The organism is Bordetella sp. H567, assembly GCF_001704295.1.
Lineage (GTDB): Bacteria > Pseudomonadota > Gammaproteobacteria > Burkholderiales > Burkholderiaceae_B > Bordetella_C.
Map to the genome: position 1 here is coordinate 2901984 of NZ_CP012334.1, position 55518 is coordinate 2957501.

Consider the following 55518-nt stretch of genomic DNA (forward strand, 5'->3'; position numbering starts at 1 on the left):
TATCTGCAGGGCCTGGGCCTGGCCGCGCGCAAGGGCGCTCCGGCGCCGGCCACGCGCAAGGGAGACTGAATCATGGCTTATCTGACCGCTATCGTGACCGCCGTTTCCATGGCGACGTTCCTGGGCATCATCGTGTGGGCGTGGTCCCGGGGACGCCAGCCCGCCAACCGCGATTCCGCCCTGCTTCCCTTCGCGCTGCCGGAGGAATACACCGCCCCCGGCGCCGGCAAAGGACGCATCCATGAGTGACTTCACCACGCCCGTCTGGGGCTATTTCGTCGGCATCGTCGCCTCGGCCGGCATCGTGTGGTGCCTGTGGCTGCTGTACACCCAGCGCCGCTGGCTGGGCAAGGCGCCGGCGAACCAGCCGGTCGATACCGGCCACGTCTGGGACGGCGACCTGACCGAGTTGAACAATCCCGTCCCGCGCTGGTGGACCGTCATGTACCTGCTGATGTGCGTGTTCGCCGTGGGCTACCTTGTGCTGTTTCCCGGCCTGGGGCAGTACACCGGCACGCTGGGCTACAGCAGCGCCGATGACCTGCGGCGGCAGCAGGACGCGCAGGAAGCAGCTACCCGCCCCTTGTACGCCCGCTACGAAGCCATGCCCGTGGCGGACATCGCGCGCGATACGCGCGCCCAGGAAATCGGCCAGCGCCTGTTCCTGAACAACTGCGCGCAGTGCCATGGTTCCGATGCCAAGGGGGCCCCGGGATTCCCCAACCTGACCGATGGCGACTGGCTGTACGGCGGCTCGCCCGATACCATCCTGCAGACCATCACGCACGGCCGCCATGGCGTCATGCCGGCGTGGACCGGCGTGATCGATGCCCGCACGGCATCCGATATCGCGGACTACGTGCGCTCGCTTTCCGGCTTGGGCGTGGACCGGTCGCGGGTGTTCAGCGGCAAGGACGCGTTCGGCACGTACTGCGTGGCCTGCCACGGCGTGGATGCCAAGGGCAACCAGGCGCTGGGCGCGCCCAACCTGACGGACAACGTCTGGCTGTACGGCAGTTCGCAGCGCACCATCGAGGTCACCATCCTCAACGGCCGGGACAACCGCATGCCCGCGCAGGAAGGGGTCCTCACGTCGGCGCAGATCCGCATCCTGACCGCATGGGTGTGGCGGCAGTCGCACGCGGACGGCGACGCGGACGCCCCCGCGAATGGCGCGACCGGCGCCAACGCCGGCAATGCCCTGGCGTCGGGCAAGCCATGATCGAGGCCGAAGTCAAAATCTACGCGCGGGCGGTGACGGGCACCTTCGCCCGCTGGCGCATCGCCTTCGTCTTCCTGACCCAGGCGCTGTTCTACGGGTTGCCGTGGCTGCAATGGGACGGACGCCAGGCCGTGCTGTTCGACCTGGGCGCGCGACGCTTCTACCTGTTCGGTCTGGTGCTCTGGCCCCAGGACGTGGTCTACCTGGCGGTGCTGCTGGTCATCTCGGCACTGGCGCTGTTCCTGTTCACCGCGCTGGCGGGACGCCTGTTCTGCGGCTACGCCTGTCCGCAGACCGTCTATTCCGAGATCTTCGCCTGGATAGAGCGCAAGGTGGAAGGCGACCGCGCGGCGCGCCAGCGGCTGGACCAGGCGCCCTGGACGGCGCGCAAGCTGCGGCTGAAGGCCACCAAGCATGTACTGTGGCTGGCCATCGCATGGTGGACGGGAAGCACCTTCATCGGCTATTTCGCACCCATCCGGCAGCTGGCGCACGATCTGTTCACGCTGCAGCTGGGGCCGTGGCAATGGTTCTGGATCGTGTTCTACAGCCTGGCGACCTGGGGCAATGCCGGCTTCCTGCGCGAATCGGTATGCAAGTACATGTGCCCCTACGCGCGCTTCCAGAGCGTCATGGTCGACCAGGACACCCTTGTCGTGACCTACGACAAGGGGCGCGGCGAACCGCGCGGCGGCCGTTCGCGCCAGGCGGACCCGGCATCGCTGGGACTGGGCGATTGCGTCGACTGCCACTGGTGCGTACAGGTCTGCCCCACCGGTATCGACATCCGCAACGGCCTGCAGTACCTGTGCATCGGCTGTGGCGCCTGCGTGGACGCCTGCAACGACGTCATGAAGAAAATGCACTATGCGCCGGGGCTGATCCGCTACGCCTCCGAGCGCGCCGTGACGGACCGCCTTTCCCGCCGTGCCGCCCTGCGTCGGCTGCTGCGTCCGCGCACGCTGGCGTACGGGACGCTGCTGGGCGCCCTGGCGATCGGCCTGATGGGCGCGCTATGGCTGCGCCAGCCGCTGCGCATGGACGTCATCCGCGACCGCGGCGTGCTGGGCCGCGAGGTCGCCGGGGGCATGATCGAGAATGTCTACCGCCTGCAGTTCATGAACACCTCGGACACGCCGCTGGACGTGGCCCTGTCGGCGGAGGGCATGGAGGGCATCGTCGTTGCGCTGCCCTCCGGCGCGGCGAGCGTCCATGTCAATGCCCTGGACAACAAGGTCGTCGCCGCGGTGGCCCGGGCTCCCGCGCGCGATGCCGCGGCGGGGGCGCACAAGATCGTGATTCACGCCCTGGGCACCGGTCCCAATGGCGCCGTCTTGCGCACGGACGAAGCCGCGAGTTTCTTCATTCCCCAGTGAGAGCGCCGGGCACCGCGCCCGGATTCTCGCGCCTACCCTGCCTGGAGCGGACCACCATGACCCAGCCCCTAGTCCCCCCTTCCCGCCCCTGGTATCGCGAACCGTGGCCCTGGATACTGATGGCCGGGCCCGCGGCGGCCCTGGTGGCCTGCATGTTCACGGTGTATCTGGCGGTGGTGCGTCATGCGGACGCGCCCATCATGGAGGGCGCCACGCGGGAAGGACTGGTGGTGCGCCGGGTTCCCGCCGCGCCCGCCGCGGCGCCGCCTGGAGCGCCGGCGCGCAACGCGCCGGACACCCTCGGTAAAGAATAATGGCGCTGAATGGAAAGCAGGAAAGCCTTGAAGGACAGCGGAAAACCGGTTGAAAGCCCTACATCAACAGGCCGTTTTCCGCCGCATAGCGCGCCAGTTCGGCGTTGCTGCGCAGGCCCATCTTTTCCAGGATGCGCGCACGGTAGGTGGTGACCGTCTTCGGGCTGAGATGCAGCACCTCGGCAATGCGCGCAAGGCTTTCGCCCTTGGCGATCATCTTCAGCACTTCCAGCTCGCGATTCGACAGCGCCTCGTGGCTTCCCGCGCTGCCGCCGCCCATCATGACGGCGAAGCGCTCCATCAACGAGGGGCTGACGTATTTGCCGCCCGCGGCTGCCTTGCGCACGGCCTCGATCAAGGTCGACGTCGGGCTGTCCTTGGTCAGGTAGCCCGCCGCGCCCAGTTTCAATGCCCGCACGGCGTAGATGTCCTCGGCGTAGGTGCTGAGCACCAGGACCGCCAGCCCGGGCTTTTCCGCGCGCAGCGATTGCAGCAGATCCAGGCCGTTCTTGCCCGGCATCGCGATGTCGATCAGGGCGACATCGAAATGCCGCGCCTTTACTTGTTCCAGCGCTTGCAGCGCGTTTTCCGCTTCGCCCACGACGCGGATGTCGGTGGCCGAACTAAGCATCAGGCGCACGCCATTGCGCACGACGGTATGGTCGTCCACCAGCAGGACGTCTATGAATTCACTGGCCATCGACATCTTCCAAAGGCAGTCTGAGCGCCACGCGTGTCCCCTTGCCGGCCACGCTGGATACGGTCAATTGCCCACCGAAATGGCGGGTACGTTCCTGCATGCCCTGGATGCCCCAGGAATGCCGATTCGCCGGCTGCTCGGCGGCAAAGCCCTTGCCGTCGTCGCAGATTTCCACCATGACCACGCCATCCTTCGCCGCGGCGTGCACCGACACCAGCGACGCCTCGGCGTGGCGCACGACATTGGTCAAGGACTCCTGAACGATGCGAAACAGCATGGTGCTGCGATCCGCATCGACCGGCGCGGCGGCGGCCGTGGGCGCGATGATGCAGTCACATACCAGCCCGAAACGGGCCTCCACCTGGCTGGCATACCACGCGATGGCATCCCACACGCCGAGCTGGTCCAGCACGCTGGGCCGCAGGTCGTTGATGACGCGCCGGACCGCCTGGATGGCGTCCTCGGTGAGCCGCGCGGCCTCCACCAGCAGCGGATCGGGCGTCCCGCCGGCCTTCGCGACACGTTCGGCGGACACGGACACGTACGCCTTGATGCCCGTGAGCAGGCCGCCCAATTCGTCGTGGATCTCCTGGGCGATACGCTTGCGCTCGCTTTCCTTGATGCTTTCCTGGTGCGCGGCCAGCCGGCGCAGGGCCTCGCGCGATTCGCGCAGGGTTTCCTCGGCCAGCTTGTCCTGCGTGATATCGATCAGGATGCCCTGCAGGAACAGCTTGCGGCCGGCCGGATCGCGCACCACTTCGGCCTCGTCGCGGAACCAGCGTTCCCGGCCGTCCTTGCCGACCAGCCGGTATTCCAGGCGCATGGGACCGCCGTCGACCATGCGGCGATGAATCGCCGCCTCGGCGCGACGACGGTCCGCCGGATGAATGGTGGCCAGGCGCAAGGAAGGATCGGCCAGCCATTCCTCGGCCGTGTAGCCCAGCGTGCGCACCTGCGGACTGACGTAACGGAAACCACCCGCCTCACCCAGTTCGCGGACATAGGTGATCGTTTGCGTCTGCTCGACCAGGGTGCGGAACATCGCCTCGGCCTGCCGCTTATCCTCCAGCATCCGCTGCCCTCGCAGCATGCGCTCGATGGCCGCGGGCAAGGCCTGCAGGTAATGGCGGTCCTGGTCCTTGTAGAGGTAGTCGCGCGCCCCATGGCGCATCATCTCGACGGCGACGGCGGCGCTTTCTTCGCCGGTCAGCGCCAGCACCGGGATCGGCACTTCACCGGCGTCGTCCGAGAGTTCCGCCAGGAATTCCAGGCCGGTCCTGTCGGGCAGCCGGTAATCCAGCAGCACGGCATCGAAGTCCTCCGAGCGCAAGCGAGCCAGGGCCTCCGCCGCTGTCTCGGATTCGGCCACGTCGAAACGGTGGACCGGGTCCGCCGCCAGGGCGCGGCGGCACGCCATGCGGTCCACCACATCGTCTTCGACGAGCAGGATACGGATCGGGGACCCGCTAAGGGAGTTCACTGATCGTCCAGTAAAGGTCGATGGAGCGCATGACGTCGACAAACTGGCGGTAATCCACCGGTTTGGCGATATAGCCCGCCACGCTCATGTTGAAGCTGTTTATCTTGTCCTGCTGTTCTTCCGACGTCGTCAAGACGATCACCGGCAGGCGCCGCAACTGTTCATCCTTCTTGATCACATGCAGGAACTCGATGCCGTTCATCACCGGCATATTCAGATCCAGCAGGATGATGCAAGGCACGTCGTTGGCGGGATCGCGCAGATAGGCGATGGCCTCTTCGCCGTTCTCGCAGCGGACCAGCGGATTCGCGACGCTGATTTCCTTGAGGGCGCGCTTGACCGTCATGGCATCCACGGTATCGTCCTCGACCAGCAGTATGGGCGTTGTCGAAGTTTTCATGGGCTGATACCCCGCTCAGTCCGCGCCTGTGTGTTATCCGAAGCGGGGAGCGTGAAATAGAACGTGGTTCCGGCACCCACCACCGATTGCAGGGTGACGTCGGAGCCGTACATTTCGAGGATCTTCTTGACCAAGGTCAGGCCGACGCCCGTGCTTTCGATACGGTCGCGCGGCGCCAGCGTCTGGAACAACTGGAAAATGCGTTCGTGGTGGCGCTCTTCTATGCCGGGGCCATTGTCCGCCACGGAAAAGCGCCAGCGTTCCCCTGCCGGCTCGCATCCGATGCGTACGATGCCCTGGGGCTTGTCCATGTATTTGATCGCATTGGAAATCAGGTTCTGGAAAACCTGCTGCATGCGCGTGCGTTCGGCGACCACGACAGGCAGCGGATCGTCGATGCTTACCTGGATGTGCCCGGGGGGCGCCAGCAGGTCGATGATCTCCCGCACCAGCAGATCCAGGTCCACGGGTACGCGGGCCTCCTTGATGCGTCCGATCCGCGAATACTCCAGGATGCCGTCTATCAGGCCGCTCATGCGATGTACCCGGCCGGCGAGCAGCCGCAGGTGCTCGCGCCCCTCGTCGTCCAGCTTGTCCGCGTAGTCGGCCATCAGCCAGCTCGCCAGGGAGCTGATGCCGCGCAGCGGTGCCTTCAGGTCGTGCGAAACGATATAGGCGAAATTGGTCAGCTCCTCGTTTGCGCTCGTCACCTCGCGCAGCAACTGCGCGTACTCGGCTTCGGAGCGCTTGCGTTCGGTGATGTCGCGCACCATGCCGGTGAACATGCGACGGTCGCCCACCCGCATTTCGGCGACGGCCAGGTCCATGGGAAACACCGTGCCATCCTTGCGCATGCCTACGACCTCGCGACCGATGCCGATGATCTTTTTCTCGCCAGTGCGCAGGTAGTGATCCAGGTAGCCGTCATGCATCTCCTGGTAAGGACTGGGCATCAGCATGGACACATTCCGCCCCAGCACTTCGGCTTCGGTATAGCCGAAGATGCGCACGGCCGCGGGGTTGAAGCGTTCGATGCTGCCTCGTTCGTCGATGGTCACGATGGCATCGACGGCCGTGTCGAAGACTGCCCGCAGCCGGGCCTCGTTGTCCCGCACGGCCTGCTCCGCCTGCTTGCGGGGCCGGATGTCGCGGATGCTGATCATGAACAGGGGCAGGCCCCAGTGCGTGGTCAGGGGGGAAACACAGACCTCCACGGGGAACGCCGTGCCGTCCGCCCGCCGCCCGGAGACTTCAAGGAATTCGGCGTCGGTGGCGTGGGCACGGCCCTCGCCCTGCCCGTCCACGCGCAAGTCTGGCAACAGGTCCGACAGGTGCAGGCCTGCCAGGCCGTCGGCCTCGTGGCCAAACAGGCGGGCGGTGGCGTCGTTGCCCATCGCGAGGCGACCCTGGGCGTCCGAGATAACGATCGCTTCCTTCGCGGATCGAATCAGCCAATCCAGCGTCTGGCTTTCCAGTATGTGGTCTTTCATGCGATGGCGCGCGGCGGCCGGAATGAATGGATGGCGGAGGCGGCATCCGCATCGCGGCGCCGTTCGGACTTGCGTTCGATCCCGCGATTTTAAGCGAGCGCACACATTTCCGTGGCCCTTTTTGGGTTTCCATGAGCGGCCCGGGCACTCGGGCCCGGGCACGCATGGATACGCATCTTGCCCGTCACTCAATGCATATGCAGGCCGCCGTTGATGGCCAAATTGGCGCCGGTGATATAGGCCGCGTCGTCGGACGCGATAAACACCGCCAGGGCCGCGACTTCCTCCGGCCGGCCCAGGCGCCTCAGGGGAATCAAAGGCAGCACCTTGGTCTCCAGGACGTTGGGCGGCATGCTGGTCACCATCCTGGTCGCCAGGTAGCCCGGGGAAATCGTATTGACGGTGACCCCGTGGGTGGCCATCTCCAGGGCCAGGGACATGGTGAAACCATGGATGCCCGCCTTGGCGGCGGCATAATTCGCTTGCCCGAACTGCCCACGCTGCCCATTGACGGACGAGATGTTGATGATCCGCCCCCAGCGCTTGGCCAGCATGCCTTCCAGGACGGGCTTGGTCATGTTGAATACCGAGTCCAGGTCGGTACGCAGGACACGGTCCCAATCGGCGTGCGTCATCTTCCGCACGCTCGCGTCTTTCGTGATGCCAGCGTTATTGACGAGGATGTCCACGGTCCCGACTTCCGCCTGGATGCGCTGCACACAGGCCAGGCAGTTGTCGTAATCGGAGACGTCGGCGGGGTAGGCGGCGATGTCCATGCCCATGCGCCGGTGCTTGTCCAGCCAGTCCGATATATCGCGATTCGCGGGCGAGGCCGTGACGACGATGCGGTGGTTTGCCTGATGGAACCGGGCCACCATGGCCTCGCCCAGCCCACCCATTCCACCTGTAATCAAAACGATTCTTTGCGGCATCCCGGCGCCCTCCCTGGTTCGCCGGGCCCGAACGGGGCGCACCCGGCCGATGATGAATGCAGTCTTCCCAGACTAGGCGTTTGCGCGGTTCCGGTATTGACGCGCGTCAAGGTCGCATCGGCTTGCGTTACATCAATACATCCTTTCGCCACTGTCCTAGCATCCCTGCATGATCCCAGTCTCACAAGGTGGCGCGATGTCCAGGCACTTCGACGCGATGAAGGAACCGGCGATGAGCAGCGCCGCGGCGGGAAAAAATGCGCAGCCCGTGGCGTCCGGTCCGCCGCCGCAATGCGCCCCGCTGCCACCCGAGCCACCCTGGCATGGCCTGGACCGTCTCAGCCTGGCCGCGATCGCCCGCAATGCGGGTGGGGTCTCTCCGATCGGCATTTATCTCGACTGGCTCGATTGGGCCATGCACTTGGCCGTTTCCCCGGGCAAGCAGCTCTCCCTCCTGCAGAGCGCGCAGCTTTCCCCGGAACAAGCCGCCGCGCGATACCAGGCCCGCCACCACAAACCCGATCCGCGTTTCCGCCACCCGGATTGGACGAACTGGCCGTACAGCGTATGGCGCACGGCGTTCCAACGCATGGAGGGCGGCTGGGACGCGGCGACCCATGATGTCCGCGGCGTGTCGACACAGCACGCGAAAGTAATGAATTTCATCGGCCGGCAAGTGCTGGACATACTGTCGCCCAGCAACTTCTGGTTCACCAACCCCGAGGTGATGGAAACGGTCGTGCAGACCCATGGGTTGAATCTGCTGCAAGGCGCCCGACGCCTGCACGCGGATGCCTGGGACCTGTTGTCGAATTGCGCCCCCGGCACATCGGCGGAAAACCGCCAGGTTTTCCGGGTCGGCAAGGACGTCGCCGCCACGCCCGGTGTCGTGGTTTACCGCAATGCGCTTTTCGAGCTCATCCGGTATGCGCCGCGCACGCGTCAAGCCTGGCGCGAACCCGTCGTGATCGTGCCGTCGTGGCTGCTGAAGTACTACATCCTGGACCTGTCCCCGCACAATTCTCTGGTGCGATATCTGGTGGATCAGGGCCATACCGTCTTCGCGGTGTCCTGGAAGAATCCGCGCGACGAAGCGCGCGATTGGGGGCTGCCCGAGTATCTGCACGACGGCTTGTTCACCGCGCTTCGGCATGCGTCGCAGGAATGCGGCGGCTGCGCGGTCCATGGGGTGGGCTACTGCCTGGGCGGCACGCTGCTGTCCATCGGCGCCGCGGCGCTGGCGCGCCGCCACGAACGCCGTCCGCTGCTGCGCAGCGTCACCTTGCTGGCCGCGCAGACGGACTTCGAAGAGCCGGGAGAACTCGGCCTGTTCCTGAGTCCCAGCGGGGTCGCCTGCCTGGATGCCCTGATGTGGCAGCAAGGCTACCTGGACGGCAAGCAGCTCGCCGGCGTGTTCCAGATATTGAACTCGCGCGACCTGATCTGGTCGCGCCTGGTCAGGGATTACCTGCTGGGACGACAACTGCAGATCAACGATCTGATGACGTGGAATGCCGACACCACGCGCCTTCCCTACAAGATGCACAGCCAGACCCTGCACGAGCTGTATCTGGACAATGATCTGGCGGCCGGCCGCCTGTGCGTGGACGGAGAACCGGTCGCCTTGGCCGATATCCGGTCGCCGATGTATGTCGTCGCCACGGAGCGCGACCATATCTCGCCCTGGGAATCGGTCTACAAGCTTCACCTTCTGAACCACCGGGACCTGACGTTCGTACTGTGCTCCGGGGGACACAACGTCGGAATCGTCAGCGAACCGGGCCGGCCGCACCATTATTTCCGGTGGCGGCTGCGGCATCGCGGGGAACGCTACCGGCCCCCGGGCGAATGGCAGGCACACGCCGACAAGGTCGACGGATCCTGGTGGCCGCACTGGCAGGCATGGCTGGCCAGGCATTCCAGCGCCAAGGGCGCGCCGCCGGCCTTTCCGCCGGATACCGCCTTGTGCGATGCGCCCGGAACCTATGTGTACGAGCACTGAGCCTGTGACATCGGCCCTCCAGGACGAGGGCGCGTAACAGCCGTTACGGGACGGGATGCCATTTGACGCAGATCAAGAACGCATGGCGACGCACATCACACACTGCTTTCTGCACTTGGGAGAACATCATGAAAGCAGAACCGTATGACGTCACGCGGATGGCCGCGCAACTCATCCAATTCGTCCTGGCCGCCGGGCTCGATATCGAAGATTCGATACGGACGCTGGAAACCGCGGAGCGGCTGCTGCGCGAGACCAGCGACCGGGCACGCCGGCAAGATCCGGAAGCGGGCCGCGACCAGCCGTCGCTACATTGACCATAAAGAGAAAACCCATGACCAGCATACTCGTCCCGATGGACGGATCCGACAACGCGATCCGCGCCCTGAACTACGTGATCGACCACGCCAAAGCCTATGCGCCCCTGACGGTACAGCTGCTCAACGTCCAGATCCCTATCCTGTCGGGCAACGTACGCTTGTTCATCGACGCCGCGACCGTCCGGCGCTACCACGACGAAGAAGGCGAAGCCGCGCTGGCGAAGGCCAGGCCGTTTCTGGAGCGAGCGGGCATACCCTATAACTCCCATATCAAGGTGGGGCATGTGGCGGAGACGATCGCATCGATGGCCGACGAGCACAAATGCGACCAGATCGTGATGGGTACGCGCGGGCTCGGTGCCGCATCGGGAATGTGGCTGGGCTCCGTCACCAGGAAAACGCTGAGCCTGGCGCATGTTCCGGTGACCGTGGTGAAGTAGAAGACGGCACCTCGAACAGCGCGGGCCGTGCGCGGCGTGACGCAGCATCGCGCCGCCGCGTGCTTGCCGCAGGCTCAGCGCACGTACACCGGATCTACCGCCAGCGGCTGCACGGGCCCGATGTCGGCACTGTTCAGCGCCAGGCGGATCAGGACTTCCGATCCCATGCCCTGCGATTGCGCGCCAAAGCCGCAGCGCCGCGCCAGTTCCAGCATGGCGACGTTGTCGCCCATGACCGTTCCCCACAGCGATCCCATCCCGCGCCCGGCGCAATAGCGGATCAGGCGCGTCAGCAAAAGCGTACCGAGACCGCGGTTCTTCAGGTCGGATCGCACCATCAGGGCAAACTCGGCGGACTCCAGGTCGGGATCCGCGATCGCCCGGGCCTCGCCCAACACGCAGGCCGCCCCGTCGGCGTCCTTGCGGATCGCCAGGAAAGCCATCTCGCGGTCGTAATCCAGTTGCACCATGCGGGCCAGCTCACGGTGCTGCAGCTGGCCGATCATGCCAAAAAAACGGCGCCTCACGTCGTCCGGCGTCAACGCGGTGAAAAAGCGGGCGTACCGTGCCTCGTCGTCCGGACGGGCCGGCCTGATCAGGATGGTGGAATCGCCCCAGGGCATGCGCTCTTCCAGTGCCGCCGGATACGGCAGGATGGACAGGCGGTCGGTGGCCAGGCCGGCATGCCGGGCGACGCCGACGCGCGCGTCGACGGCGACCACGCCGCCGGCGTCGGCCAATAGCGGATTGATGTCCAGGCTGACGATCTCCGGGATATCGCACATCAGCCGCGACACCTGCATCAGCACCCGGTAGAGGGCCACGTGGTCGATGGCGGGCTGGTCCCGATACCCGGCCAGCAGCGCCGCCACGCGCGTACGCGCCACCATGTCGCGGGCCAGCGGCTCGTTCAGCGGGACCAGTCCCACCGCGCGGTCCGCCACGACCTCCACCGCCGTGCCGCCGTGGCCAAACAGGACGATGGGGCCGAATACCGCGTCCACCGAGGCGCCGACGATCAGCTCGTGCGCATGCGGCCGGCGCAGCATCTTCTGGACGATGAAGCCTTCGATCGACGCGTCGGGCCGCAACTGGCCGGTCCGCCGCACGATGGCCCGGACAGCGCCCCGGACCTGGTCCGCGGTTTCGAGGTCCAGCGCCACGCCGCCGGCGTCGGATTTGTGCGATATCGCCGAAGACAGGATCTTCACCGCCACGGGATAGCCCAGCGCCGCCGCGCAGGCAACCGCCTGTTCGGCGTCGGCCGCGATGCGGGTCTCCAGCACGGGTATCCCGTAGGCGGCCAGGACCGCCTTGGCCTCGCTGTCCGCCAGCATGGTCCGGCCGGCAGCGAGCACGCCCGCGACGATGGCGCGGACCTGCTCGGGATTGCCTGTCGTTTCACCGCCGTCCGACGAGGGCGTCTCCAGCAGCAGCGCCTGGTTGCGCTGGTACTCCACGACGTACAGGAACGCGTCCACGGCTTGTTCGGGCGTGTCGTAGGTGGGAATGCCGGCCCGGCGGAAGCGTTTGCGCGCATGGGATACGGCGTCGCCGCCCAGCCAGGACGCGAACACATTGCGTGGCGCGGCCACGATAGCGGACTGCAGGGCCGCCGCGATGTCCTCGCTGGGCACGATGGCGGTGGGCGCATGCAGGAACAGCACGGCATCGCTGCCGCGATCGCGCAGCAGGATATCCATCGCCTCCACGTAACGGCTTACCGGTGCGTCGCCCACGATATCCACGGGATTGGCGTGCGACCAGGTCGCGGGGAGCACGGCATTCAACGCGTCCAGGGTGGCGGGGTCCAGCGGCGCCAGCGTACCGCCGCCGCGCACCAGCGCATCGGTCGCCATGACGCCGGCGCCTCCACCGTTGGTCATGATGGCCAGGCGGTCGCCGCGCAAGGGGCGCGCGCGCGCCAGCGTTTCGACGGCACCGAACAGCTCGTCCGTGGTGTCCACGCGCAGCATGCCGGCGCGGCGTATCGCGGCGTCGTAGACAATGTCCGAACCGGCCAGCGCGCCGGTATGCGTGGCCGCGGCGCGCGCGCCTTCGGCCGCCCGGCCCGCCTTGACCACGACGACGGGCTTGTTGCGCGCCGCGCGCCGCGCCGCCGACATGAATTTGCGGGCCGCGGTCACCGACTCGACATACAGCAGGATGGCACGGGCGTCCCCGCAATCGGACAGGTAGTCCAGCACATCGCCAAGATCGACGTCCGCGCTATCGCCCAGCGTGATGAAATGCGAAAAACCGATATTGCGGCTGTTCGACCAGTCCAGCACCGCGGTGGCCAACGCACCGGACTGCGAGACGAAGGCCAGCCGCCCGCGCAACGCCATGGCGGGCGCGAAACTGGCGTTCAGGCCCAGCCCCGGGATCAGGACTCCCAGGCAATTGGGACCGAGTATGCGCAGCAAGTGCGGCCGCGCCGCGGCCAGCATCGCCGCCCGCAAGGCGCCTCCCGCGACCGTTGCCGCGGACAGGCCGGCGCTCAAGACCACCGCGGCCTTCGTGCCCTTGGCTCCCAGCTCGGCGATCAGTCCGGGGACTGTCGCGGCCGGCGTGCAGATGACCGCGAGATCAGGAGCGGCCGGGAGGCTCGCGATATCGGGATAACACGGGATGCCGCGCACGACGCAGTGCTTGGGATTGACGGCATAGATCTTGCCCGCGTAGCCCGCCGCCCGGACATTGGACAGCACGTGGGCGCCGACGGCACAGGGCCGCTCCGAGGCGCCGACGATCGCCACCGACGCGGGCTGGAACAAGGCCCTTAGATTCCTGATGCTCATCTTCGTCTTCCCGCAAACAGTCCATGCCGGCGCGCGGCGACATCGCCGATGCCATCCGCGCGGATCGACCCACGCAGGTAGACCTTCCTCCATCCGGCGACATGGCGTGTTGATCCACGTCAACGCGGCCGCTGCCACGGCCGCTACATTTGGATCCAATGGCCACATCGAAGGAGGCGCCATGGATGCGATGGTCTTGCACAAGCCAGGCCAGGCTCTCACGCTCGAAACGCGGGCGCTGCCCCACCCGGCCCCAGGCCAGGTCCGTATCCGCGTCGAGGCCTGCGGCATCTGCCGCACCGACCTGCACGTCGTGGACGGCGAGCTGCCCGACCCTGCCTTGCCCATCGTTCCCGGACACGAGATCGTGGGTATCGTCGAAGCGCTCGGCACGGAGCGGCCGGGCCTGGTTCCCGGCATGCGCGTGGGGGTGTCCTGGCTGGCGCATACCTGCGGCCATTGCCCATACTGCGGCAGCGGCCGCGAGAACCTGTGCGATACGCCGCTGTTCACGGGCTATACGCGCGACGGCGGATTCGCCACGCACGTCCTGGCCGATGCCGGCTTCGTGTTTCCACTGGCGGGCTTCAGCGATCCGGTCGCGGCGGCACCCTTGATGTGCGCCGGCCTGATCGGATGGCGATCGCTGCGCGCTGCCGGCGATGCCCGGCGCATCGGCCTGTACGGATTTGGCGCCGCCGCGCATATCCTGGCCCAGGTCTGCCGCTGGCAGGGACGATCGGTGTATGCCTTCACCCGACCCGGCGATGAGGCGGCGCAGGCCCTTGCGCATACGCTGGGGGCGGTCTGGACGGGCGGAGCCGACCAGCGGCCGCCCGTCGCCTTGGATGCGGCGATCATCTTCGCGCCCGTGGGCGCGCTGGTGCCGGCCGCACTGGCGGCCGTGCACAAGGGCGGACGGGTGGTTTGCGGTGGCATACACATGAGCGACATCCCGGGCTTTCCTTACCGGCTGCTGTGGGAAGAGCGGCAAATCGTGTCCGTGGCCAACCTGACGCGTCGCGATGGCGAGGAGTTCCTGGGCGTCGCCGCCGCCGCCCAGGTCCAGACGCATACCAAGGCCTATCCGCTTTCGCACGCCAACGAGGCACTTGCGGACCTGCGCGAAGGCAGGCTGGCGGGCGCGGCCGTGCTGGTGCCTTGACGTCCGCCCGGCAGCGCGCGGGCCTCAGGGCGCTTACAACGCATCGTCTCCGCGCGCGGTGACCCCGGTACCGGACTGCCCGACGCGGCCAGGACCGGCATCGTTAGGCCGGACCAGCAGCACGGGAGCGGGCGAGGTCCGCGCCACGGATTCGGCATCGCTCCCCATCAGCACGCGATTGACGCCGCGCCGGCCATGGGTGCCCATGACGATCAGATCGGCTTTCCAGCTGCGGGCATGGGCGACGATGAGCTCGGATACCCGGTGACCATCGCATTCCACCAGGTGGCAATCGCACGGCACGCCCTGGTGTTCAAGACGCTTGCGCGCGGCCGCCAGGATGCGATGGCCGGCACGCACCATGGCCGGCAGTACCTGTTCCAGATACACCCGCGGACGCTCGAAGCCGTTGGCATACACGAGCGGATCGACGATATGCAGCAAACGGATCTCGGCGCGGCAAAGGGACGCCAGCCGCGCGGCGTGCTCCAGCGCCTTGTCGCTCGTCTCGCTGCCGTCCACCGGAACCAATATTTTCGTGTACATGAGATTCCCCCGTGCGCCGGCGCGGCCCCGCCTTCGCACGGCGGGACGCCAAGGTTTGTGTCCACTCTACCGCTAGCGGCGAAGGTGTCCTTGACGTGCGTCAAGAGTCGCCTCACCATCGCGCTGGCCAGCATGAACGCCGCACCATCGCCTCGGCCCGATATACGCGACACAAGGACAACCATGCGCGACGTCGTTTCCCCACAAGCGGTCGCCGTACCGGCGGCACCCTGGCATGCCTTGCCGCGCCGCAACGTGGCGGACCGGATCGGCGCAACCCGGGAAGGACTGACCAGCACCCAGGCCGCGGAACGCCTTCGCCTGCATGGCGCCAATCGCCTCGGCGCGCCGCCGCGGCCCGGCGTGGTCCGGCGCTTCCTGGCCCAGATCAACAGCTTCTTCATCTACGTGCTGCTGGCCTGTGCGGGCGGCACGCTGGCACTGGGCGATTATGTCGATACATCTGTCATCCTGGCCGTTGTATTGGTGAACGCCGTCGCCGGCCTCTTGCAGGAACAGCGGGCGGAGACTGCCTTGGCCGCCATACGCAACATGCTGGCGCCCACTGCATCGGTACAACGGGACGGCCAACGCCTTACCGTGCCCGCGGTGGACCTGGTGCAAGGAGACATCATCCATCTTGAGGGCGGCGACAAGGTCCCGGCGGATGCCCGCCTGTTGCGCGCACATGGGCTGTTGATCCAGGAAGCACCCCTGACGGGAGAATCCGCGCCCGTGGAAAAAAGCGTCGGGCGGGTACCGGAGACCGCGCCGCTGGCCGAGCGCACCTGCATGGCGTATGCGGGCACGCTGATCGTGGGCGGATCGGCGACCGCCATGGTCGTCGCCTGCGGCGTGCGCACCGAGCTCGGCCGCATCAGCGATATGGTGGCGGGCACGGAGCCCACCCGTACGCCCTTGCTGCGCAAGATGGACCGCTTCACCCGGACGGTCACCGCCGCGGTGCTGGCGGTGGACGGGGCGATCATCGCAATCGACGTCATGCTGCGTGGAAGAACGGCGGACGAGGCACTGCTGCGCGGCATCGGCATCGCGGTGGCGGCCATTCCCGAAGGACTTCCCGCCGTCCTTGCCGTGACCCTGGCCATCGGCGTGCGGCATATGGCTGTCCACCAGGCCATCATCCGCCATCTGCCCGCGGTCGAGGCGCTGGGGGCAGTCACCACCATCTGTTCCGACAAGACGGGAACGATGACGAGAAACGAGATGACGGTGCAAGCCGTCGGGACAGCGGACGCGACCTACGAGGTTACCGGCAGCGGGTACGCGCCGGCGGGACAGGTTCTTTTCGCGGGAGAACCCATGGACTCGGGATCCAGTGCGGTACTGTCCGCGCTCGCGCAGGCCTGCGCCCTGTGCGTGGACGCGTCGACGCAGGAACGGGACGGCCAGTGGACGGTGTCGGGAGACCCCATGGAGGGGGCACTGATCGTCCTGGCCGGCAAGATCCACCGCGACGCCGGCGCCCTGGCGGGCCGCATGCCGCGTATCGACGAAGTTCCTTTCGACTCGCGCAGCCGCTACATGGCCACGTTGCATCGAAGCGGCGCCGGGACGGCGGCGCTCTATGTCAAGGGTGCACCGGAGCGCATCGTCGCGATGTGCTCGACGCAGCGCACCGAGGCAGGCGATGCACCGCTGGATCCGGCGCACTGGCACACCCTCACGCAGGCCATGGCGTCCCAGGGCCACCGGGTCATCGCGGTGGCGACGCGCGACATGGGCATGGCCACCAGGCTGTCCGTGGGCGGCGCGGAAAGCGGCCTGACCCTCCTGGGCTTGCTCGGCCTGGTGGACCCACCGCGGCCGGACGCCATCACCGCCGTGCAGGAATGCCGCCATGCGGGCATCGCGGTAAAGATGATTACCGGCGACCATCCTGAAACCGCCCGTTGGGTGGCACGGCGGCTGCATCTGGCCTGGCACGAGAACGTCATCACGGGCGCCCGCCTGGACCGCCTTTCGGACGAGGCGCTGCGCGAGCTCATATCGGTAACGGATGTATTCGCGCGCACCACGCCAGAACACAAGCTGCGGCTGGTGACCGCGCTGCAGGCGCATGGGGAAATCGTGGCGATGACAGGCGATGGCGTGAACGACGCGCCCGCGCTCAAGCGTGCCGACGTAGGCGTCGCCATGGGTCGCAAGGGAACGGAAGCTGCCAAGGAGTCGGCCTCCATCGTCCTGCTGAATGACGACTTCGCCTCCATTGTCGCCGCGGTGCGCGAAGGGCGTACCGTCTACGACAACGTCGCGAAGGCAATCGCCTGGACCTTGCCTACCCATGGCGGCCAGGCGCTCTTCGTCGCCGCGGCCATCCTGCTGGGCATCACGCTGCCCATCACGCCGACGCAGATCCTCTGGGTGAACACGGCGACCTCCGCCACCCTGGCGCTGACGCTGGCATTCGAACCGGCCGAAGCTGGCATCATGCGCCGCCCCCCACGCCCGCCGCACGCGCCCTTGCTTACCGGGCGCGTGGCGTGGCGGGTCGCGATCGTCTCGCTGCTCTTCATGGCGGCAGCGTTCTCCATGTACGAATGGGCGTTATGGCGAGGCCTGGAAACCGAGCGGGCTCAAACCATCGTCGTCAATACGATCGTCGCCATGGACGTCTTTTACCTGTTCAGCGTTCGTTTCCTGGAGACCGCCTCGTTGACATGGATCGGTGTGCGGGGCACGCCGGCGGTGCTATGGGGCGTAGGCACCACCCTCCTGCTGCAATTGGCCATGACTTACCTGCCCGCCATGCAGTCTCTTTTTCATACGCGTGCCCTGTCATTCATCGACAACGCGGCCGTGCTTGGGATCGGCGTGCTGTTCTTCCTGGTACTGGAAGCGGAAAAACGGCTGCACGCGTTTTATTCCTCTTCCCTGTGCGGCACCAGTATCACCGGGCATTCTGACAGCCGTACGTAGCTTTCGGCGACGCTTCCGATCATCAAGCGCTGGAAGCCGCGGCGTCCATGGGTGCCCATGACAACCAGGTCAACGTGGGTCTCGCGGGCCGTGGCATCGATCTGTTCCGCGATCGTGCCGCTCAGCGCGCCTGCGTCCACCAGCTTGACATCGCCTGCGACCCCGGCGTCGCGCAGCTTCGTGCGCACCTTGTCCAATACGGACTGCCCTTCTTCCACCATGGCGGCATGGAAAGGCGCCACGTCGATGAAGGCAGACGTATAGACGGAGCTGGGGTATTCGATGATATAGACCCCCAGCAGCCGCGCATGCAGGGATTTCGCCAGCGAGACCGCGTGGTCGAGTGCGCGTTCGGATGTCAGGCTGCCGTCGACGGCGACCAGGATGTGTCGATACATGGTGTTCTCCAGAAGTCAGCCCACTCTACCGGCGCCCCGTGGTTCGCGTCTTGATATGGGTCAATGGCGTCCCTCGGGACGAGCAGCGGCCTTCTTCCGGACACGGGCCCGCTGTATCGCCGGCGGACCCTTGCCCATGGCATGCGGCTTGCTCGACCGGCGAGCCGCTGACACCGAGGACACCATGCACGCCACCAACCCACCCCAGCACGCCCCCTTCTTCCTTGCTCCCGCCGACGCCGAACAAGCTCTTGCGCTGGTGATGCCCTCCATCGAGGCCGCGTTGCGCAATCCCACCGTCGGAGAAAGCGGCATCCTGTACATCGTCATCATGAATCCCGCCCTGCGGCCGTGGGAGGCGACGTTCGAGGACGCCATCCTGCTTGAGCATGCCGTGGGCGACCGGGATAGCTGGGATGCCGACTATGCCGCCTACGCGCGCGCCAAGGCCCGTACCACCTGGCGCCTGGGGCGCGACACGCACGGGCTGGAGACGGTATCGCCGCATCTCTTGCGCGCCGGCGACGCCGGTGTATGGGGCAGCGCGATCGTGGACGGCATCGTCGTCGCCACCAGCGGCGCGAACCCCTGGTATGACGAGGCGTTTTCCGGCGCGATCGCCTATGCGTTGCGGGCGGTCGCCAAGGCCCGAGCCCTGAAGCAGGCACCTTCGCTGCGGCTGGGCTGAACGCCAGGCATGGGGCTTGCTCCGGCAGGCTGCCTTGCCGCTTGGGGGCAAGCCGCCCTGATGGAACGCGCCATGTTGCTTGCTCCGCCCGAATCCCGCACCGCGCCGTCCCGGAACGCCGCTCCCGATACCACCGTGGATGCCACCGTGGCGCAGGATGGATGCTGCGCGATCGCGGGCCTGATCTATGTCGACGACCGCGGGCCTGGCATTACGCGCCAGCTGAACGGGGACGTCTACGAGTATTTCGACGCGCGGGGCAAGCGCATCCGCGATCCCAACGTCATCGCGCGCATCAACGCGCTGGTCATTCCGCCTGCCTACACCGACGTGTGGATATGCCCCGATCCGTCGGGCCATATCCAGGCCACGGGCCGCGATGCCCGGGGCCGCAAGCAATACCGCTATCACGCGTCCTGGCATGCGGTGCGCGACGCCAACAAGTATGAGCAGTTGCCGGCGTTCGCGATGGCCCTGCCCCGCATCCGCCGCAAGGTAGAGCGCGACCTCGGCCGACCGGGCCTGACGCATGACAAGGTGGTCGCGGTGGTGGTTCGCCTGCTGGAAACCACGTTCATCCGCATCGGTTCGCCGGCCTACGCCCGCGCGAACGGCTCCTATGGCCTGACCACGCTGCGCCGCCGCCACACGACGATCGCCGGCAGCCGCATCCGCTTCCGTTTCAAGGGCAAGAGCGGCATCGAGCATGACGTCACGGTGAACGACCGCCGCATCGCCGCCGTGGTGAAACGCTGCATGGAAATCACCGGGCACGAGCTGTTCACCTACCGCGAAGAAGACGGCAAGGTGCGCGTCGTGGACTCGGGTTGCGTGAACGACTACCTGCGCCAGGCCGGCCAGGCCGATTTCACCGCGAAGCACTACCGCACCTGGGCGGGATCCGTGTTGGCGCTGGCGGAACTGAGCAAGCGTCCCTGGGCCACGCAGACCGAGGCCAAGCGCAACCTGGTGGACGTGGTCAAGGCGGTGGCCCAGCGCCTGGGCAATACACCCGCGGTTTGCCGCAAATGCTATATCCATCCGCGCGTCATCGATGCCTACCTGGCCGGAGAGCTGCCCGCGCACAGCGCGGCCCCGGCCGCGCCGCGCGGACTGGACGCCGACGAACGGCGCCTGCTGCACTTCCTGTCCGGCGACGCGGCGCGCGCGGAGAAGACCGCCGCGGCCGCCCGGCGCGCTACGCTGGGTGGGCGTGCGCGCCCTTCCTCACCAACGATAGAAATTCGCGGTTGAAGGCGGGCAGGTCGTCGGGCTTACGGCTGCTGACCCAGTTGCGGTCCACCACCACTTCCTTGTCCACCCACGTCGCACCCGCATTGCGCAGGTCGTCCTGCAGCGAAGGCCAGCTGGTCAAGGTACGGCCACGCGTCAGACCGGCCGACACCAGCAGCCACGGTCCGTGGCAGATCACGCCCACGGGCTTGCCGGCCGCGTCCATGCGGCGAACGAAATCCTGGGCCTTGGGATGCCGCCGGATCTCGTCGGCATTGACCACGCCGCCCGGTAGCATGACTGCGTCAAAGTTGTCCGGCTCGGCGTCCGCGTCGGTGAACGTCAAGTCCACCTTTACCGTCTCGCCCTTGTCCGTGTGCCTGAAGCCCTGGATAGGCTCGAGCGTGTTGGACACGATCACCGCGCGGCCGCCCGCGGCCGCGATCGCCTTGCAGGGCTCCAGCAATTCCGCCTGTTCGAAGCCATCGACCGCCAGGATCGCGACCGAAACGTCTTTCAATTCCTCTGCCATTGCACACTCCTATTCAAGGGTTGTTTCAGACCGCCGGCGGCGCCGGCGATGGTGTATCGCAGCAAGCGGGATGCCGCGAGAAACGCCGACGTGGATGCGGTCATCAAGGAGACCAACATGAAGGATTTCGAATCGCTTTACCAGCAGTCGCCGGATCCCTGGCAAGTGCGCACATCGTGGTACGAGCAGCGCAAGCGCGCCTTGCTGGTCGCTTGTCTGCCGCACGCCCGTTATGGCCGCGTCCTGGAGCTGGGTTGCGGTAACGGCGAAACGACCCGGCTGCTGGCGCCGCGCTGCGACACGCTGATTGCGGTCGACGAATCCCCAACGGCGATTCGCCTATGCGAACAGGCCCTGAAGCAGGACGGCTTGACCAATGTGCACGCGTACGTCGCCCGATTGCCGGACGAGTGGCCGCTGCGTGAGGGCGAAACCTGCGACCTGGTCGTGGTGTCGGAGCTGGCCTATTACTTCGCCGAGCCGCACCTGAGCCGCCTCCTTGAGCGCTGCCGCGCCGCGCTCGCGCCTCGTGGCGAATGGGTGATGTGCGACTACACGAAAGACCTGGACGGCCGGCCGCAGCCGACGCCCGCGCTTCATACGCGCGTGGATGGGCTGACGGGTATGACCAGGATCATCCACCATGAGGATGAGCACTTTCACCTGGATATCTGGCGCGATGCCGGCGCCCATGGCGGCCCAGTGCCTGTCAACGCCAAAGGAAGCCTCGCATGAGTACGCAGCCGGGGGCATGGCAAGGCGCGAAGCGCAGCCGCGGTCGTGGCCGCTATTGCGCCAAGCGCAGGCCGCGCTCGCGTACCAGGGTTTCAATGGCGCGCCGCTGCTGATCGATGAAGGTAGCGAAGGCGGGGCCATGCTGCGTATCCATCGTGATGCCCAGCTCCCGGAACTGCTGGCTGACCTCCGGATCCTGAGCCACGCGCGCGAATTCGCGGGCGAGCCGGTCGACGATCGCCGGCGGCGTCCCCCTGGGCACGAAAACCCCATGCCAGGACTCGAAGCGGAAACCCGTCACGCCGGACTGCGCCAGCGTCGGAGTGTCCGGAAAAGCGGGCGAACGGTCTCCCGTGACGCCCAGCAAATCCAGCTTGCCGCCCTTGACCAGCGGCGTGGCCGCGCCGTCGATCATCACGTCCACCTGCCCGGACGCCACGTCCGTCAGCGCGGGGGCGCTGCCCTTGTAGGGAATCTGCAGCAGCTCGATGCCCGCCGCGCCGCGCAGCATTTCCATGGCCAGCTGGCTGGGCGTGCCGTTGCCGCCGGTGGCATAGGCCATCTTGCCTGGATGGGCCTTGGCATAGGCGATGAAATCCTCCGCTGTCTTGAAGCCGTACTTGCGATTGGCGACCAGCAGCAGGGAAACACTGGTCAGGCGCGAGACGGGCATGAAGTCGCGCTGGGCGTCGTAGGGCAGATTCGGCATGGAAAGCCGGTTGATCGCGTGCGTGGCGATATCGCCCAGCAACAGCGTGTAGCCATCGGGATCCGCCTTGGCGGCCAGGGCCGCGCCGATCGACCCGCCCGCGCCGGGGCGGTTGTCCACGATCACGGTCTGCCCTAGCGCCTCGCCCAGCTTGCGCGCGAAAACGCGGCCGATGACATCGGCGTTGCCCCCTGCCGGATAGGGCACGATCAGGCGTATGGGCTTTTCCGCGGGCCAGCCCGCCGCCTGGCCGGGCATGCCGCACAGGGTGCAAAAGAGCGCCAGCGCGCCGGCCAGCGCGGCCTTGATACGCATCATGATGTCCGTCTCCCTCTTCATCGTTGTTGTCGTTCGGTACTGCCCGTGCCGGGCCGCATGCGGAATCCCGGTTCTTCCACCTCCTCCGACCGGCGCAATCAGCCCGGCGATCCCACCGGTCGCGAGGGATCGCTCAGCGGCGGTTGCGGGTAATGCAGGCCTCGCTGGCCGCCGAACTGGCGATCGGCGCGCGACGCCACGCCACCGGCGGCGATACCGACGAGGCGGCCATCCGATATCCACGCCTCGTCGACGCCCCACGCCCGCGATACCAGCACGTCCTCCAGCCGGCGCTGGACGTTCGCATACGCCGCGGCGCCCGCCAGGTCCTGGCACTCACGAGGGTCTTCCTGCAGATCGAAGAGCTGCACCACATTACCGGTGGGATACCAGATCAGCTTGTACCGGCCATCGTGCGCCATGCGCGTGGCAAGCGCGTTCTCCTTGCATTCGCCGTAGAGAAAATCGCGCCGCCGCTCGCCGACCATCGGCAGGCCTTCGACCGTGTCCGGAATGGGCAAGCCGGCCAGCGACAGCAAGGTCGGCATGATGTCCTGCAGGCCGACCAGCCGCTCGTCGACGTGATCGGCGGGCACGCGCCCATCGCCGGCGGCGCCGACCAGGATCATCGGCACTTGGGCCGATCCCTCGTAGAACAGGCGCTTGGCCCACAGCCCGAAGTCGCCCAGCATATCGCCATGGTCGCCACTGACCAGAATGATGGTGTCGTCCAGCAGTCCTTCTTCGCGCAGCGTGCCGACCAGCACACGCAGTTGATGGTCGATCTGCGTGCATAGCGCATAAAACGCACGGCGTATGGCTTGCAGCTCGGGCGCCACGGCCCGGATCGGCCAGTAATCCCGGATGGTTTGCAGGGCCGGCGGCAACCGCTCCTGCGCCCAGGCAGCCTGCGCGGGCAGGTCGATGCGCTCGCGCTCGTACAGGTGCAGGTACGCGGCCAGGGGCACCAGCGGGGGGTGCGGATGCGTGTAGGACACATGCCAGAACGCGGGGCGCCGAGGATCCCGCCGCTTGATCATCCTGGCGGCTTCACGCGTGGTCCAGTTGGTGACGTGCAGGCGCTCGGCCAAATGCCAGGGGCGGTGCAGGTAGTCGTTGTTGTTCATGCCGTGCAGGTATTGCTCGCCGGCCACCCCCTGTTCGGCCAGGAACATGTCGTAGTCGTCCACGGCCCCCAGCTGCGGGCGCCCCTCTTCGGCCAACAGGATGTCGTCAAAGCCGATGCGGTCGCGTTGGGGATAGACATGCATCTTCCCTACCGCGTAGGCCTGGTAGCCGCCATCCCGGAAGGACTGCGCCAGCGTCGGAAGCGCGGGCATCTCCAGGGCCGGCGCGAAGTTGCGGTCACCGTGACCGCGCGGCGAAGTCCCCGTCATCACGGTGCGGCGCGCCGGGATGCAAATGGGACATTCGGAATACGCGCGCGGATAGCGGGTGCCCAGCCGGGCCAGGTGATCCAGCGTCGGGGTCTGGATCACCGGATGACCCGCGCTACCCAGCAAGGCGCCGGGCCACTGATCGACCATCACAAACAGCACATTGGGTCTGGACATGCGCCTCCTGCCTGTCGGGACTACGGAATGGGGAGCAGTCTAGACCTGCCTGGGCCGCACGGGCAGGGGTATATCCGGAACAGCAGATATAATTTTTCTATTATGTCCGCCGCCACGGCCCATGCCTACCCTCACCCTTGAACAATGGCGTCTGTTCATCCAGATCGCCGACCAGGGCAGCCTGACCAAGGTGGCCGCGCTGCGCGGCGGCGCCCAGTCCGCGATCAGCCGCCAGTTGTCCGTCATCGAAAGGCAATGCGGCGGCCGGCTGTTTCATCGCACGGGGCGTGGCGTGGAACTGACCGAGGCCGGGCGGCAGCTGTACCCGCGCGTACTGGCCTGGCTGGAGGAAGGCGATGCCCTGGGCCGCGACATGGCGCTGGCGGTGGACCAACCCGCGGGCATCGTGCGCGTCGGCGTGCTGTCCTCGATCGACCACGACTATTTGTCCCGCGCCTACGAGCAGATCAGCCGCCTGCATCCTCACATCCGCCTGCGCATCCGTGACGGCGTGGGCGCCGCCGTCAGCGAATGGCTGGATAGCGGTGAGGTCGATATCGGCATCCTGCCCCGCGGCGGCCGCGAGCACCGCCGCCGCGAAAGCACCCTGTTCAGCGTCCGGCACCTGCTGGTGTCCGCGCCTGGCAATCGCCTGACGCGCGAGCGCACCGTGCCGTTCGCCCAGCTGCAGGGGCTGCCGCTGGTCCTGGCCGGCGCGCCCAGCGCGTTCCGCCGGCAGATGGATCAGCTGGCGCGGCGCATGGACGTGGCGCTGAACGTGGCCATGGAGTGCGATTCGCTGCAGATCCAGAAGCACATGGTTCTACGCAGCGGCCTGTACGCCGTATTGGCGGAACACGCCGTCATGCGCGAATGCGCGGCCGGCCAACTCCAGGGCGCGCTGATCGTCAAGCCGACCATCCAGCGCACCATTACGCTCGCCTTGTCGGAGGTCAGGCCGCTGACCCTGGCCTGCCGAGAGGTGGCGCGGATCCTCCGGGGCTGCCTGGACGAGCTGGCGCTCGCGGTCCGGGCAGCAAGCTGACGGCTCGGCATGCAGGCGCGGTTCAGGCAGGCGGCGCCTTGTCGTTGCCGCGGGCGCCGCGGCGCGGCGCGAGCGACCGGGCCCAGCTATCCAGTTGCTTGTCCTTCGCCGTCAATTGCGCCGACAGGGCGTCGAGCTGACGCAGGAGATCGGCTTCGCGCTTGGCGGCCGCCGCTTCGCTTGCGTGCACGGCCGCCTGCCCGGCTTCCAGCCGCGCCATGGCCGCCGACAGCTCCGCGCGTAGCACGGTTTCGCCGCGCAGCGCCTGGCGCAGCTCGTTCTGCAGGCCGGCGATCCGGGTTTGCGTTTCGCCGCGCTCCTGTTCGGCCGATTGCCGTTCCCGTTCCGCGGCCTGCCTTTCGCGTTCCGCCCCTTCCCTTTCCCGTTCCGCGGCTTGCCGGTCGCGTTCGGCCCCTTGCCGCGCGCGGTCCACTTCGGCGGTCAGGCGCTTGGTGGCCTGCCGCTCGGCATCCAGTTCGTTCAGCCAGCGGCGCTCCTGGGCCGCATGCCGCGCCTGCGTTTCGGCCAGCGCGTCGGCGTGGCGCGCTTGCAAGTCGACGACCTGGGCGCGCAAGGCCTCGGCGTCGCCGCGAGCCTGCGTGAGCGCTTCGCGCGCCGATGCCAGTTGCTGCTGCTCGGCTTGCAATCGGGCGGCCGCCGAATAGGCCGTGTCCTGCGCCGCGACCAGTTGCTCCCGCAGCGCCTGCAGGCCGAGCTCCAGGTCGGCTTCACGCGCTTGCAGCCGCACCTGGCCTGACGCGAGCTCCTCTTCGATCGCGGCCAGCCTTTCGCGCTCCGCCGCCAGTTGGCCGGCCTGCTCCGCCTGGCTCGCCTGGGCCTGCTGCCGCGCGTGTTCTAGCGCCGCACGCCATAGCTCCTGCGCCGCCCTTGCCACGGGTTGCGGCAGCGTGTCGTCTCGCGCGCCCGCCAGTCTTTCGCCCAGGCCCGCGAACCACGTGTTCAGAAACCCCGTGATGGTGTTGGGAGACCCGCGGCCCAACTTCAAGCGGACGCGCTCGATGGTCGGACGTTCGCCCTCCCGCAGTAGCGCATCCGCGGCGGTGTGGACGTCCTGTTCAGTGATAGCCATGAGTGGGAGCCTGTATGTCTGCCTGATTGGCGAAACCTAGCGTGCCGGATAAGGTGCGATAAGGGAGGATTATCGGACCTTGGACCGCCAGATCATAATATATCCTACACCATACGTACTATTTATGTATCACGCGAGTGTGCGAACAAGGGTTGGTTTGTACGCGGCGTCGATGAGGTGGGCGCACGCCGGTCAAAGCGCTGGCGGCATGCGCGTATCAGGTCGCTGCTACCAACACCCTGGGTCTGGACCGGGTAAGTCCCGATGTTCGCGGCCCACGTGCTGGCTACTATGGGCGCATATTGATCCCCAATATAGGTTATTGCATATCAATAAGGTGATCCTCTCATGGCCCAGTTCATCCTGACCGGCATCCAGGACAAGGTTGCCGTTATCACGCTCAACCGCCCCGAAAAGCTGAACGCCTGGAACACGGAAATGCGCGACGAGATCATCGCCGCGCTGCGTGCCTTCGATGCGGACCCGGACGTGGCGGCGATCATCATGACGGGGGCTGGAGACCGCGCGTTTTGCGCGGGCCAGGACCTGGAAGAAGCCAAGCACTTCGACGTCGCCCGCTCCGAGGAATGGATGCGCGAATGGGAGACCTATTACGACGCGCTGCGCGGCCTGTCCAAGCCGCTGATCATGGCGCTGAACGGCACGGCGGCCGGTTCGGCCTTCCAGGTGACCCTGCTGGGCGACATCCGCGTGGGGCACCCCGGCGTACGCATGGGGCAACCCGAAATCAATTCGGGTATCGCCAGCGTCACGGGCCCGTGGATCATGCGCGAAATGCTGGGTCTGTCGCGCACCATTGAACTGACGCTGACCGGACGCCTGATGGACGCGGAGGAATGCCGCCAGGTGGGGCTGCTGCACCATGTGGTCCCGCAGGATCAGGTCATGCCCAAGGCCATGGAAATCGCCCGCGAGCTCGCCGCCAAGCCGCCGGTCGCGCTACGGCTGGACAAGCAGCGCTTCCGCGAAATGACCGAGCCGGGATTTCGCGACGCCATCGAGGCCGGCATCCGGATACAGGCGCAATCCTATGCATCCGGCGAACCGGCGCGCATGATGGACGCGTTCTTCCGCAAGCGCGCCGCGAAACACTGACGCGTCGGGTCAGCCCCGTCCACAGCCGAGCACCCCAGGAGTGTCACCATGATGAATGGCATTCAGATCAAGCGCCGCAGCCTCGTCAAGGCCATCGGCGGCGGCATCGCCAGCCTTGCCCTGCCCCTGCCCAGCCTGGCCGCGGCCAGGCAGATCGTGGTGTCCGATCCCGGCGGCCCCTATACCGTCGCCTACCGCAAGGCCTTCTACGATCCCTTCGAGAAGGAAACCGGCATCAAGGTGGTGAGCGTCGCGCGCGAGTCGCAACCCGTCGCGCAGTTCACCGCCATGGTCGAGACGCGCAACTACATCTGGGATGTGACCACGCTGACGCTATCGGCCGATATCCCCATACTCGAAGAACGCGGCCTGCTGGAACCCCTGGGCCTGAAGGCCGCGGATTTCCCCGGCCTGATGCCGGAGGCGCTGACGGCCAACTGGCTGGGCGTGGACGTCTATTCGACGGTGCTGGCCTACCGCACGGACAAGCTGCCCAAGGAGCATCCGGAAAGCTGGGCCGACTTCTGGGACGTGAAGCGCTTTCCGGGCCCGCGCTCGCTGCGGCGCAATCCCATCGATACGCTGGAACAGGCGCTGCTGGCCGACGGCGTGGACATCGACAAGCTATACCCCCTGGATGTGGACCGCGCCTTCCGCAGCCTGGACAAGATCCGCAAGTACATTTCGGTGTGGTGGACGGGCGGCGCCCAATCCACGCAGCTGATCCAGTCCGGCGAGGTCGAAATGCTCTCGCTATGGAACGGCCGGGCCCAGGCGGCCATCGACGGCAAGGCGCCGGCGCGCATCGTCTGGAACCAGGGTCTGTACTCCATCGAAGGCTGGGGCGTTCCCAAGGGCACGCCGCGCGCGGAGGAAGCGAAGGCTTTCGTGCGTTTCTGTGGCGACGCGAAGCGGCAGGCCGCCTTCACCGACGACCTGGCCTACGGGCCGACCAACCTCAAGGCCTACGAGTACATCAAGCCGGAGCGCGCGGCCTTGCTGCCCACGGCCAAGGACAATCTCAAGAATATGCGCCTGCCCGACCCGAAATGGTGGCAGCAGAATCGCCAGGCCGCGACGGAACGCTTCAACGCCTGGATCATCGGCTGAGCACGCCGGTCGGGGTCGGACCATGACGGTAAAGCTGGAAACCCGGGGCTTGTCCAAGCGCTATGGCCAGACGCTGGCGCTGGCCCCCACCGACCTGCGCGTGGAAAGCGGCGAATTCCTGACGCTGCTCGGCCCGTCCGGCTCGGGCAAGACCACGCTGTTGCAGATGATCGCGGGACTGGTCGCGCCCACCGAAGGCAGCCTGCACATCGACGGCAGGGACGCGACCCGCATGCCGGCCAGCGAACGCGGCATCGGGCTGGTATTCCAGAGCTATGCGTTGTTTCCCCACCTGACGGTCGCGGAGAACGTCGCCTATCCGCTGCGCATGCGCCGCGTGCCGGCCAGGCGTATCGCCGACGACGTGGCGCAGGTGCTGGCGATGGTGCAGATGCAGGAATACGGCGAGCGCTATCCGCACGAGCTGTCGGGCGGCCAGCAACAGCGCGTGGCGCTGGCGCGCTGCTTCGTGTACCGGCCGGCCGTGGTGCTGCTGGACGAGCCGCTGGGCGCGCTGGACAAGAAACTGCGCGAGCACATGCAGCTGGAGATCCGGCGCCTGCATAGAGAGCTGAAGGCAACCTTCATCTACGTCACGCACGACCAGGAAGAAGCGCTGACGATGTCGGACCGCATTTGCCTGATGAACCGTGCCAGGATCGAACAGCTGGGCACGCCGCTGGAACTCTATGACCGCCCGGTCTCGCGTTTCGCCGCCAACTTCCTGGGGCATTCCAACATCCTGGAGGGCCGGCTGGACGGCGACGAACTGGCGTGGAAGGACCGCGCCCTGCCCCTGCCGCCCTACGACGGCGCCACCGACGGCACGGCCGCGCTGCTCGTGCGCCCGGAAACGGCGCGCCTGTGCGCGCCCGACCGAGCCTTGCTGCGCGGCACCGTATCGCAGGTCGTCTTCACGGGCGCCGATATCCGCGTCCATGTCGATCCGGGCTGCGGCTTCGAGTTCCTGGTCCGCAGTCCGCGCGACGCCGCCCCGGCCCCCGGCGATCCCGTCGGCGTGACCTGGAACCCGCGCGATGCCGTGCTGCTGCAGCGCTAGCGGCTGCCCACAGGGAAGAACCGCCGCATGAGCACGCAGACGGATGAACTGACGGGCGCGAAGCCCCTGCGCCGAACCGCCATGGCGCGCGCCATGCGCCTGTCCGGGGCGGGCGGCGCGCTGCCCGCACTGCTGTTCCTGGCGCTGTTCTTCTGCTTGCCCGTGGCGCAAATCCTGATCAATGCGGTGACCGGTCCCGGCGGACACGTCGGCCTGGACCAGTTCGGGCGCCTGGTCGGCAACGCGGTCTATGCGCGCGTGCTGGGCAACACATTCCTGATTTCGCTGCTCACCGCCGTGGGATGCGTGGTGATCGGCTATCCCATCGCCTATTTCCTCAGCCGCCTGGGGGACCGCGCGCGCATCCGATGGCTGCTCTGGCTGCTGATTCCCTTCTGGACCAGTTGGCTGGTGAAGACCTTTGCGTGGATCCTGCTGCTGTCGCGCACCGGCGTGATCGGCACCTTCCTGGCATGGTCGGGCCTGAACGAGAACCCCTCGGCGCTGGCGCCCTCGCTGGGCGGCGTGCTCGTGGGCATGATCCACGGCATGCTGCCACTTGCCGTCATGACGATGCTGCCCATCATGCAGGGCATCGGCGACCGCCTGACCTTGGCCGCGGAGACGCTGGGGGCGACGCGCATCGAGTCCTTCTTCACGATCTACCTGCCGCTGTCCATGCCGGGCGTGGCCGCGGCCGGGCTGCTGGTCTTCATCACCACCCTGGGGTTTTTCATCGTACCCGCACTGCTCGGCACGCCGGCGCAGACGATGGTGGCGCAGCTGGTGATCTCCAGCATCCTGGAGCTGTTCAACGTCCATTTCGCCGGCGCGCTGTCGGCGGTGCTGCTGGTGTGTGCCCTGGTGGTGTTCCTGCTTTATGACAAGCTGGTCGGCCTGTCCACCCTGGGCGGCGGCGAGACCGCGCGCCCGCCCGGCACGTCGCGCTTCATTCGCGTGCTGGTCGTGACGGGCAGGACGGTGGATCGCCTTGCGACCTTGCCCTGGCGTCTTGCCCGCGTTGCCCCCGCGGGCCCCGTGGGAGCAGACACCCGGCGCATGACCGGGCTGAGCGTGTACGCCTGGCTGGCCATGCTGCTGTTGCTGCTGCCCGTCGCGATCATCCTGCCCATCGCCTTCACCGACGCGTCCTTCCTGTCTTTTCCACCCCAGGGATTCAGCCTGCGCTGGCTGGAGGGCTTCTTTTCCTCGCCGATCTGGCAAGCGGCCCTGCTGCGCTCCCTGGGCGTCGCGACCGCCACCGCCTTCGGTTCGCTGGTGCTGGGCTTCGGCGCGGCGCTGGCCCTGGTTCGCCTGTCTCCCGGCGCCGCCAAGGCCACCTTCGCCTTTCTGATCGCGCCCTTGATCGTGCCGCGCATCGTCACGGCGGTGGGCCTTTTCTATCTGTTTTCCCGCATCGGCCTGGCCGGCACCAACGCCGGGCTGGTCATCGGCCACATGGTGCTGGCCATTCCCTATGTGGTGGTGACCCTGGCCGCCGCGCTGAAGAACTTCGACTGGCGACTGGTCGATGCAGCGTACACGCTGGGCGCGCCGCCCATCAAGCGGCTGACCACCGTCATGCTGCCGCTGCTCAAACCCGCATTGATGGCCGCCTTCCTGTTCGCCTTCCTGGTTTCCTTCGACGAACTCACGATCGCCATCTTCGTCAGCGGCGGGTTGAAGACCACCCTGCCCAAACAGATGTGGGACGACATGCTGCTGTCGGCCAATCCCACCCTGGCGGCGGTTTCCTTCGTGCTCGTGGCGGCCATCGCGCTGGCCATGCTGCTGCTTTACCTCCTTAGACGCGACCCCAAGTCCTGAGCGCATGCATTCCTATACGCGGTTCTTTCCCTCTCGGCTGCCGGACGATGAACTCGATGTCGTCCCTGTACTGCGGCATGGCCTGCACGAGCCGAGCCAGCACCCGTTGTTCTCGTTCGAGGGTGACGATTGGCCAGCCCCGCGCGTGCGCGCCAGCGTGGCCGGCGTGCAGGCGGCACTCGCCGCGCAAGGCATACGCGCCGGCGACCGCGTCGCCGTCATGCTGGACAACAGTCCGGAACACATGGCGCTGATCTATGCGCTGATGCTGATGGGAGCGGTGTGGGTGCCCGTGAATACGCGGCTGAAGACGGCAGGCATCGAATACCTGGCGCGGCACTGCCGCCCCACCCTGTTCATTGCCGGCGCGGAGTACTTGCCGCTGGTCCACGCCGCGGCGCGGGCGGCGCCGGACACGCGCGTGACGGACGATGCCATCCTGCGCGCGCCGCCGGACCCGGCGGCGCAACTGGTATGCGCGCCCATGCGGCCGGAAGACCAGTTATGCATCATCTACACCTCCGGCACGACCGGTGCGCCCAAGGGCGTGCTGTTCACCCACCGCATGATGCGCATCGCCGCCGAATCGGCGCTCATCGTCGCCGACGTGCGCGACGGCGACCGCCTGTTCCTGTGGGAGCCGCTATGCCATATCGGCGGCGCCCAGATGCTGCTGGTGCCCTTTCTCGCGCGGGCGATGCTGTGCGCCGTGCCAAGATTTTCCGCGAGCCGCTTCTGGTCCCAGATCGAGCAGGGACGATGCACCCAAGTGCACTACCTGGGCGGCATCCTGGACATCCTGATGCGGCTGCCTGCCTCGGCACAGCCGCGCTCGCACCCCATCAGGCTCGGCTGGGGCGCGGGCGTGGCCAAGCAGAACTGGACCGCGGTGCGGGATCGACTCGGCATCGCGCTGCGGGAATGCTACGGCATGACGGAAGGATCGAGCTTTGCCACCGTCAATACCGATGACCGTGCCGGTTCCATAGGCAAGGCCCTGCCCTGGCTGACCGTGGAACTGCAGGACGATGACGGCCGGCCCGTGGCGGCCGGCGAGCTGGGGCAGATCGTAGTCTCCTCGGCCATCCCGGGCACGTTTTTCTCCGGCTACCTGGACAATCCCGAGGCGACGGCGCAAGCCTTGCGCGACGGCAAGCTGCATACCGGCGACATCGCGCGCGCCGACGCCGACGGGCACCTCTACTTCGTGGGCCGGCGCAGCGACAGCATGCGGATACGCGGCGAGAACGTGTCGGCCTGGGAGGTCGAACGCGTGGCGTCCACCCACCCGGACGTGGCGGCCGCGGCGGCCATCGGCGTGGCATCGGAGATAGGCGAGCAGGAAATCCTGCTGTACGTGCAGTGGCGCGATGGCCAGGCCCGCCCTTTCGAGGACCTGAGCCGCTGGCTGGGCGAACGCCTGGCCTCCTACCAATGGCCGCGCTATTACGCGGCGGTGAATCGCTTCGAGCTGACGCCTAGCGAGCGCATCCGCAAGCACACCTTGCCCCGTTCCCCGGCACCGGCCTGGGATCGCCAGCGCGACGGCACGCAGTAAGCCGCGCCCGTGCCCGATGCGGGCGCCTGAGCGGGCGGGCACCGCCGCCCAAAGCGGATCGATCAGAATTGCCCGGAGATCGCGGCGGCGGCGGCAATCACCAGATCGGCGATGCGTTGTTCGTCCTTGGCGCCGCGCCAGCGTGTCCGTGAGACAGCGACGTTGACGGCGCCGACCGGATGGCCGTGCGCATCCACGATGGCGGCGGCCGTCGAGATATCGCCGATGTAGTACTCGCCTTCTGTATGCGAATACCCTTGCTTGCGGAAGGCGGCAAGCCGCTTGGCGATACCGCGCCGGTCCACCACCGTATGGGGCGTATGCTGCACCAGATCGGAGTTTTCCAGGATGTCCCGCACGTGGTTCTCGGGCAATCTGGAAAGAATGGCCAGCCCTGGTGCCGTACAGTAGGCCGGCAGCCGGCTGCCCGTGATGACGTGGGGCGTGAGCACGTGCGGGCTGACCATGCGCAGGGTGAAGACGATATCCGTGCCGTCCAGGACGGTGATATTGCAGGTCTCCTCGGTTTCCTGGCTGAGTTGCCGCAGGTAGGGCGTGGCGCGATTGAGCAGGTCGTTGGACGCCAGGTAATGAAAGGCAAAGTCCAGCAGGCGCGGCGACAGGCTGTACGTCTTGGTGAAGGGATCCTTGACGAGGTAACGCAGTGCCGTCAGCGTGAAGGTGAACCGCTGCGCCGCGCTCAAGTCCAGGTCCGCCAGGGCGGCGATCTGCGACAGCGACAGCCGCGAATGCTTATCGTCGAATACCGTCAGCACCCGCATGGCCTTGTCCACGGAATTGACGAACAAGGTGGAAGAGGCGCCCGGCGGCCCGATATCCGCTTTGGCGGCGGAACGCGAAGGTATGGTCTCTGGCCGACCGGCCGCGGCCGCGTCGGCCGGTTTGCGCGTACGATTCTGCACGTTGCGTCGGCGCGGGCCGTTATTGCATTTTGACAAGCCTTATTTTATAGCAATTGCTTCACGCGTACGCGTGCAGCGCCCGCGCGCCAGGCGCTTGCGCGCCTAGACACCGTTATTCCGCTGGGGCGGTGCCCCGCAGATTCACGCGCTTGGCGGCGGCACTGACTTGCCCTCCAGCGACCGCCTGCCGCACGAAGTCCCCGACCCAATCCTGTGCCGCGTCGCGGCCGAACGGGAGGGCGATGGCAAAATGTTCCATGCCCCAATGTCCGGGCAGCACCCGTGAACCGGGCAGCTTGTCGCTCATTTCGAACAGAATGGCCTTGTTGGTCGCGAAGCCGTCGATCTTGTAGGTGCGCAGCATCTCGATGGCGTCGGCCAGCGTTTCAACCGGCACCAGTTTCGCGGTGGGATAGATGGGCCTGAACTCGGCGCCGGTGGAACTTCCCACGCTGACTCCGATCCTGACACCGGGTTTTTTCACGTCATTGAGCGCCCGCAGGCGCGAATTGGCGAGCACCAGCACGCCCTTCTCCACGTCCAGGACAGGCTGCGAAAAATCCATCTGACGCGCCCTCTCCGGCGTGGCGTTCGTGAAGGTAAAGTCCGCCTGGTGCGCCGCCACCGCCTGCAAGGCCTGGGCGTTGTTCGCGAAGACCTTGGGCTCGAACGGAACGCCCAGTTGCCTGGCGAAAGCCTCGCCCAGCTGGTAACCCACTCCCCGGGGCGGCGCCTTGGGATCGGGCTGGACGAACGAGGTCGGGCTGCCCCGGTACACCGCGACACGCAGGGTACCCGTGGGGGCCAGCACCTGCTTGATCAGGCCCGCTTTCTGGTCCTTCCATGAAGCGTTGTACGCGGCCTGGGTGGCGTCGAACGATGAACACCCCTGAAGCGCGGCCAGCACCACGAGCGCCGTAACGGCGGCGATACGCCTTGTGAACACGCGTCCTCCTTTTTCCGGTGCCCCGAGGGATGGCAATTTAGCACCAAGCTTGCGGTTTGCCGCTCGCTTCCGGTTATTGTGGGCAAGTGCAGAACAAACTACTGTATCTTGGCTCTCTAGAGAACCGAATCGCCCCTACGAGGTCCAGCAACATGACCAGCTCCTCCAATGAATCGCCCATGACGCCTGCAGGATTGCTCACGGTACCGAGCAAGTACGACACCGCGAAGACGACGAGCGCCTTTACTGCCGCCTTGCAAAAGCGGGGCATGCAGCTTTTTGCCCGCGTGGACCACGCCGCCGCGGCGCATGCCGTGGGGCTGACGCTGCGTCCCACCGAGGTTTTCATCTTCGGCAACCCTAAGGCGGGCACGCTGCTCATGCAGGAGAGGCAGACGCTGGGAATCGACCTGCCGCTGAAGGCGCTGATCTGGGAAGACGAGGCGGGACGAACCTGGCTTTCCTACAACGCCCCCGAATTCCTCGCGGAGCGGCACGGGGCCGGCGCCGCAACCGGCGCCACGGTCGCGGCCATGTCCGCCGCCGTGCGGGACCTGGCGCGGGAAGCCACGGGCCAAGACCTGTCATAAACCCCGCTCTACCGACATCGCGCCGGCGCGGCCCAGGGTATCCGGCCGCGCGGCATGCGGCACCACCGGCACGTAGCGAACCGCCATTTTCTCCTAGCGCCGGCGTCGGGGATGCGCCAGGAAGAACCTGAGCATTTCGGCGCTGGCATCGACGCCGGACGGGTCGGTATAGCTGCCCCGCGCATCGCCGCCCGACCATGCGTGGCCCGCGCCATGCAGTTGCCAATATTCGGCCGCGGCGCGCCCATCCGCGTCGCTGTAAACCGTCCGCGTGTAAGACTGCCCCGTGGGCGTTCGCCCCTCGGCCTCCCGCGCCGGCGGGACGCCGGACGCATCCAGCCCGTTTGCCCTGCGCGCTGCATCGATGATGGCGGCGCCGTTGTTCGCATGGACAATGGCGTCCGCGTCGCCATGAAAGACGATCGTCGGTGGCACAGCGCCCGTGACGGCGGCTGCGCTTGCCCCGGCGTTTCCGCTACGCATGACGGCAAGCGCCGTGGCGACGTCTTTTGCCGAACCGGCCGGCAATCCGGAATGCACCCCTACCGCGGCAAACACGTCCGGATAGCAGCGCCCCACGATTTCGGCCATGGCGCCGCCTGCGGAAAGGCCGGCAATGAATACGCGATCGGGATCCACCTGATGCTCGGCGGCGATTGCATGAACCAGGGCCGCCAATATGGCAGGCTCGCCGCGACCGCGCTGCTGGTGTTGCGGCTTGAACCAGTTCCAGCATCTCTGCGGGTTGGCATGCCGGCCCTGCTCCGGATACAGCACGACTACGCCAAGATCGCGGGCCAGCGCATGCATGCGCGTGCCCGCGGCAAAATCGGCCGCGTCCTGCGTGCAACCGTGCAGCATGACCACCATGGGCCGCGGGTCGGCCGCGACACCTGCCGCGCAGGGCGGCAGGAAGAGCTTGTAGGCAAGTTTGCGGCCCTGGTGCCCGAAACTGCCGTCGATCCAGCGTTCCTCCTGCGGCACATCGACTTCGGGCGGCGACTCGGTGTCAACGGCGGGCGTAACGTCCGTGATGTCGATGACACGGGCGTAGCCGTCGAGCACCATGGCGTCTTTCGCATGGCCGCCGGCATGCTCGGGGGCCAGCGAAGGCGCGGCAGTGGTGGCAGGGGTGGCGGGGGTAAAGGTACTCGCCCCCGGCTGAACGCCTCGCAGGGCGCGTTGGATGGCGAGTGTCGCCTCGCCCAGCTGGCCGTTGCGGGTAAGTGCGGTGGCCTTGGCCATCATGCGCCCGAATAATTCGTTCATGGCTTCTCTCATAGGTTGGTAATTCGTTCGGCCAATGCGGCCTTCACGGCATGGCTTGCGTGGAGCGCGCCGAGCACGGTGATGGATTCGATGGTTGCAAGCGCCAACTCGGGCGTTACGTCGTCAGCGATGCTGGCAAGCCCCAGCACCCGGATTTGCAGCCTGTGGCCCGCGGCGCGGGCGGCTTCGAGATCGGCGACGGAGAAGCGCTGCAGGCCGAGCACCAGCAGCTTGCGCGCGACCGCCTGCTTCACGGCATCGCCATGCGTCGCGATCTGGTTGCGAATAGCTGTGCGGATGAAATCGGTGCGGTTGGCATAAAAGCCTTCCGACACCAGAAGATCGATTTGCCCGAGGTCCACGAATCCCAGATTGATCGTGATCTTTTCCGAGTCGGGGACCTTGTAGGGCCGGGCGGGGGTGAGTTTTGATGGCATGACACCATCCTAGCACCATCCCGCTGGATGGCGCACGGATGGTTTCTTCTTCTTACTTGGAGCTCCGGCACGGAGGAATGCACGCTCGCGGCCTGTGCCCCGGCCGCGACAGGGACCCGGAATTATTGTTTCGACTATTGTGTTGACACCTGCGCCAGTGCCGCCCATAGTGGAAAGAAGATCTTCAAGTACCGCGATTTTGCGTCGTTCTTAGACCGCTACGCTAGAGCTGACAAGTCCTCTCCTTGATTATCTTGGTGCGAAGGGATATTCCTTCCGTTTCAAGGAGAGCGCCATGCAAACAGGCACGGTCAAATGGTTCAACGCCGAAAAGGGCTTTGGTTTCATCACCCCTGAAGACGGCGGCAAGGACGTTTTCGTACACATATCGGCAATCAACGGCGAACAGACACTCGCCGAGAACCAGCGCGTCAGCTACACGCCCGAACAAGGCGCCAAGGGACCGCAAGCAACGAACGTCCGAATACTGAAATAAAGCCCTCCGACGGAGGGCTTTTTTGTGTTCGACCGCTGGCACCGTGCGGTGCCAGCGGTCTAAATCAACCTGGCGAGGCGTCACATGCTTCAGAACAACACAGTCTATAAAGGCTATCGGCTTAGCGCCAAGATCGCGCGGTCCGCGGTCAACGGTCCGGCTAAGTTCGCGGCCACGATCAACGTCGGCATTGCGTCCTCGGCGGCCGCGTCGGGTGACAGCTACGAGGTACCGCGGTTCGCGGACGGAGCCTTCGTCATCAGCCCGGGCGAAGCCATACATGCCGCCATTCTGTTCGGCCGAACCGTGGTCGACGGGCTCCAGGCCCCCCGCAAACCCGTGTAGGCTGGGTATGCCGGGAACGGAGGAGACGGCGAAGACGAGGCCTGGCGAGACGAGGCGACGGCAAGCCGGCCTGCCGCGCTCAGGGAAAACCACGGTTGCCGCCCCTAGACGGGCGGCTTAAATTTTGCCCTATTGTGCTTTAAAACATAACTTTATGAAGAAGCGCGCTACTCCATCGGTGCTGCGCCGAAGCCGCGTCCCGCTCTATCTGCAGGTGGCCAGCCTGATGCGTCAGAAGATCGAGAGCCAGCAATGGGCATACGGCTCGCAGATTCCCACCCTCGATGAGCTGGAAAAGGAATACGAGGTGTCGCGCATTACCCTGCGGGCGGCACTGAATCAACTGGAGGAGTCGGGAATCGTGCGGCGTACGCGCGGGCTCGGTACCTTTGTGGCCAAGGATCTTTCATCGCAGCGCTGGTTCAAGCTGCCCAATACCTTCGAGGAACTCGTCGATACCGTCGCCAACCTGAAGATCCGCCTGCTGCACATCGAGCCGGCGCAGCACCGCCTGGTGCCGGCCTTTCCCTTCGGCAAGGTGGGGCCGGCCTATCACCGGCTGCGGCGGGTGCACTACCACGACGATGTGCCGTACTGCCTGATCGATATCTACCTGGACAAGGTGATCTTCGACTCCGATCCGCAGGCCTTCAGCAATGCAACGGTGGTGCCTCAGCTCGCGGCGCGGACCGATATCGCCATCGCCGGCGCGCGACAGATCATGCGCATCACCGTCAGCGACGAAGACACCGCCGGCCACCTGGACATCGGCGTCAGCGACCCGATCGCGGATGTCTGCCGGGCACTGGTCGACGAGGACGATCGCATCATCTATTACGCCCATATCCAATACCCCGCCCAGATGATCCAGATCGAAACCGACCTGATGACGGACGCCCGCCGACGCCGCAAGGTGCGGCCATCGGCCTGACTCCGGAGACACGACGACGCGGTGGACGAACATCCGGCAACCCGGATCGGCAAACAAGCAAGGGCGGCCTGTCGCTATGGCATCGACGGCCAGGGCCCACGAATACGACAACACGCCAAGGGAGACTAGCCATGGCAAGAAGCAGTACCCGCACGGTCAGCGGTATCGGCTGGGCCCTACTTCCGTTCGTCATCCTGATCGCCGTATGGACGGCGCTGCGCACCACGGGACTGATCAACCCCACGTTGCTGCCCTCCCCGCTGGAGGTACTGGAAACGTTCTGGACGCGGCTCACGCAGGGCGAGCTGTTGATGAACATCCTGATGTCCGTGCAGCGCGTCCTGGCGGGCCTGTTGCTGGGCATGCTGGCGGCCGTGCCGGTCGGCTTCATGATCGGCTGGTACGCGCCGGTGCGGCGCTTCGTCGACCCGCTGATCAACTTCTTCCGCGCCCTGCCCCCCATCGCGCTCATTCCCCTGGTCATCGTCTACCTGGGCATCGGCGAACTGGCCAAGATCGCCATCCTGTTCTATGCGTCCTTCTTCGCGGCGGTGATCGTGATGTATGAGGGCATGACGCAGATCAGCCCCGTGTACATCCGCGTGGCGCGCACACTGGGCGCCACCGACATGGAGATATTCCTGAAGGTCATGGTGCCCATGGCCGTGCCGCACATGTTGACGGCGCTGCGCGTCGCGCTGGGCGTGGCCTGGGCCACGCTGGTGGCGTCCGAGCTGGTCGCCGCCCAGCAGGGCCTGGGCGCGATGATCCAGAACGCGTCGGCGTTTTTCGACCTGCGCACGATCTACCTGGGCATCATCTGCATCGGCGCACTGGCGTTGCTGATGGACCTGGCCCTGCGCGCGCTGTCGCGCCGCCTGGTCAGCTGGCAAGACAAGACGGAGAACTGAAATGAAGCCCCACCCCCGAAGCGCTGCGCGCTTCCCCCTCAAGGGGGCGACGCACGCGGACCGGCAAAGCCGGCTCCGCGGCGTCCCCGATCTGGCGATACCCGTTTCATGCGGGGCGGGTCGCGCGCGACGCCAAGGAAGTTTGACATGACCGCCACCGGACAGGAACGCATACGCTTCGACCACGTATCCATGGACTTCCGCACGCCGTACGGCATGCTGGAAGTCGTGCGCGACATGTCGTTTTCCGTGAACCAGGGCGATTTCGTGTCCCTGGTCGGCCCGTCCGGCTGCGGCAAGACGACCTTGATGAACATGGCCGCCGGTTTCATCAAGCCGACGCGCGGCGGCGTGACGCTGGACGGGCGTGCCATCGAGGGCCCCGGGCCAGACCGCGGCGTGATGTTCCAGGAATACGGGGTCTTCCCCTGGCTGACGGTTGAACAGAACATCGCCTTCGGCCTGAACCTGAAGCACAACGCCAAGCTAGGCGCCGCCGAGAAAAAGGAGATCGTCGAGCGCTACCTGCGGCTGATGGGCCTGGCGGATTTCCGCAAGGCGTATCCCAAGACGCTGTCGGGCGGGATGCGCCAGCGGCTGGCGCTGGCGCGCACCTATGCCGTGCACCCGGAATTCGTGCTGATGGACGAACCCTTCGGCGCCCTGGACGCGCAGACCCGCAGCGCCATGCATGATTTGCTTTTGGAGGTGCTGCATGCCGAAGGCAAGAGCGTGCTGCTGATCACGCATTCGGTGGAAGAAGCCGTGTACCTCTCCAACAAAGTGCTGGTGATCTCCGCACGCCCGTCGCGCATACGCGAGGTCGTCGACATTCCCTTTCCCTATCCGCGCCATCGCAGCCTGCAGGAAACGCCCGAGTTCAATGCCCTGCGGGCAAGAATCCATGATTCGGTCATGCGCGAGTACGCGGCGCAGGAAGCCCAGGGCCGCCCCGCGGCCAACACCCAGTAGCGCACAACGTAGAACCACCAGGAGACAACGATGAAAAGACGCGCCTTTATCCAGCTGGCCGCCGGTGCCGCGGCCGCGATCGGCAGCCCCGGGGTGTTCGCGCAGCCCGCGCGCAAGATCAAGGTCGGCTACCTGCATACGCTTGCGGTGGACGGGCAGCTCTGGCTGGCCGACAACATGGGCCTGTGGAAGAAGTCCGGCCTGGATCCGGAATTCATCCAGTTCCAGACCGGACTGGAGCTGTTCCAGGCCATGAGCGGCGGCAGCATCGATGTCCTGAGCACGGGCGCGGTGATGTCCAACTTTCCCGCCCGCGGCCAGGGCAAGGTGTTCCTGATCAACGATGTGGAATTCGCCACCGCCCAGCTCTGGGTGCACCCGGACATGGGGGTGAACAGCCTGGCCGACCTCAGAGGCAAGAAGATTTCCACGACCACGGGCACGACCGCGCATGTGTTCCTGGACAAGGCGCTGCGTGCCAACGGCATCGATCCCAAGAAGGACGTGCAGATCGTCAACCAGCGCATGCAGGACGCGACCTCGGCCTTCATTTCCAAGGCCGTCCCGGCCGTCGCGCTATGGGTGCCGTTCAACATCGCCGTGCGCAGCCGCGTGCCGAGCGCCAAAATGCTGGTGGATGCCTCGGCCTATTACCCGGACGCCGCCATCGTCGGCGGTTGGGCCGCGCGCAACGACTTCTATGCGAACAGCAAGGACGTGCTGACGCGCATCATCCAGACCTGGGTCCAGGCCAACGACTACCTGGTCGCGCATCCCGACGAGGCGCTGGACCTGCTGCAGAAGAAGTACTACGCCAACGTCCCGCTGGCGGACATCAAGGAGCAGTACAAGGCGCAGAAAATGTTCACGTCCGGCCAATGGGTCAAGCTGTACCAGGACGGCACGGTCACCAAGTGGCTGCAGCAGGTCACGGATTTCTTCGTGGACTTCGCCAGCATCCCGAACGCGGTGCCGGCATCGCAATACTTCGATCCCAAGCTCTACCTGGAAACGGTGAAGGCATGAGCACGACTGCCTCGCCGCCTGCAGGAAGCACGTACGACTACATCATCGTGGGCGCCGGCTCGGCCGGCTGCGTGCTGGCCAACCGGCTGTCCCGCGATCCGGCGGTCAAGGTGCTGGTGCTGGAGGCCGGCGGACCCAACCGCAACTTCTGGCTGCATCTGCCGGTGGGTTACTTCCGCACCATCTACGACGAGCGGTTCTCGCGGCTGTTCGAGACGGAGCCCTGCGAAGGCACGGCCGGCCGCGGCATCGTCTGGCCGCGTGGACGGGTGCTGGGCGGTTCCAGTTCCATCAACGGCCTGCTCTACATCCGCGGCCAGCACCAGGATTACGACGACTGGGAACGCCTGGGGGCGCAGGGCTGGAACTACCGCTCCGTGCTGCCGTTCTTCAAGCGCTCCGAGCGCTACGAGGGGGGGGCCAGCGAATACCACGGGGCCGACGGCGAGCTGGGCGTTTCCAACCTGAAGAACGACCATCCCTACTGCGATGCCTGGGTCCAGGCCGGACAGCAGTTCGGCCTGCCCTACAACCCGGACTTCAATGGCGCCACCGACTATGGCGTGGGCGCCTATCAGCTCACGATACGCAACGGATGGCGCTCCAGCGCGGCGGTGGCCTTCCTGCGGCCCGTGGCGGCACGCCCCAACCTGACCGTGATCACGCAGGCCCACGCCAGCCGCATCCTGTTCGAAGGCGGGAGCGCCGTGGGGGTCGAATGGACGCGCGACGGCACCGTCCATCGTACGCGGGCCGAGCGGGAGGTCATCCTGAGCGCGGGGGCGATACAGTCGCCGCAACTGCTGCAGTTGTCCGGCATTGGCCCGGCCGGCCTGCTGCGGGAACTGGGCATACCGGTGATCGTCGATGCGCCGGAGGTCGGCGAGAACCTGAAGGACCATTACCAGGCGCGGACCATCGTGCGCCTGAAGAAGAAGATGTCGCTGAACAACCAGGTGCGGCATCCCTACCACCTGGCCAGCATGGGGCTGGAATGGCTGTTCAAGCGGTCCGGTCCCTTGACGGTGGGCGCCGGCCAGGTGGGCGGTTTCGCCAGCACGCAGTACGCGCGCGATGGCCGCGCCGACATGCAGTTCAATGTGATGCCGCTGTCGGTCGACAAGCCCGGCACCCCGCTGCATGACTACCCCGGCTTCACGGCGTCCGCCTGCCAGTGCCGGCCGACGTCGCGCGGACGGCTGCGGATACGGTCCGCCGACCCCGTGGCGCCGCCCTGCATCGAGACGCGCTACCTGTGCGAGCCCATCGACCGCGACACCCTGGCCGCCGGCGTGGAGATGCTGCGCGACATCTACCGGCAGCCGGCCTTCGCCGATCTGGTCGAGGCCGAAGTCCTGCCCGGCTCGGCGCTGCGCACCCGCGCGGAAATTATCGATTTCGCGCGGCAGGTGGGCGGCACGGTGTTCCATCCCGTCGGCACCTGCCGCATGGGCGAGGATGCGGCGTCGGTGGTCGACCCCTCGCTGCGCGTGCGCGGGGTCCAGCGCCTGCGGGTGATCGATGCTTCCGTCATGCCGGACATGGTGTCGGCCAACACCAATGCCGCTTCCATCATGATCGGGGAAAAAGGCGCGCATCACGTGCTGGCCGGTTAGCGCCCCGACAGCCGGCCGACGCACGCGTCCTCTCCTGTTTCCGGTCCCTAGACAAAGGCGATACACATGCATCCCCTGCCCGGCTCGACGCCCTTCCAGCTTGCAAAGATCGAAACCCTGGTGTTTCGCGCGCCGATCGAACAGCCGGTGCAGACTTCCTTCGGCATCATGCTGGACCGGCCGGCGGTCCTGGTGCGCGTGGAGGATACCGGGGGCGCGCATGGATGGGGCGAGGTGTGGTGCAACTTCCCGGCCGTGGGCGCCGAACATCGCGCGCGGGTGCTGGACAGCTGCGCCGCGCCCCTGTTGCTGGGACGCGCCTGGGACCATCCCACCCAGGCCTTCGAGGAATTGACGCGGCGTTTGCGGGTGCTCGCCATCCAGACCGGCGAGCCGGGCACCGTGGCGCAGGCCATCGCGGCGCTGGACATCGCGCTGTGGGATCTGGCGGCGCGCCGGCTGAAGCAGCCGCTTTGGCGCCTGCTGGGTGGCGGCCGGCAGGTCGGCGTCTACGCATCCGGCCTGAATCCCACGCAGCCGGGCGAACTGGCCGCCGCCAAGCATGCCGAAGGCTATCGCGCCTTCAAGCTGAAGGTGGGCTTTGGCGCTGCACGCGATATGGCCAACCTGGCGGCCTTGCGCGACCAGTTCGGCACGGACACGCCCTTGATGGTGGACGCCAACCAGGCCTGGACGCCGGAAGAAGCGGCTGACATGAGCCGGCGCCTGGCCGACCTGAATCCCCTTTGGCTGGAAGAGCCGATTCCCGCCGACCACGATCACGGCGACTGGCGGCGCCTGGCGGCGGCCAGCCCCATCCCCTTGGCGGGCGGCGAGAACCTGCGCGGCCACGCGGCCTTCGATGCCGCCATCGCCGCCGGCGCGCTGGCCGTGATCCAGCCGGACCTGGGCAAATGGGGCGGCTTCAGCGGCTGCGTGAGCGTCGGGCGACGCGCCGTGCAACAAGGACGCATCTTCTGCCCGCATTGGCTGGGCGGCGGTATCGGCCAGGCGGCCTCGCTGCAGCTGAAGGCAGCCGTGGGCGGCCCGGGCTACGCCGAGGTCGACGCCAATCCCAATCCACTGAGGGATCTTTTCGCCGGCGATTGCCTGCGTCCGCGCGAAGGGGTGGTCAGCCTGCCGGAGGCGCCGGGTCTGGGCGTTGAACCGGATATCGAGGCAGCGCGCGGCTATCTCGTCAGCCGCCTGAGCCAGTCGGCAACATAGGGCGGCGCATGCCGCCCTCGCGCGGCAAGGTGGGTATCAGCCCGCGGCAATGCCGTCGATGCGTCGCCCGCGATGGCCGACGAGCGTCATGCGCGACGCCAAAACGTTAAATACATTTCCCATTGCGATCCTTTTTTTCGGATCGGAATATGGGCCAGGCTTGTACAAAGGCTCAGGACTGTCGACGCGCGGGGCGGCATGCACAGCACGTTCGCCTGCGCACGATCCTGCATAGCCTTCACCCTGAATCCATCCACAATGACATTCAAGACGCTCAGCCTCCCCGTCCTGGCCGCTACGGCCCTCGCTGTTTTCACCGGCTTTTATGCGAACGCGGCTTGGGCCCAGGCTTCCATATCGACGCTGGCCGCCTTTACCGCGTGCGACGGCGGTTTCTTTCGCGCATTGCGGCAGGAGGCCGCCGCGTGGTCGTCCGCGCCGCTGCGGAACACGGGCGATACCAGCGGCATCAAGGTACCTGACCGCAACGACGATAACGGCAACCGGATCACTTTCGCGCAACCCATCCAGGTTGGCCCCTTGTCGCTGACGGGTTATGTCGACCAATATGCCGATCTCGATTCGATGGGCAAGTTCATTTTCTGGGGTTTTACGATACGGGGCGGTGTCGATGAAACATTGAAGGCGCTCATACCCCTCGTAAAGGATGGCAACCGCCTGAGAAAGGACGATGACGCCTATGCGCGTACCGATGTGAGAGTCGCCAATTCGCCCTGGTTCCCCGTACCGGCAACCCATGGCAAGGTGCCTGGCCCGGGCCGCACGGAACGCGTGCTGTTGATCGAGCCGGCAAAGGACGGGCAATCGGTATCCCTGCTCTGTTCCTTGCAAGGGAGCATTACGCCGGAACTCCTGGCCGAAGCGCGCCCGGATATTCCAAAGAACGAGTATCCGGAATCCCTTCGCGCCGATCTGTTCGAGACGACGGAGCCGTCCGCGACCGCGCTGGAAGCCGTGCGTCAGGCCATCCACGGAAAGGAACTGTGGAAGCCGAAGTTCCGCATGTTGAGCTACACCGTGCGTATGCTGCCCCGCAACGGCAAACAGGCAAATACCTATACCGTCAAGGTAGTGGCTCGGCCGGATGGCCTTGTGGAAGTGCTTGAGGATTATGGCGGTCTGTTCAGCGTCCAGCGATTGCAACTGGCCGATATCGTGCAGTTGAAGGCGCGGGTGAATGGCGGTTCCGACGGGCGCGTCACCGTCACGACGAAACTGGACCTGACGCTGCCCGCGGCGCTGACGCCGGGCGCAGCCCTGGATGTGAGCCGGGAGTCTCAAGCAAGGCCCCCGAAGCCGGAGGACAAACCGGTGCGGGACAAATTCCATTGCGAAGTCCGCGGCAAATTCGAGGCGAACAGGATCCATCCCGCCTTGCCGGGCCAGGCCACCGGCCTTGTCTGCCGCGGCAGCCCGAAAGAACCGACGCGGATCATGGCATTCATCGACGACCTGGGCGTGGTGATCTCGCTGCTGAGCGAGGACCAGCTTACCGGTGCTGCACCGTCGCCGGTGATCGACGTAAAACTGGAGCGCTAGATCCGGATCCCCGGCTGCGGAACATCGGACGGGGCAGGCGGTAAGATACCTGCCGCTTCAGTCCATCGGCGTCCAACCCATGCAACCTAGACGAGCCCGAGAGAGGGGTTTGGCCATCCCGCAAACCGACGCGCCGACAAGCGGCGCGGCAGGCATGGACGCCGACGCACTGGTAAACAACCCCCAGGCACGCCCAGCCGATTTCGATTGGGAAGAGGCCGGCGCAAGCGCGCAGGCGGCGCGCGCGCTGCTGGGCGAAGGCGCCTCGCCGCATACGGTGGCGTCCTATCGCGCGGCAGTGCGCTACCTGGCCGCCTGGCACGAACAGCGGCTGCGCGCGCCCTTCTCGTTACCGATGCCCGTACGGGCGGTCGTCCTGTTCATCACGGATCACGTGCAGCACGCCACGGACGCCGGGTTGGCGCATGGGCTGCCACCGGACGTGGACGCCTCGCTCGTGGCACTGGGCGTCAAGGCCCGACCCGGGCCGCTGGCCTTGTCGACGGTGCAGCACCGCCTGGCGGTGCTATCCGAAGCCCATCGCACGCGCGACCTGCCCAACCCTTGCCGCAGCCGCGCCGTGCAAACGCTGCTGGCCCGCACGCGCGCTGCCTACGCCAGGCGCGGGGTGCGGGCCGCGAAGAAGCCCGCGCTGACCCGCGAACCGCTGGAACAGCTGCTGGCCACCTGCGATGACTCGCTGATCGGCCTGCGCGACCGGGCGCTGCTGCTTTTTGCCTGGGCCAGCGGTGGACGGCGGCGGTCCGAAGTCGTCACCGCGCGCGTGGAGCACCTGCATCCCGCGCCGGAAGGCTATGTCTACATCCTGCGCCGGTCCAAGACCCACCAGGACGGCGCGGAACACGCGGACATGTACAAGCCCGTGGTGGGACGCGCGGCGCAAGCACTGGATGCCTGGCTGCGCGTGGCGGGCATCGCCAGCGGACCGCTATTTCGCCGCGTGCGGCGCGGCGGCGTGGTGGGCGAGGAAGGACTCAGCGGCGAAACCGTGCGCCGCATCGTCAAGCAGCGCTGCGCGCTGGCCGGCCTGCAGGAGCGCTATGCCGCCCACAGCTTGCGGGCGGGTTTCGTCACCGAGGCGGGACGCCAGGGCGTGCCGCTGGCCGAAGTCATGGCGATGACGGGACACGCCAGCGTCAACAGCGTGGTGGGGTATCACCGCGCCGGCGCCGCGCCGACACTGCGGGCGGCGCGGCTGCTGGATGAGGCGTAGCCGTCCAAGGCGGCGGACATCGCGCGGTCTTGGAAGGCGGACGTAGCCGTCCCCGGGCGCTTGGCGCGTCTCAGGCTTCCAGGATCGTCTCGTAGGCCACGCCGTCCCGTCCCGGGTCGGCGCCGCCTTGCAGCTGCCCGTCGACCATCCGTATGGCGTGCACCCATGCGATGGTGTAGCCGAACGGATTCCGGATCACGTCGTAGCCTTGCCCCGCGAGCGCACGCTCCACCGACCGTGGAATGCGATTGCTGATGTCGATCGCGTTGCTGGTGGAAGAGAACCGCGGCAAGGACACCGCGGTCTGCATCGGATGGCCGAAGTCGATGACGTTCAACAGGCTCTGCACGACGCCCATGGCGATCTGCGTGCCGCCGGGCGCGCCCACCACGATCTCCGGCTTGCCCTCGCGAAAAACGATGGTGGGGCACGACGAGGTGAACCGGCTCTTCCCCGGCGCGATGCTGCCCGCCCGGCCCGGCCGCGGATCGAATACGCCCATGCAGCCGTTGAACATGAAGCCCAGCCCCGGCGCGATGACCCCCGACGGCATGGCCAGCGAGTGGGTCAGGGACACGCAATTCCCGTCGCCGTCGACGACCGACAAATGTGTCGTGTCGCGCGGAACGACCACGGCGCTGTCGATGCGCTCGATGCGTACTTTTTCGCCGGCGCGGATCGCATCCGCCGCCTGTCTTGCATAGTCCTTGGACAGCAGGCGGTCCAGCGGCACATCGACGAACTTCGGGTCGCCGATATGACGGTCCTTATCGGCGGTCGCGCGCTTCATGGCCTCGCATACCACCCGGATGTATTCGGGACTGTTGTGCCCTAGCCCGGCCAGATCGAAGTGCTCCAGGATGTTCAGCATCTCGATCAGCATCGCGCCACCGCCCGGTGGCTGGTTCGTCGTGATGCGGCGGTCCCGGTACGTCCCGACCAGCGGCGCATTGAGCGTGGGCCGGTAATTGGCGAGGTCCTCGCGCGAGATCAATGCGCCCTGTCCCTGCAGATGCGCCAGCATGCGCTCCGCCAACTGGCCGGCATAGAAAGCGTCGGCGCCATCCGCGGCAATGATTTGCAGCGTCGCCGCGTAGTCCGGGTTTGCCAGCGGCGTGCCGATGGTTTTGGGCGAGCCATCCGGACGGCAGTACAGGCGGCGCCCGTCCTCGCTCCATGCCAGCCGTTCCCGATTGCTGGCGCGGCCCATGTGCGGCTCGTCGATCCAGAACGCGTACATGGCCGGGCGCACGAAAAAGCCGTCGCGGGCCCAGGCTATCGCAGGCTGGACCACGTCACGCCAAGGCAGCCGGCCATGGGCGCGATGCATGGCTTCCAGGCCGCGCAGCGTGCCCGGGACGGCGATAGCCTGCGCGCCTATGTCGTTCAGGCGCCCCGCGATGCTGAAGCCGAACCCGTCGCGCGCCTCGCCTTCCAGCAGATGCGCCCACATATCGTCCTTCGCCGCCAGCGGCGCCGGGGCATGGAAGTCGATATATTCGTGGACGCCCCGGCCGGCCATATAGACGGCGCCCGTGCCGAAGCCGGCGATGCCGCACATCAAGGGGTCCACCACTGTCTGCGCCAGTGCGCATGCCACGGCGGCATCGACGGCATTGCCACCGGCCCGCAGGATCTCGATGCCGGATTCGGCGGCTTCCGGCTGTGGGCATGCCACCATTGCTTTCTTGCTCATACCGGGTCCACCCCTCAGTTCGGGCTCAATTCCAGGTTTCCGATGGCGTCGCGCCACTTGATGGTATCGCGCGCCGTGTAGCGCATCAACGCGCCCTGGTCGCTCTTCAACACTTCCGTCTGCATGGACTGGAACTTGGCCACCGTGGCGGGGTCGTCCAGGAAAGCGTTGGTGGCCGCATGCAGCTTTGCCAGTACCTCCGGCGGCGTGCCCGACTTGGCGGCGATGCCCGCCCAACCGATGTCGTCGAACCCCTCCATGCCCAGTTCCTTGGCCGTGGGCAGGTCGGGCAGGTCGGGATTGCGCTGCTTGGATAGCAGCAGCAGCGGAACCAGCTTGCCGCTCTTGATGAGCGGCAGCGCGGTGCTCAGCGTCGGCGCCATGATCTCGGTATTGCCGGAGGCCGTCGCGACCACGCCGTCCGTCTCGCCGCGGTAGGGGATGTGGGACATGCGGATGCCGGACTGCTTCTGCAGCAGCTCCACCACCAGGTGCGTGGAGTTGCCGCGCCCCGACGACGCGAAGTTCAGGCGCTCGGGCTTGGCCAGCGCGGCGCTTTTCAAGTCACCGAAGGATTTGAAACCGGTCGCCGGGTTGGCGACCAAAACGAAGGGCACGACGCTCATGGTCGCCACGCCGACGAAGTCCTTGTCGGGATCGTAGGCCAGGGGCTTGTAGACGAACTTGTTCAGCACCATTTGCGAAACGCCCGCCAGGAACAGCGTGTAGCCGTCGGCCGGCTGCGCCAGGACCGCCTGCGCGGCGATGATGCCGCCCGCGCCGGGCCGGTTCTCCACCACGATGGGCTGGCCGATGGCGCGGCCCACGTATTCGGCCCACGTCCGGGCAATCGTGTCCGTACTGCCGCCGGCGCCCTGCGACACGATCAGCTTCAGCGGCCGCGCGGGCCAGTTGTCCGCATGCGCCAGCGAGGCCGCGGCCACGGCCATGGCGCCCAACAACACCTTGATCTTTGAAGAAACCTTCATTCTTTGATTTCCTTGCCTCGAAGTACCATATAGCTAGTTTTCCCCGCGGAACCCGCGATTATTGGGAACGAACCATCTCTTGGCTAGTGAAATCCGGACACCTTTATATGAGTAAACCTTCATGACCGAGGCCACGCCAGTACGGACCTGGATCAGCCGGCTGAAGATGCGGCACCTGGAAGGATTCCTGATCCTGAACAGTTCGCGCACGCTATCCGATGCGGCGGCGCGCATGCACATGACCCAGTCCGCCGTCTCGCACTGGCTGACCGACCTGGAGAGCATCGCCGGGACGCGGCTGGTGCTGCGCGGACGCCAATTGCAGCTGACGCCGGCCGGCGAAGCCCTGCGCGGCCTGGCCATGCGGGTGCTGGGCGACCTGAACCGGACGCACGACGAGTTCAGTTCGATACGACAAGGCGCGTCGGCACGGCTGCATATCGGCAGCGTCACGGCTGGCGTCGCGCACCTTGTGCCGGCGCGATCTGCACCTTTCAAACGCATAACCCCGGCGTTTCGATTCGGATGTCCGAGGGTAAGCTGGACGACCTGCTGGACGGCCTGGAAAAGCGGCAGCTGGACCTGATCGTGGGCTCCATCGATGCGCGGACATACCGCCCCGACCTGGCGCAGGAGATCCTGTTCGACGACGACGTCGCCGTGATCGTCGGCCATGACCACCCCTTGGCCGCCCGCCGGGCCGCCGCGTGGCCGGATTTGCTCGACTACCCGTGGATCATGCCGCCGCCCAATACGCTGATGCGGATGCAGCTGGATGCGAAGCTGCTGGAACAGGGGGGCGCCGGCGTACGGCCCGCCGTGGAAACGGCCTCGATCATGACGGCGCTGATCGTGCTGCGCAGCACCCGCTATGTCTCGGTATGTTCCGGGACCATGGCGAGCAAGCTGCAGGAGTTGGGCGCGGTCGTGCGCCTGCCGATGACCTTCAGCTTCGGACCGGTCGGGACGGTCTGGCGCAAGGAGGACACGCAGCCGGCGCTGACGGATTTCGTGCAGGCCATGCGCGACGAAGTACGCAATACGGCGACGAAGGGCTGAGCCGCGCGGCCCGCCAGGCGGCCCGTAAACGGGATAAGTATCGGCCGGAACCGGATACCGGCCGCAATGAGGTACCAGCGGCCTTTCAGGCCTGCCCGCGCTGCAGCAGCGCCTGGATATAGCGCCCCGCTTCCAGGATGTCGCAACGGATGGCGCGCGCCGTGCCGTCGGCGTCGTTGCGGGCCAGGGCCTCCACGGCTTCGGCGTGGTAGTCCATCTGCTTCAGGTAAGGCACGTACTCCGGCAGCACCAGGTTCAGGACCGGACCGCAGCGCAGCCACAGCGTCTCGATGGCGTCCTCGATGATGTCCATGCCGCTCAAGGCGTAGATGTGGAAATGGAAACGGCGGTGGACATCCAGGTAGCCCTGGTGCCCTTCCACGTCGATCAGCCGCTTCATGTCGGCCAGCAGGCCGCGCAGGATCGCGATGTCGTCCGCGGTGGCATGCGCGGCCGCCTCGTACGCCGCGCGCCCTTCCAGTTCAGCCCGCATGATCAGCAGTTGCCGTAGCTGCCCGCCATCCACTTCGGGAACGACCGCGCCGCCACCCTGGCCGCCCGTGCCGCGGCGCAGAATGCGCTCGGCCACCAGGTGGTTTACCGCATCGCGCACCGGCGTCAGGCTGATGCCCAGTTCCGCCGCCACGTCGCGCAGCAGGATGCGGTGGCCGGGCTCGTAGCGGCCCGTCAACAGGGCTTCGCGCAATGCCGCATAGGCGCGATCCCACAGGGTTTCGCGGTCTATGGGCTGCAGCGGCGGCGGTTTGCTGCCGCCGGCCGCGCCGGCGCCTTTCACTGGGGACATCTGCCTACCTTTTCTGGTTCGGATCGTTGAGCTGGCCTATTTTCGCACCTTCGGACCGCCCGGCGGCCACTCGCATAGCGTGCCGTGCATCGCCCAAACGGGCGATTGTTATTTGTTATAACGAATGATAGTATGCCTCGGAACGTCGGCCAAAGAGCCACGCCACGCGCCTGGCAGGCGCCCATACGGAGGAGACCCCGCATGTCCTTGCTATCCCGACTGGCAGGCGCCTTGGCCTGCGCCTGCGCGGTAACGACCGCCACCGCCGCGCCCGACACTTTCCCGGGCGACCGCAGCATCCGTTTCATCATCCCGTGGAACGCGGGCGGCTCGAACGACATCGCGGCGCGCGAGCTGCAACAGATCATCGGCGAGCAGCAGAAGATCACGGTGGTCGTGGAAAACGCGCCGGGCGCCACCGGCGCGATTGGCCTGGGCAAGGTGGCCGCCGCCCCGCCGGACGGCTATGTGGTCGGCATGGGAACCAGCTCGACGCTGGCGCAGATCGCGCAGAACCTGACGCCGCTGCGCAACGAGCAATTCGCCCATATCGCCCGCGTCTCCACCGACCCCTTGATGCTGCTGGTACCCAAGGACGGCCCGGCGAACCTGGCGGGATTCCTCGCGCACATGAAGCAGAACCCGGGCCAGGTATCCATCGGCACGCCGGGCACCAACAACCTGAACCACATCTTCGCGGAAATGACCGCGCGGGCCGCAGGCGTGGGCTATGTGAACGTGCCCTACCCCGGCGGCTCGCGCGTGATCGCCGACCTGGCCGGCAAGCAGATCCAGGCGGCGGTGCTCAAGCCGTCGGAAAGCAAGGGGCAGATCGACGCGGGCTATGTACGGCCGATCGGCGTGTTCGGCAACGAACGGCTGCAGGTCTACCCCGACGTGCCGACCTTCAAGGAAAAGGGCTACGACGTCTATCCCTACGGCCCGCTGGTGCAGATGGCCTATGTCGTGGCCCCGGCCGGTGTATCGCCGCAAGTGCGCCAGCGCCTGATCGACATCTTTTCCAAGGCCATCCAGAGCGACAAGTTCAAGACCTTCGCCCAGCAGAACGGCTTTCTGGTGGACGACATGAAGGGCAATGCCCTGGACACCGAAGTCCAGAACGTCCAGGCGACGCTCAACAGCGTGGCCGCCAAGGTATTCAAGCACTGAGGAAACAATGAGCACGATCAAGAAAGTCACCTGCCACGTCGTCGCCGCACCGGTCGAACGGCCCTTCACCTCCTCGCGCGGCTGGCTGTACAAGACGCGCGGCTCCTGCATCGTCGAGATCGAAACGGCCGACGGCGTGGTCGGTTGGGGCGAGTGCTACGGCCCGGCGCAAGTGGCGCGCGCCTATATCGAATCGCAGTACGGTCCGCGCATCGTCGGCCGCGATGCCTTCGACGTGGAGGTCATCTGGGAAGACCTGTACAACCGCATCAAGGACTACGGCAACACCGGCATGGCGATCTCGGCGCTGAGCGGCATCGATATCGCGCTGTGGGACGTCATCGGCAAGGTGTGCGGCAAGCCGGTGCACAAGCTGATCGGCGGCGCGCATCGCACCGAAGTGCAGTCCTATGCGACGGGCTTGTACTTCATCGATATGGATCGCCTGATCGAGGAAGCCGTGGAAGAGGCAGGCGACTACGTGGCCCAGGGCTTCCAGGCGATCAAGATGAAGATCGGCCTGGGATCGCCCAAGCTGGATATCCAGCGGGTGGCCGCCGTGCGCGAGGCCGTGGGCGACGACATCCGGCTGATGGTCGACGCCAATCATTGCTTCAGCGTGCCCGCCGCCATCCGTCTGGGCCGCGAACTGGAGCAACTGGATATCGAGTGGTTCGAGGAACCGATCTCGCCGGAAGACCTGGACGGCTATGTGGAAGTGACGCGCGCGCTGGATATCGCGGTGGCCGGCGGAGAGAACGAGTTCACGCGCTGGGGCTTTCGCGACATCGTGGCGCGCAAGGCCATGGACATCGTGCAGCCCGACGTGTGCGCCGCGGGCGGGATCAGCGAATGCCGCAAGATCGCCGCGCTGGCCCTGGCGCACGGCGTGGAATGCGTGCCCCATGCGTGGGGTTCGGCCATCGGGCTGGCCGCCACGCTGCATTTCCTGGCGGCCCTGCCGGACCAGCCGCCCAGCTTCCGCCCCATGCCGCCGCTGCTGGAGTTCGAGCAATGCGAGAACCCCTTCCGCGACCTGCTGACCGTCGAGCCCATCGAGCAGCGGCGCGGGGTCGTGCGCATTCCCACGGGCCCCGGCCTGGGCATCGAGATCAAGCGCGACATTCTCGACCGCTACCGCGTTGCCTGAGACCGCCCATGCGATTCGTTTCCTTCTATCGCGGCGACGGCCGCCTGGTGCCCGGCTTCATCGATGATCGCCGTCCCGGCGAACCCTGCGTGGTCGACGTCACGCTGACCGGCAACGATGCGTGGGCGGCCGCGCTGCCCGCCGATATGTTGTCCTGGGTCGAAATGGACCTGACGGCACTGGCGGCGCGATTGCGGGAATGCCGCTACGCCGACGCGGCGCGGATCCCGCTGTCCCGCGCACGGCTCGCGGCCCCGCTGCCCCGCCCCGGAAAGATCGTCGGCGCTGCGTTCAACTACCACGACGCCTTGAAGGAACGCGGCATGGCGCCGCCTGCGTCGCCCGTGATCTTCATCAAGTCGGGCCGTACCGTGATCGGGCCGGACGAACCGGTACGCCTGGCCGCCGACGTCGGCAACGTGACCTACGAGGCGGAGCTGGCCGTGGTGATCGGGCGCACCGCACTGCGCATCGACGCGGCGCAGGCGCCGGCCCACATCGCGGGCTACCTGACGCTGAACGATGTCAGCGCCAGCGATATGGTCCGCGCCGACAAGGCTTTCGTACGCGGCAAGAACCAGCCCACCTTCTGCCCCTGCGGGCCATGGATCGCCACACCCGACGAGGTCGCCACGCCCGGCGCGCTGGACGTCACGCTGCGGCTGGACGGCACCGTGCGCCAGGCCGGCAACACGGCGGACCTGGTGTTCGGCATCGCGGCGCTGATCGCGCATGCCTCCACCCAGATGCCGCTGGACCCGGGCGATATCATTGCAACCGGCACGCCGGCCGGCGTGGCCGCATCCCATCAACCCGCGGCATGGCTGCGGCCCGGTTCGGCGATGATCGCCGAAGTCCAGGGCCTGGGCGCGCTGCGCAACCCCATCGTGGCGAGCGACTCCTGATGAACTCCCGACCCATCGTGGTGCTGACCAGCGCCATCCATCCCGACGAACACGCCCGCCTGGCCGAGCATGCAACGGTGCGCGTGCCGCCGGATGCCCGCCCCGACACGCTGAAGGCCGCCGTGGCCGATGCCGACGGG

The 55518-nt window shown here is 66.6% G+C and carries 55 protein-coding genes (2 of these 55 running past the window's edge); 36 read left to right on the forward strand and 19 right to left on the reverse strand.

The annotated features are described in order from the left end of the window. The 5 genes in view from ccoO to AKI39_RS13070 are tightly spaced (at most 56 nt apart) and all read left to right on the forward strand, a layout consistent with a single transcriptional unit that may run on beyond the window. On the forward strand, positions 1 to 69 hold the final stretch of the coding sequence (ccoO, locus tag AKI39_RS13050) for a cytochrome-c oxidase, cbb3-type subunit II (protein WP_066636542.1). The gene continues 591 nt to the left of window position 1, outside the view; only the last 69 of its 660 coding nucleotides appear in the window; its start codon lies beyond the left edge, outside the window; the stop codon is at positions 67 to 69. 3 nt (positions 70 to 72) lie between these two features. Next, positions 73 to 249, forward strand: a complete 177-nt coding sequence (locus AKI39_RS13055) for a cbb3-type cytochrome oxidase subunit 3 (RefSeq protein WP_066636545.1) — start codon at positions 73 to 75, stop codon at positions 247 to 249. Continuing rightward, positions 242 to 1222 (forward strand): cytochrome-c oxidase, cbb3-type subunit III, encoded by a 981-nt coding sequence (gene ccoP / locus AKI39_RS13060; RefSeq protein WP_066636549.1) that lies wholly within the window; start codon positions 242 to 244, stop codon positions 1220 to 1222. Before AKI39_RS13055 ends, ccoP begins: the two co-directional genes overlap by 8 nt. After that, on the forward strand, positions 1120 to 2598 hold the full coding sequence (gene ccoG / locus AKI39_RS13065) for a cytochrome c oxidase accessory protein CcoG (protein ID WP_083228826.1): 1479 nt from the start codon (positions 1120 to 1122) through the stop codon (positions 2596 to 2598). The genes ccoP and ccoG overlap by 103 nt, the downstream gene beginning before the upstream one ends. A 56-nt stretch (positions 2599 to 2654) precedes the next feature. Beyond that, positions 2655 to 2912 carry a hypothetical protein gene (locus AKI39_RS13070; protein WP_066636552.1) on the forward strand — a complete coding sequence of 86 codons (258 nt, stop codon included), beginning with the start codon at positions 2655 to 2657 and terminating at the stop codon, positions 2910 to 2912. Between the two features lie 58 nt (positions 2913 to 2970). Here AKI39_RS13070 and AKI39_RS13075 read toward each other — a convergent pair whose 3' ends face one another. The 5 genes from AKI39_RS13075 to phbB all read right to left on the reverse strand — a co-directional run bounded on the left by AKI39_RS13075 (position 2971) and on the right by phbB (position 7914). Beyond that, positions 2971 to 3612: a response regulator gene (locus AKI39_RS13075; RefSeq protein ID WP_066636558.1), complete on the reverse strand. Its 642-nt coding sequence runs from the start codon at positions 3610 to 3612 to the stop codon at positions 2971 to 2973. Then, positions 3602 to 5092: a hybrid sensor histidine kinase/response regulator gene (locus AKI39_RS13080; RefSeq protein WP_235610637.1), complete on the reverse strand. Its 1491-nt coding sequence runs from the start codon at positions 5090 to 5092 to the stop codon at positions 3602 to 3604. The genes AKI39_RS13075 and AKI39_RS13080 overlap by 11 nt, the downstream gene beginning before the upstream one ends. Beyond that, entirely contained in the window at positions 5079 to 5492 is a 414-nt protein-coding gene (locus AKI39_RS13085) for a response regulator (RefSeq protein WP_066636559.1), read from the reverse strand. Before AKI39_RS13085 ends, AKI39_RS13080 begins: the two co-directional genes overlap by 14 nt. Then, the gene (locus tag AKI39_RS13090) at positions 5489 to 6982 is read right to left on the reverse strand and encodes a sensor histidine kinase (RefSeq protein ID WP_066636561.1); all 1494 of its coding nucleotides are present in this window, start codon (positions 6980 to 6982) and stop codon (positions 5489 to 5491) included. The genes AKI39_RS13085 and AKI39_RS13090 overlap by 4 nt, the downstream gene beginning before the upstream one ends. Before the next feature lie 188 nt (positions 6983 to 7170). Further along, positions 7171 to 7914 (reverse strand): acetoacetyl-CoA reductase, encoded by a 744-nt coding sequence (gene phbB, locus AKI39_RS13095; protein WP_066636565.1) that lies wholly within the window; start codon positions 7912 to 7914, stop codon positions 7171 to 7173. A gap of 169 nt (positions 7915 to 8083) precedes the next feature. On the opposite strand from phbB, the gene AKI39_RS13100 reads away from it, so the two are divergent. The 3 genes from AKI39_RS13100 to AKI39_RS13110 all read left to right on the forward strand — a co-directional run bounded on the left by AKI39_RS13100 (position 8084) and on the right by AKI39_RS13110 (position 10676). Further along, a complete protein-coding gene (locus tag AKI39_RS13100) occupies positions 8084 to 9916 on the forward strand; it encodes a PHA/PHB synthase family protein (RefSeq protein ID WP_235610638.1) in 1833 nt (610 codons plus the stop codon). Between the two features lie 128 nt (positions 9917 to 10044). Then, positions 10045 to 10233 carry a hypothetical protein gene (locus tag AKI39_RS13105; protein ID WP_066636569.1) on the forward strand — a complete coding sequence of 63 codons (189 nt, stop codon included), beginning with the start codon at positions 10045 to 10047 and terminating at the stop codon, positions 10231 to 10233. A 17-nt stretch (positions 10234 to 10250) separates the two neighbouring features. Further along, positions 10251 to 10676 (forward strand): universal stress protein, encoded by a 426-nt coding sequence (locus tag AKI39_RS13110; protein ID WP_066636570.1) that lies wholly within the window; start codon positions 10251 to 10253, stop codon positions 10674 to 10676. Positions 10677 to 10750: 74 nt separating this feature from the next. Here AKI39_RS13110 and AKI39_RS13115 read toward each other — a convergent pair whose 3' ends face one another. Then, on the reverse strand, positions 10751 to 13477 hold the full coding sequence (locus AKI39_RS13115; RefSeq protein WP_066636577.1) for a bifunctional acetate--CoA ligase family protein/GNAT family N-acetyltransferase: 2727 nt from the start codon (positions 13475 to 13477) through the stop codon (positions 10751 to 10753). Between the two features lie 181 nt (positions 13478 to 13658). On the opposite strand from AKI39_RS13115, the gene AKI39_RS13120 reads away from it, so the two are divergent. Next, complete coding sequence (locus AKI39_RS13120) at positions 13659 to 14642, forward strand: zinc-dependent alcohol dehydrogenase family protein (protein WP_066642914.1); 984 nt, start codon at positions 13659 to 13661, stop codon at positions 14640 to 14642. Positions 14643 to 14675: 33 nt separating this feature from the next. Here the strand turns inward: AKI39_RS13120 and AKI39_RS13125 are convergent, their stop codons facing one another. Next, positions 14676 to 15188, reverse strand: a complete 513-nt coding sequence (locus AKI39_RS13125; protein WP_066636579.1) for a universal stress protein — start codon at positions 15186 to 15188, stop codon at positions 14676 to 14678. A gap of 183 nt (positions 15189 to 15371) precedes the next feature. On the opposite strand from AKI39_RS13125, the gene AKI39_RS13130 reads away from it, so the two are divergent. Beyond that, positions 15372 to 18128, forward strand: a complete 2757-nt coding sequence (locus AKI39_RS13130; RefSeq protein WP_083228828.1) for a cation-translocating P-type ATPase — start codon at positions 15372 to 15374, stop codon at positions 18126 to 18128. Here the strand turns inward: AKI39_RS13130 and AKI39_RS13135 are convergent. Then, entirely contained in the window at positions 18071 to 18526 is a 456-nt protein-coding gene (locus AKI39_RS13135; protein WP_066636582.1) for a universal stress protein, read from the reverse strand. The genes AKI39_RS13130 and AKI39_RS13135 overlap by 58 nt on opposite strands. 184 nt (positions 18527 to 18710) lie before the next feature. On the opposite strand from AKI39_RS13135, the gene AKI39_RS13140 reads away from it, so the two are divergent. Continuing rightward, positions 18711 to 19214, forward strand: coding sequence for a hypothetical protein (locus AKI39_RS13140; protein ID WP_066636583.1), 504 nt, complete (start codon positions 18711 to 18713; stop codon positions 19212 to 19214). A gap of 72 nt (positions 19215 to 19286) precedes the next feature. Next, on the forward strand, positions 19287 to 20468 hold the full coding sequence (locus AKI39_RS13145) for a DNA topoisomerase IB (protein WP_083229111.1): 1182 nt from the start codon (positions 19287 to 19289) through the stop codon (positions 20466 to 20468). On the opposite strand, the gene AKI39_RS13150 is transcribed toward AKI39_RS13145, so the two are convergent. Further along, positions 20413 to 20979, reverse strand: a complete 567-nt coding sequence (locus AKI39_RS13150; protein WP_066636594.1) for a type 1 glutamine amidotransferase domain-containing protein — start codon at positions 20977 to 20979, stop codon at positions 20413 to 20415. The genes AKI39_RS13145 and AKI39_RS13150 overlap by 56 nt on opposite strands. Before the next feature lie 90 nt (positions 20980 to 21069). On the opposite strand from AKI39_RS13150, the gene AKI39_RS13155 reads away from it, so the two are divergent. Beyond that, positions 21070 to 21714 carry a class I SAM-dependent methyltransferase gene (locus AKI39_RS13155; protein ID WP_158515176.1) on the forward strand — a complete coding sequence of 215 codons (645 nt, stop codon included), beginning with the start codon at positions 21070 to 21072 and terminating at the stop codon, positions 21712 to 21714. Positions 21715 to 21766: 52 nt separating this feature from the next. Here AKI39_RS13155 and AKI39_RS13160 read toward each other — a convergent pair whose 3' ends face one another. Together AKI39_RS13160 and AKI39_RS13165 are read right to left on the reverse strand one after the other, a co-directional pair. Continuing rightward, positions 21767 to 22741, reverse strand: coding sequence for a Bug family tripartite tricarboxylate transporter substrate binding protein (locus AKI39_RS13160; protein WP_066642920.1), 975 nt, complete (start codon positions 22739 to 22741; stop codon positions 21767 to 21769). 98 nt (positions 22742 to 22839) lie between these two features. Beyond that, on the reverse strand, positions 22840 to 24315 hold the full coding sequence (locus AKI39_RS13165; RefSeq protein WP_066636596.1) for a sulfatase-like hydrolase/transferase: 1476 nt from the start codon (positions 24313 to 24315) through the stop codon (positions 22840 to 22842). A gap of 121 nt (positions 24316 to 24436) precedes the next feature. Here AKI39_RS13165 and AKI39_RS13170 point away from each other — a divergent pair, with 121 nt between their 5' ends. Next, a complete protein-coding gene (locus tag AKI39_RS13170) occupies positions 24437 to 25360 on the forward strand; it encodes a LysR family transcriptional regulator (protein WP_066636603.1) in 924 nt (307 codons plus the stop codon). Positions 25361 to 25382: 22 nt separating this feature from the next. Here AKI39_RS13170 and AKI39_RS13175 read toward each other — a convergent pair whose 3' ends face one another. Continuing rightward, a complete protein-coding gene (locus tag AKI39_RS13175) occupies positions 25383 to 26450 on the reverse strand; it encodes a DNA-binding protein (RefSeq protein ID WP_066636605.1) in 1068 nt (355 codons plus the stop codon). A 348-nt stretch (positions 26451 to 26798) separates the two neighbouring features. Here AKI39_RS13175 and AKI39_RS13180 point away from each other — a divergent pair, with 348 nt between their 5' ends. The 5 genes from AKI39_RS13180 to AKI39_RS13200 are packed head-to-tail and all read left to right on the forward strand — an operon-like array spanning position 26799 to position 33121. Further along, positions 26799 to 27566, forward strand: coding sequence for an enoyl-CoA hydratase/isomerase family protein (locus tag AKI39_RS13180; protein WP_066636607.1), 768 nt, complete (start codon positions 26799 to 26801; stop codon positions 27564 to 27566). A 48-nt stretch (positions 27567 to 27614) separates the two neighbouring features. Next, positions 27615 to 28676 carry an ABC transporter substrate-binding protein gene (locus AKI39_RS13185; RefSeq protein WP_083228830.1) on the forward strand — a complete coding sequence of 354 codons (1062 nt, stop codon included), beginning with the start codon at positions 27615 to 27617 and terminating at the stop codon, positions 28674 to 28676. 22 nt (positions 28677 to 28698) lie between these two features. Next, the gene (locus tag AKI39_RS13190; RefSeq protein ID WP_066636610.1) at positions 28699 to 29736 is read left to right on the forward strand and encodes an ABC transporter ATP-binding protein; all 1038 of its coding nucleotides are present in this window, start codon (positions 28699 to 28701) and stop codon (positions 29734 to 29736) included. 27 nt (positions 29737 to 29763) lie between these two features. Beyond that, positions 29764 to 31563: an ABC transporter permease subunit gene (locus AKI39_RS13195; RefSeq protein WP_066636613.1), complete on the forward strand. Its 1800-nt coding sequence runs from the start codon at positions 29764 to 29766 to the stop codon at positions 31561 to 31563. Positions 31564 to 31567: 4 nt separating this feature from the next. Then, a complete protein-coding gene (locus AKI39_RS13200; protein WP_066636617.1) occupies positions 31568 to 33121 on the forward strand; it encodes an AMP-binding protein in 1554 nt (517 codons plus the stop codon). A gap of 62 nt (positions 33122 to 33183) precedes the next feature. Here the strand turns inward: AKI39_RS13200 and AKI39_RS13205 are convergent, their stop codons facing one another. Further along, on the reverse strand, positions 33184 to 34044 hold the full coding sequence (locus tag AKI39_RS13205) for an IclR family transcriptional regulator (protein ID WP_443101995.1): 861 nt from the start codon (positions 34042 to 34044) through the stop codon (positions 33184 to 33186). Between the two features lie 112 nt (positions 34045 to 34156). Beyond that, positions 34157 to 34990, reverse strand: a complete 834-nt coding sequence (locus AKI39_RS13210; protein WP_066636619.1) for a transporter substrate-binding domain-containing protein — start codon at positions 34988 to 34990, stop codon at positions 34157 to 34159. Positions 34991 to 35142: 152 nt separating this feature from the next. Here AKI39_RS13210 and AKI39_RS13215 point away from each other — a divergent pair, with 152 nt between their 5' ends. After that, a complete protein-coding gene (locus AKI39_RS13215) occupies positions 35143 to 35580 on the forward strand; it encodes a DUF302 domain-containing protein (protein ID WP_201258502.1) in 438 nt (145 codons plus the stop codon). A 93-nt stretch (positions 35581 to 35673) separates the two neighbouring features. On the opposite strand, the gene AKI39_RS13220 is transcribed toward AKI39_RS13215, so the two are convergent. Next, the gene (locus AKI39_RS13220) at positions 35674 to 36849 is read right to left on the reverse strand and encodes an extracellular catalytic domain type 1 short-chain-length polyhydroxyalkanoate depolymerase (RefSeq protein ID WP_066636625.1); all 1176 of its coding nucleotides are present in this window, start codon (positions 36847 to 36849) and stop codon (positions 35674 to 35676) included. 8 nt (positions 36850 to 36857) lie between these two features. Then, the gene (locus tag AKI39_RS13225) at positions 36858 to 37286 is read right to left on the reverse strand and encodes a CopG family transcriptional regulator (RefSeq protein WP_066636627.1); all 429 of its coding nucleotides are present in this window, start codon (positions 37284 to 37286) and stop codon (positions 36858 to 36860) included. Between the two features lie 295 nt (positions 37287 to 37581). On the opposite strand from AKI39_RS13225, the gene AKI39_RS13230 reads away from it, so the two are divergent. From AKI39_RS13230 to AKI39_RS13275, 10 genes are all read left to right on the forward strand, one after another. Beyond that, complete coding sequence (locus AKI39_RS13230; RefSeq protein WP_066636630.1) at positions 37582 to 37782, forward strand: cold-shock protein; 201 nt, start codon at positions 37582 to 37584, stop codon at positions 37780 to 37782. An 84-nt stretch (positions 37783 to 37866) separates the two neighbouring features. Then, a complete protein-coding gene (locus AKI39_RS13235; protein WP_066636633.1) occupies positions 37867 to 38127 on the forward strand; it encodes a hypothetical protein in 261 nt (86 codons plus the stop codon). A 154-nt stretch (positions 38128 to 38281) separates the two neighbouring features. Continuing rightward, complete coding sequence (locus AKI39_RS13240) at positions 38282 to 39058, forward strand: GntR family transcriptional regulator (protein WP_083228832.1); 777 nt, start codon at positions 38282 to 38284, stop codon at positions 39056 to 39058. Positions 39059 to 39189: 131 nt separating this feature from the next. After that, positions 39190 to 39969 (forward strand): ABC transporter permease, encoded by a 780-nt coding sequence (locus AKI39_RS13245; RefSeq protein WP_066636637.1) that lies wholly within the window; start codon positions 39190 to 39192, stop codon positions 39967 to 39969. Positions 39970 to 40116: 147 nt separating this feature from the next. Beyond that, the gene (locus tag AKI39_RS13250; RefSeq protein ID WP_066636641.1) at positions 40117 to 40941 is read left to right on the forward strand and encodes an ABC transporter ATP-binding protein; all 825 of its coding nucleotides are present in this window, start codon (positions 40117 to 40119) and stop codon (positions 40939 to 40941) included. Positions 40942 to 40971: 30 nt separating this feature from the next. Next, the gene (locus AKI39_RS13255) at positions 40972 to 41967 is read left to right on the forward strand and encodes an ABC transporter substrate-binding protein (protein WP_066636644.1); all 996 of its coding nucleotides are present in this window, start codon (positions 40972 to 40974) and stop codon (positions 41965 to 41967) included. Next, positions 41964 to 43583 carry a GMC family oxidoreductase gene (locus AKI39_RS13260; RefSeq protein WP_066636648.1) on the forward strand — a complete coding sequence of 540 codons (1620 nt, stop codon included), beginning with the start codon at positions 41964 to 41966 and terminating at the stop codon, positions 43581 to 43583. The genes AKI39_RS13255 and AKI39_RS13260 overlap by 4 nt, the downstream gene beginning before the upstream one ends. A 66-nt stretch (positions 43584 to 43649) precedes the next feature. Beyond that, entirely contained in the window at positions 43650 to 44810 is a 1161-nt protein-coding gene (locus AKI39_RS13265; protein WP_066636652.1) for a mandelate racemase/muconate lactonizing enzyme family protein, read from the forward strand. Positions 44811 to 45068: 258 nt separating this feature from the next. Then, positions 45069 to 46370: a hypothetical protein gene (locus AKI39_RS13270; protein WP_066636655.1), complete on the forward strand. Its 1302-nt coding sequence runs from the start codon at positions 45069 to 45071 to the stop codon at positions 46368 to 46370. 154 nt (positions 46371 to 46524) lie between these two features. Then, on the forward strand, positions 46525 to 47604 hold the full coding sequence (locus tag AKI39_RS13275; protein ID WP_201258503.1) for a site-specific integrase: 1080 nt from the start codon (positions 46525 to 46527) through the stop codon (positions 47602 to 47604). Between the two features lie 70 nt (positions 47605 to 47674). On the opposite strand, the gene ggt is transcribed toward AKI39_RS13275, so the two are convergent. Both ggt and AKI39_RS13285 read right to left on the reverse strand, forming a co-directional pair. Beyond that, on the reverse strand, positions 47675 to 49300 hold the full coding sequence (ggt, locus tag AKI39_RS13280; RefSeq protein WP_066636657.1) for a gamma-glutamyltransferase: 1626 nt from the start codon (positions 49298 to 49300) through the stop codon (positions 47675 to 47677). Positions 49301 to 49314: 14 nt separating this feature from the next. Then, positions 49315 to 50289: a Bug family tripartite tricarboxylate transporter substrate binding protein gene (locus AKI39_RS13285; protein WP_066636659.1), complete on the reverse strand. Its 975-nt coding sequence runs from the start codon at positions 50287 to 50289 to the stop codon at positions 49315 to 49317. Between the two features lie 121 nt (positions 50290 to 50410). On the opposite strand from AKI39_RS13285, the gene AKI39_RS26055 reads away from it, so the two are divergent. Continuing rightward, on the forward strand, positions 50411 to 50875 hold the full coding sequence (locus AKI39_RS26055; RefSeq protein WP_235610639.1) for a LysR family transcriptional regulator: 465 nt from the start codon (positions 50411 to 50413) through the stop codon (positions 50873 to 50875). Continuing rightward, the gene (locus AKI39_RS26060) at positions 50815 to 51348 is read left to right on the forward strand and encodes a LysR substrate-binding domain-containing protein (RefSeq protein WP_235610641.1); all 534 of its coding nucleotides are present in this window, start codon (positions 50815 to 50817) and stop codon (positions 51346 to 51348) included. Before AKI39_RS26055 ends, AKI39_RS26060 begins: the two co-directional genes overlap by 61 nt. An 85-nt stretch (positions 51349 to 51433) precedes the next feature. Here AKI39_RS26060 and AKI39_RS13295 read toward each other — a convergent pair whose 3' ends face one another. Beyond that, entirely contained in the window at positions 51434 to 52153 is a 720-nt protein-coding gene (locus AKI39_RS13295; protein ID WP_066636665.1) for a GntR family transcriptional regulator, read from the reverse strand. Between the two features lie 201 nt (positions 52154 to 52354). Here AKI39_RS13295 and AKI39_RS13300 point away from each other — a divergent pair, with 201 nt between their 5' ends. The 4 genes in view from AKI39_RS13300 to AKI39_RS13315 are tightly spaced (at most 8 nt apart) and all read left to right on the forward strand, a layout consistent with a single transcriptional unit that may run on beyond the window. Next, on the forward strand, positions 52355 to 53323 hold the full coding sequence (locus tag AKI39_RS13300; protein WP_066636668.1) for a tripartite tricarboxylate transporter substrate binding protein: 969 nt from the start codon (positions 52355 to 52357) through the stop codon (positions 53321 to 53323). A gap of 7 nt (positions 53324 to 53330) precedes the next feature. Next, entirely contained in the window at positions 53331 to 54473 is a 1143-nt protein-coding gene (locus tag AKI39_RS13305) for a mandelate racemase/muconate lactonizing enzyme family protein (protein ID WP_066636682.1), read from the forward strand. 8 nt (positions 54474 to 54481) lie between these two features. After that, positions 54482 to 55378 (forward strand): fumarylacetoacetate hydrolase family protein, encoded by an 897-nt coding sequence (locus AKI39_RS13310; protein ID WP_066636693.1) that lies wholly within the window; start codon positions 54482 to 54484, stop codon positions 55376 to 55378. Then, positions 55378 to 55518, forward strand: the beginning of a protein-coding gene (locus AKI39_RS13315; RefSeq protein WP_066636696.1) for an NAD(P)-dependent oxidoreductase. 822 nt of this gene lie beyond the right edge of the window; only the first 141 of its 963 coding nucleotides appear in the window; the start codon lies at positions 55378 to 55380; its stop codon lies beyond the right edge, outside the window. Before AKI39_RS13310 ends, AKI39_RS13315 begins: the two co-directional genes overlap by 1 nt.

Bases quoted from the DNA above. Each gene is read 5' to 3' on its own strand.
- AKI39_RS13120 (WP_066642914.1), top strand. From the start codon at position 13,659: ATGGATGCGATGGTCTTGCACAAGCCAGGCCAGGCTCTCACGCTCGAA.
- ccoP (WP_066636549.1), top strand. From the start codon at position 242: ATGAGTGACTTCACCACGCCCGTCTGGGGCTATTTCGTCGGCATCGTC.
- ccoG (WP_083228826.1), top strand. From the start codon at position 1,120: ATGGGTGTGGCGGCAGTCGCACGCGGACGGCGACGCGGACGCCCCCGC.
- AKI39_RS13070 (WP_066636552.1), top strand. From the start codon at position 2,655: ATGACCCAGCCCCTAGTCCCCCCTTCCCGCCCCTGGTATCGCGAACCG.
- AKI39_RS26055 (WP_235610639.1), top strand. From the start codon at position 50,411: ATGACCGAGGCCACGCCAGTACGGACCTGGATCAGCCGGCTGAAGATG.
- ggt (WP_066636657.1), bottom strand. From the start codon at position 49,300: ATGAGCAAGAAAGCAATGGTGGCATGCCCACAGCCGGAAGCCGCCGAA.
- AKI39_RS13180 (WP_066636607.1), top strand. From the start codon at position 26,799: ATGGCCCAGTTCATCCTGACCGGCATCCAGGACAAGGTTGCCGTTATC.
- AKI39_RS13265 (WP_066636652.1), top strand. From the start codon at position 43,650: ATGCATCCCCTGCCCGGCTCGACGCCCTTCCAGCTTGCAAAGATCGAA.
- phbB (WP_066636565.1), bottom strand. From the start codon at position 7,914: ATGCCGCAAAGAATCGTTTTGATTACAGGTGGAATGGGTGGGCTGGGC.
- AKI39_RS13235 (WP_066636633.1), top strand. From the start codon at position 37,867: ATGCTTCAGAACAACACAGTCTATAAAGGCTATCGGCTTAGCGCCAAG.
- AKI39_RS13130 (WP_083228828.1), top strand. From the start codon at position 15,372: ATGCGCGACGTCGTTTCCCCACAAGCGGTCGCCGTACCGGCGGCACCC.
- AKI39_RS13245 (WP_066636637.1), top strand. From the start codon at position 39,190: ATGGCAAGAAGCAGTACCCGCACGGTCAGCGGTATCGGCTGGGCCCTA.
- AKI39_RS13285 (WP_066636659.1), bottom strand. From the start codon at position 50,289: ATGAAGGTTTCTTCAAAGATCAAGGTGTTGTTGGGCGCCATGGCCGTG.
- AKI39_RS13300 (WP_066636668.1), top strand. From the start codon at position 52,355: ATGTCCTTGCTATCCCGACTGGCAGGCGCCTTGGCCTGCGCCTGCGCG.
- AKI39_RS13165 (WP_066636596.1), bottom strand. From the start codon at position 24,315: ATGTCCAGACCCAATGTGCTGTTTGTGATGGTCGATCAGTGGCCCGGC.
- AKI39_RS13200 (WP_066636617.1), top strand. From the start codon at position 31,568: ATGCATTCCTATACGCGGTTCTTTCCCTCTCGGCTGCCGGACGATGAA.
- AKI39_RS13195 (WP_066636613.1), top strand. From the start codon at position 29,764: ATGAGCACGCAGACGGATGAACTGACGGGCGCGAAGCCCCTGCGCCGA.
- AKI39_RS13085 (WP_066636559.1), bottom strand. From the start codon at position 5,492: ATGAAAACTTCGACAACGCCCATACTGCTGGTCGAGGACGATACCGTG.
- AKI39_RS13075 (WP_066636558.1), bottom strand. From the start codon at position 3,612: ATGGCCAGTGAATTCATAGACGTCCTGCTGGTGGACGACCATACCGTC.
- AKI39_RS13230 (WP_066636630.1), top strand. From the start codon at position 37,582: ATGCAAACAGGCACGGTCAAATGGTTCAACGCCGAAAAGGGCTTTGGT.
- AKI39_RS13175 (WP_066636605.1), bottom strand. From the start codon at position 26,450: ATGGCTATCACTGAACAGGACGTCCACACCGCCGCGGATGCGCTACTG.
- AKI39_RS13190 (WP_066636610.1), top strand. From the start codon at position 28,699: ATGACGGTAAAGCTGGAAACCCGGGGCTTGTCCAAGCGCTATGGCCAG.
- AKI39_RS13220 (WP_066636625.1), bottom strand. From the start codon at position 36,849: ATGAACGAATTATTCGGGCGCATGATGGCCAAGGCCACCGCACTTACC.
- AKI39_RS13150 (WP_066636594.1), bottom strand. From the start codon at position 20,979: ATGGCAGAGGAATTGAAAGACGTTTCGGTCGCGATCCTGGCGGTCGAT.
- AKI39_RS13145 (WP_083229111.1), top strand. From the start codon at position 19,287: ATGTTGCTTGCTCCGCCCGAATCCCGCACCGCGCCGTCCCGGAACGCC.
- AKI39_RS13185 (WP_083228830.1), top strand. From the start codon at position 27,615: ATGATGAATGGCATTCAGATCAAGCGCCGCAGCCTCGTCAAGGCCATC.
- AKI39_RS13240 (WP_083228832.1), top strand. From the start codon at position 38,282: ATGAAGAAGCGCGCTACTCCATCGGTGCTGCGCCGAAGCCGCGTCCCG.
- AKI39_RS13255 (WP_066636644.1), top strand. From the start codon at position 40,972: ATGAAAAGACGCGCCTTTATCCAGCTGGCCGCCGGTGCCGCGGCCGCG.
- AKI39_RS13215 (WP_201258502.1), top strand. From the start codon at position 35,143: ATGACCAGCTCCTCCAATGAATCGCCCATGACGCCTGCAGGATTGCTC.
- AKI39_RS13160 (WP_066642920.1), bottom strand. From the start codon at position 22,741: ATGATGCGTATCAAGGCCGCGCTGGCCGGCGCGCTGGCGCTCTTTTGC.
- AKI39_RS13170 (WP_066636603.1), top strand. From the start codon at position 24,437: ATGCCTACCCTCACCCTTGAACAATGGCGTCTGTTCATCCAGATCGCC.
- AKI39_RS13305 (WP_066636682.1), top strand. From the start codon at position 53,331: ATGAGCACGATCAAGAAAGTCACCTGCCACGTCGTCGCCGCACCGGTC.
- AKI39_RS13260 (WP_066636648.1), top strand. From the start codon at position 41,964: ATGAGCACGACTGCCTCGCCGCCTGCAGGAAGCACGTACGACTACATC.
- AKI39_RS13140 (WP_066636583.1), top strand. From the start codon at position 18,711: ATGCACGCCACCAACCCACCCCAGCACGCCCCCTTCTTCCTTGCTCCC.
- AKI39_RS13100 (WP_235610638.1), top strand. From the start codon at position 8,084: ATGATCCCAGTCTCACAAGGTGGCGCGATGTCCAGGCACTTCGACGCG.
- AKI39_RS13055 (WP_066636545.1), top strand. From the start codon at position 73: ATGGCTTATCTGACCGCTATCGTGACCGCCGTTTCCATGGCGACGTTC.
- AKI39_RS13115 (WP_066636577.1), bottom strand. From the start codon at position 13,477: ATGAGCATCAGGAATCTAAGGGCCTTGTTCCAGCCCGCGTCGGTGGCG.
- AKI39_RS13090 (WP_066636561.1), bottom strand. From the start codon at position 6,982: ATGAAAGACCACATACTGGAAAGCCAGACGCTGGATTGGCTGATTCGA.
- AKI39_RS13105 (WP_066636569.1), top strand. From the start codon at position 10,045: ATGAAAGCAGAACCGTATGACGTCACGCGGATGGCCGCGCAACTCATC.
- AKI39_RS13225 (WP_066636627.1), bottom strand. From the start codon at position 37,286: ATGCCATCAAAACTCACCCCCGCCCGGCCCTACAAGGTCCCCGACTCG.
- AKI39_RS13270 (WP_066636655.1), top strand. From the start codon at position 45,069: ATGACATTCAAGACGCTCAGCCTCCCCGTCCTGGCCGCTACGGCCCTC.
- AKI39_RS13295 (WP_066636665.1), bottom strand. From the start codon at position 52,153: ATGTCCCCAGTGAAAGGCGCCGGCGCGGCCGGCGGCAGCAAACCGCCG.
- AKI39_RS13135 (WP_066636582.1), bottom strand. From the start codon at position 18,526: ATGTATCGACACATCCTGGTCGCCGTCGACGGCAGCCTGACATCCGAA.
- AKI39_RS13125 (WP_066636579.1), bottom strand. From the start codon at position 15,188: ATGTACACGAAAATATTGGTTCCGGTGGACGGCAGCGAGACGAGCGAC.
- AKI39_RS13110 (WP_066636570.1), top strand. From the start codon at position 10,251: ATGACCAGCATACTCGTCCCGATGGACGGATCCGACAACGCGATCCGC.
- AKI39_RS26060 (WP_235610641.1), top strand. From the start codon at position 50,815: ATGTCCGAGGGTAAGCTGGACGACCTGCTGGACGGCCTGGAAAAGCGG.
- AKI39_RS13275 (WP_201258503.1), top strand. From the start codon at position 46,525: ATGGACGCCGACGCACTGGTAAACAACCCCCAGGCACGCCCAGCCGAT.
- AKI39_RS13310 (WP_066636693.1), top strand. From the start codon at position 54,482: ATGCGATTCGTTTCCTTCTATCGCGGCGACGGCCGCCTGGTGCCCGGC.
- AKI39_RS13250 (WP_066636641.1), top strand. From the start codon at position 40,117: ATGACCGCCACCGGACAGGAACGCATACGCTTCGACCACGTATCCATG.